This is a genomic window from Bartonella rattaustraliani AUST/NH4 (assembly GCF_000312565.1).
GTDB lineage: Bacteria > Pseudomonadota > Alphaproteobacteria > Rhizobiales > Rhizobiaceae > Bartonella > Bartonella rattaustraliani.
This window is the reverse complement of record NZ_CALW02000050.1, coordinates 1-57,671: the sequence shown is the minus strand read 5'-3', so window position 1 is coordinate 57,671 and position 57,671 is coordinate 1. Positions and strand designations below refer to the sequence as shown.

Below are 57,671 nucleotides of genomic sequence, written 5' to 3'. Positions count from 1 at the left end.
TTTGATAAAAAATTTATTCCCCGATGTACATTTGCATAACGGTAGCGATAAAAATTATCCATCGCTTCAAGTACAGATTGTGGTTTTTGAGCAGATGCACCACTGTCGAGATAAGCCAATCGCTTTCCGTAAACATCACACTGTAGAATAGGAAAGTCACGACGAATTTCTTCTACATCATATCCAAACACTTCTCCATCATTGTTCATTTTTTTTTGCCTTAAACATTTTTTTCTAACCATTTTTCCATAATATTTTTCAAAACGGTTTGAATATTTTCTTGCTTGATCTCATCAATGAGTTCAAAGATGAATCCTTTAATCAAAATTGCACGCGCTGTATTCAAAGAGATACCACGTGCCATGAGATAGAAAAGATGATCATGATTAATATTGGCAACTGTCGCACCATGACCACAGGCAACATCATCAGCAAAAATTTCTAGTTCAGGCTTTGCGTTAAATTCCGCATCATCTGAAAGAATGAGGCTATTACAAGCCATGCGCGCATCTGTTTTTTGCGCTTTTTGAGCCACACGTATGATTCCTTGAAAAACTCCGACTGCTTTATCGGTAACCACATTGCGTATAATTTCAGTTGAGGTCGATTTTTCTTCAAGGTGTTGAATATTCATCGTAAGATCGCTATGCGTTTGTTCTGATAACAAATTTACGACTCGTAATTGAAAATCAGACTCCTCTCCTTGTAACCTAACATCAATTTCCTGACGATTAAGTTGACTGCCTATATTAATCACATAAAGCGATAGCTTAGCATTTTGGCCAAGAACAGCACGGAAACGACCAAACTGTGTAGAATTGAATCCACGGTTGCGAATAAGAATCCATGTAACATCACTATGATCTGCAACCTCTAACGAGGATATCGAACTAACAAAGGTATTTTCTTCATTGCCAATTTGACGTTCTATAAATACAGCTTGACTGTTTTTATCAACTTTTATATCTGAGAAAATATGAGACTGTCCGCCCATTTGAATATTTTGTAATTCAATGGGAACATTGGTTTTTGTCTTTTCAGGAATATAAAAAAGCCAACCATCTGTAACAAAAGCTGTATTTAATTGTCCAATAAAATCTTCATCAGACATAATTTGGTCTATTTTTACAGAATCATCTTTTAATGCATCTGCAAGACGTTTGACTGTAAAATTATCTTCTTTTGATTGTGTCGATGTTTTTCCATTTGCAATGGAAAAAACAATGCTCTTTGACAGTAATGTATTAACGGATTGTTCATCATTACCTTCTGAAAAACCTGGAACAGATTTCAATAATGTGCGCAAATTAGTATAATGCCAATTTTCAATTTTTCGTGAAGGAAGCTGTGAGGTTTGAAATGACTCTATCGCTTTTTTGCGAACTGCCTGCACCGTCTTATCACCAGGTAAATCTCTCACATATTGATTAAAGTTACCGATAATATCTTTTTCAACGGCTAACAATTGTTGTTGTGCATTCCCATTACTCATATTCACTGCCCTCAAGCCGCCTCATTGATAAGATCAGCATATCCATTTTGCTCTAAATAAAGTGCTAATGATTTATCTCCGCTTTTAATAATACGTCCTTTATGAAGAACATGCACTGTGTCAGGGACAATGTAATTAAGCAAACGTTGGTAATGGGTAATAACCAAAAATGAACGTTTTGAACCGTGCAGTTTATTAACACCATCAGCAACGATTTTTAATGCATCAATATCTAAGCCAGAATCCGTTTCATCTAAAATGCAAAGTTGAGGTTCAAGAAGTGCCATTTGCAAAATTTCAGCGCGTTTTTTTTCTCCACCTGAAAAACCTACATTTAATGGACGTTTGAGCATATCCATATCAATTTCAAGTTTTGCAGAAGCCTCTTTAACATATTTTATAAATTCAGGGATTTTGAGCTCTTCCTCACCACGTACTTTACGTTGAGAATTCATGGCAACTTTTAAAAATTCCATTGTTGCCACTCCAGGTATTTCCATTGGATATTGAAATGCAAGAAAAACACCATACGCTGCGCGTTCTGCTGGATCCATTCCTAAAAGTGATTGTCCGTTATACAGAATATCACCTTCTATCACTTCATAATCATCGCGACCAGCAAGCAAATAAGACAAAGTTGACTTCCCTGCCCCATTTTGTCCCATAATAGCAGCAACTTCGCCATCTTGAACCGTCAAATTTAAACCACGAATCACTTCTGTTTCGGTCCCCGCAATACGGGCACGCAAATTTTTTATCTCTAACATTCTTTAATCCTGTTCTGGTTATTTTAAATCAAGTTACGCTATTAATCTAACCAATTATCCCACACTGCCTTCAAGGCTGATACCAATGAGCTTTTGTGCTTCGACGGCAAATTCCATTGGAAGTTTTTGAATAACTTCTTTTACAAAACCATTCACAATTAATGCGATAGCCTCTTCTTCAGGAATGCCGCGCTGCATAACATAAAAAAGCTGATCATCAGAAATTTTTGATGTTGTCGCTTCATGTTCAAATTGCGCTGTTGCATTTTTTGCTTCGATATAAGGAACGGTATGAGCACCGCAGTCATTGCCAATTAACAAACTATCACATTGCGTAAAATTACGTGCATTCTGTGCTTTTCGATGTGCTGTCACTTGTCCCCGATAAGTATTGTTTGAAAAACCAGCAGAGATGCCTTTGGAAACAATCCGACTTGATGTATTTTTTCCCAAGTGAATCATTTTTGTTCCAGAGTCAATTTGTTGGTAACCATTTGCAACAGCAATGGAATAAAACTCTCCACGCGAATTGTCGCCACGGAGTAAGCAAGATGGATATTTCCAAGTAATTGCGGAACCAGTCTCAACCTGTGTCCACGAGATTTTGGAATTGTTACCCCGACAATCTCCTCGCTTTGTGACAAAATTATAAATCCCCCCTTTCCCATACTTATCGCCAGGATACCAGTTTTGCACTGTTGAATATTTAATTTCCGCGCCTTTGAGCGCAACAAGCTCAACAACTGCAGCATGAAGCTGGTTGTCATCACGTTGGGGAGCCGTACATCCCTCAAGGTAAGAAACATAGGAATCTTCATCCGCAATAATTAATGTGCGCTCAAATTGACCTGTGTTGCGTTCATTAATTCTAAAATAGGTAGAAAGCTCCATAGGACATCTTACCCCTTTGGGAATATAAACAAATGAACCATCTGTAAAAACAGCTGCATTTAAGGCAGCATAATAATTATCCCCTACAGGCACAACCGTCCCTAAATATTCCTTAATAAGAGCAGAATGTTCAACAATTGCCTCTGAAATCGAGCAAAAAATGACACCAGCACGTGCTAACTCTTTTTTGAATGTTGTCACAACCGAAACAGAATCAAAAACGGCATCAACAGCGACCTGCCCTAGTGTAGAAAAACTATCATCAAAAGTTGAAGGATCAGACTGTTTTCTTACCCCTGCCAAAATTTCCTGTTCTTTGAGAGGAATACCAAGCTTTTCATACGTGGCTAACAATTCAGGATCTACTTCATCCAAAGATTTTGGCCCTGTATGATTTTTAGGAGCAGCGTAATAATAAAAGTCCTGAAAATCAATGGGGGGATATTGAATACGTGCCCAATGAGGTTCTTGCATTGTTAACCAACGACGGAAAGCTTGTAAACGCCATGTTAACATCCATTCAGGTTCACGCTTTTTCGCAGAAATAAATTTAATAATATCTTCATTTAAACCTTTTGGAGCTTTATCTGTCTCAATATTGGTTTCAAAACCATATTTATATTGATCTACGTCTATCTCACGGACCTGACGTATTGTTTCCTGTATTGCCGGCATCAGTTTTCTCCATTTTCTTTGGTATCAGAGACCGGTGACTAAAAGTCTCGTTTTTCATAAAATAAAGCAAGTAACTTATTTGTTAGATTACATGTAAAACATGACAATTTCAATCAACTCTATTTTATTTTTAAAAAAGTTCTAAATTCTTTAGTGATAAATTTTATTTTTTATCTATGATTTGTGAAAAAACTAATAAAAAGGCATCAATATCTTCAGACGTTGTACATCGCCCTGTTGAAATACGAATTGCGCCGTTGGAAATATCATATCCCATTGCTTCCAAAACCTTGCTTTGTTTTACTTTCCCCGAAGAACAAGCAGAACCTGCTGATACAGAAAATCCTGCCAAATCAAAAGCAATTTGCATCGTTTCAGCCTTCATATTGCGCACAGTAAAATAAGTTGTATTTGGCAAACGTTGAACCCTTTTACCCAAAATTTCAACGTCATCACTGATTTTTTGTAGACCATTTTCCAGTTTATTGCGCAAATCAATTAACTGTTCTCTTTCTTCTGGCGTAAAACAATTCGCTATCGCTGCCCCAAAAACAGCAATAAGCGGTAAAGATTCTGTTCCTCCACGCAAACCTTTTTCTTGCCCTCCCCCAACAATAAGAGGCTCAGGCATCAGAAGATTGCCACATGAAACAAAAGCACCAATTCCTTTAAGTCCACCAATTTTATGTGCAGACAATATAAAAAAATCTCCCCCCATTTGGTGAATATCAACAAAGTTTTTGTCTACATATTGTGTCAAATCAACGATAAGGATACCCCCATTATTCCGAACAACAGCAGCTATTTCTTTTATTGGTTGCATCACACCAGTTTCACCATTGGCAGCTTGAATAGCAACAAGAGGAAGACCTTTTGTTTTATCGTGAAGGCTTAAGAGAGAGGCTAATTGATCTTGTTGAATGAGACCATCTTGATCAACAGTCACTGTGCTGATGCATTCTTTAGAAAAACGCCCCCCCTCTGCAACAGAAGGGTGTTCTGTCGCTCCAATATAAAGATGAGAAAAATAAACCTTCGAACTACCCATATTATAAAAGGGTGTGAGCAAAGTCATCGCTGCTTCACTCGCGCCAGATGTGAAGACAACATGATCTGGATTTGTATGGAGGTTTTCAGCAATTTGTCGGCGTGCTTTTTGCAATAAAGCTTTTGCCGCGCGTCCCTCCTCATGAACGGATGATGGATTCCCAAATATCTCTAGAGACTCCAGCAATGCCACTCGCGCTGTTTCTTTGAGCGGTGTTGTCGCATTATGATCAAAATATCGGCGTTTTACAACCATTCGACATCACAATCGTTCATCTCATGAATTGATTAAAAAAGAGTGCAATCTTCTTGCAAGATGCACTAAAAAAAGAATATTTAGTGATTAACTAAGGAATTCTATGATAAAAGTTGTTTCAGGTCAATGAGAGCCTTGTAGCATTTAAGGAGCATTTAATGCCAGAAATTATTTTTAACGGTCCCGCAGGTCGTCTTGAAGGACGTTATCAGCCTTCACAACAAAGGAATGCACCAATTGCAATTATCTTGCATCCTCATCCCCAATTTGGTGGAACAATGAACAATAAAATTGTTTATGATCTTTTCTATATGTTCCAGCAACGTGGCTTTACAACATTACGTTTTAATTTTCGTGGTATTGGTCGAAGTCAGGGCGAATTTGATTATGGAATTGGAGAACTTTCAGATGCGGCTTCAGCTCTCGATTGGGTGCAAACACAGCACCCTGATTCTAAAAATTGCTGGGTGGCTGGATATTCATTTGGTGCCTGGATTGGTATGCAGCTTTTAATGCGCAGACCAGAAATTGAAGGTTTTATATCCGTTGCGCCTCAACCAAATGTCTATGACTTTTCATTTCTTGCTCCTTGTCCTTCATCAGGGCTTATTATTCACGGTGCTCTCGATAAAGTTGCTCCCCCAAAAGATGTTCAATCACTCGTAGATAAATTAAAAAACCAAAAAGGCATTACGATTACACAAGAAATACTGGAAGGTGCTAACCACTTTTTTAGCGGATGTAATGAAGAGCTTATTGAACGATGTACACAATATTTGGATAGCCATATTACACATGAGTTTCTTGCTCCTCCACCTGAAATACTTTCCCTTACATAAAAAATGCGCAAGGAATTTATAGAAATGAATAAAAATCACTTTGCAAACAAGAGAAAGATCTATTTTTATATTGCTTTGCTTCTTTCCCCTATTCTATGGTTCTTAAAAATGAAAAGACAATGCCTTTTCTCTCACTGAAAAATAGCTCTCCTTAAACAAAAACAACATTTATATTTTCTTGCCCCCTATCGACGTTTTTCGTTCTCTTGTGAGATACACATTACTTGTGGTAGGGATAATGCATTAACGCCTCACTTTTATAAATAAATATAATATTGATCAGGAAATAAAATCCGTGCTTGCTTTTAAATCTGACTTTTTACACATTATGCGTGAACGTGGTTTCATCCACCAAATTTCGGATGAGAAAGGCTTAGATGATCTTTTTTCAAAAGAAACCGTGAGTGCCTATATTGGTTTTGATCCGACTGCCTCAAGTCTACATGCTGGAAGTCTTCTTCAAATTATGATGCTTTACTGGCTACAAAAAACGGGGCACCGCCCTATCGCTTTAATGGGTGGAGGAACAGGATTGATTGGTGATCCTTCCTTTAAAGATGAAGCACGACGTCTTTTAACCCAAGATGATATTGCTGCAAATATCGCTGGTATTAAAAAGGTTTTTGCGAACTATCTAACATTTGGTGATAAAAAAACAGATGCATGCATTGTCAATAATGCTGAATGGTTATGCAATTTGAACTATTTAGAGTTTTTACGTGATGTGGGGAAACATTTTTCTGTCAACCGTATGTTGTCATTTGATTCTGTTAAACTGCGACTTGAGCGTGAACATTCTTTATCATTTTTAGAGTTTAACTATATGATCCTGCAAGCTTATGACTTTGTTGAACTTTATAATCGCTATGGACTACGCATGCAAATGGGGGGCTCAGATCAATGGGGCAATATTATTAATGGTATCGAATTAGGACATCGCTTTGGAACAGCGCAATTATACGCATTAACTTCACCATTGTTGACGACTTCTTCCGGTGCAAAAATGGGTAAATCTTTAAATGGTGCTGTTTGGCTTAATGCTGATATGCTTTCACCTTATCAATTTTGGCAATATTGGCGTAATACAGAAGACGCTGATGTTACACGGTTTTTGAAACTTTATACCATACTACCAATGGATGAAATTATTAAACTTTCTGCATTGCAAGACAATGAAATTAACGAAGCAAAGAAAATTCTCGCAACAGAAGTAACCGCAATGCTTCATGGACGCAGCCTTGCTGAAGCAGCTGCAGAAACTGCTCGTAAAACTTTTGAAGAGAAAACGCTTGGAGACAATCTTCCAACTGTTGAGATTAATGCCACAGACTTAAAAAATGGTATAGGATTACTTGCTCTTTTAGTCAAAGCTGGACTCGCCAAATCTAACAGTGAGGCACGTCGACACGTTCAAGGTGGAGGTGTGCGTGTCAATGACCGAATTATCGAAGATGAAACGCGCCTTATCATCGAAGAAGATGTGAATGAAACGGGGATTATTAAACTGTCCTTCGGTAGGAAAAAACATGTTTTATTGAAACCGCTATAATTTATTTATGATTTTATCGCTTTTTCATTTATTTGATGTATACGCTTGTAGCTTTTTCTTTGATTTGGTTTCCTCAATGCGAGCCTTATGATATGATGCACCTTACAATGGGAGATAAAACATTCCAAGGATTATTCTATTCTCGTCTCGAAAATTGGAGTGTTATTTCTTCTGTGTAGCATTCGCCATTGACTAAAAAGTTCTTATATTCAATGTTTACTAGAAAAGGAAGATAAAGCAATGACACGATCGATGAAAGGTACTCCCGCTCCTGATTTCGATTTACCACGCGATGGTGGAGGCACATTACGTCTTTCTGATCTTCAAGGAAAACTGATTGTTTTATATTTTTACCCTAAAGATGATACCAGTGGATGCACAAGTGAAGCAATTGATTTTACACGATTAAAAGAAAAATTTAGTGAAATCGGGGTGGTTATTATTGGAATGTCTCCAGATAATGTAAAAAAACATGATAAATTTAAAACAAAACACGATCTTGATATCACTCTTGTTTCTGATGAAGAAAAAACAACGCTTCAGGTTTACGGTGTTTGGGTTGAAAAAAGCATGTATGGACGCAAATATATGGGTGTTGAACGAAGCACTTTTTTGATTGATGCAGCTGGAATAATAGCAGAAGAATGGCGTAAAGTGAGTGTATCTGGACATGCTGAAGATGTTTTAGCTGCTGCTACGCGTCTTTCGTCATAATGGTAGTTTATGAATCTCATGACACATGAAAGATATTGATTTATAACGATAAATCATTGTTGTACACCTTGAATCATAACTCTAAATATTGTAAGTTTTCTCATTTCAAACCTCTTCATGTTGAATCAATTTTATTCATTTGGCTTGTGCGCCATAAGTGGGGTTGGCATATAGACCATTATAGAAGAAAGGAGGGAGAATGCGTCTCATTAACACTACTTAATACAAAAGCTGTTGACAACAACATGAGCTCATAAATACATTAGAATCTCGTAAATATAGAGTTATGATGCCAACCTGTATCCTTTAAATGTAAAAACGTTGGGCTCAATGGATTTATCGTTATATAATTCACCCACACCGACGTGAGACGGGCTTAGGAGCTCTAAGAGAGATCTCTTTAAAATAAACCTGGGAACACGCCTCATAAAAAAACAAAAGCCTTAAATGAATTTATTTTGCAACAGATCAATCTGAAGGGTAAAAAATAAAATTCATAACCCAAATAAGTCTACACAATTTTTAAAATGTTTCTCCGATCAATTAATATCTTCAATTTCTTGATCCTTTCCGTAAACACGTTGCGCAAGAGCTGCTTCCATAAAGGCATCTAAACTGCCATTCAATACGGCTTGCGGATCCGTATTTTCAATGCCTGTGCGCAAATCTTTGACAAGCTGATAGGGTTGAAGAACATAAGATCGAATTTGGTGCCCCCACCCGATTTCAGTTTTAGAAGATTCAAGAGCATTCGTCTCTTCTTCTCTCTTTTTGAGCTCTTCTTCATAAAGTCGTGCCCGCAACATGGACCAAGCTGTTGCTCGATTTTTATGCTGAGAACGTTCCGTTTGACATTGAACCACAATACCCGTTTTTATATGCGTGATACGAACTGCAGAATCTGTTGTATTAACATGTTGCCCACCAGCACCTGAGGCCCGGTATGTATCAATACGAACATCTACTTCTGAAACATCCACTTCAATATTATCATCAATCACGGGATAAACCCAAATACTTGCAAAAGAAGTATGGCGTTTTGCATTTGAATCAAATGGTGAAATGCGAACCAAGCGATGAACACCTGATTCTGTTTTCAACAGACCATAAGCGTTATGCCCTTTTACGAGAAGTGTTGCTGACTTTATCCCTGCTTCTTCTCCATCATGGATTTCTAATACTTCAACCTTCATTTTATGCTGTTCAGCCCAGCGCGTATACATGCGTAAAAGCATAGAAGCCCAATCTTGGCTTTCTGTTCCCCCTGCGCCAGCATGAACCTCTAGATAAGTATCATTTGGATCGGCCTCTCCTGAAAGAAGTACATCAATCTGTCTTTTATCTATTTCATTCTTAAGATTGCGTATTGCATTTTCTGCATCCGTGATTACCTCGGTATCATTTTCTTCTTCACCCATTGCGATCAGCTCAATGCACTCTTCAAGTGTCTTTGCAAATGATCGAATACCATTGATTGAATCATCAAGACGCTGACGTTCACGCATCATATCTTGTGCCTGTTGCGCATCATTCCAAAGCGTTGGATCTTCTGCTTTTTGATTGAGATATTCAAGACGTTTTAGTGATTGATCCCAGTCAAAGATGCCCCCTTAGCAATTTAATTGCTTGTTGGATTTCATCGACCAATGCTTCTATCTCTGCTCGCATAATTTAACACCGTAATTTAAATAAAGACTTCCTCATGAAGATTCATTCGCATTTTATACGAACTCAGTACTTGCTGTAAGGAAACAGCCTCTCTTTCTCAATTTGTTTGCCGCAGCTAAACTGCAAAAATAAATAAAATTATTTTACTGAATCTGTGATATTAAAAGTTTCTTTTTCTAATTAATACAATCCACCCGTACCACTTTCAAGAGCCTTGTTAACCTGTGGAGAAGTGCTGAGTGTCGGAACGCCTTCTTGAAAAGAGTTCGTACCACCAATAACCTGGTATATATCAGCAGGTCCAGTTCCTGGTTTAAATGCTTCTATAATCACATCACGATCTCCTGCTTCAGCAAGCATACCGGTTCTGCGATTAATAGGCATTAAAATCATACCTTCTGGCATTTTAAATGGCACATCGGGCTTTCCTTTCAAAGCCTCTTCCATAAAATCACCAAAAATGGGTGCCGCCAATGAGCTTCCTGTTCCATTATATCCTAACGGTGCTGGTTGATCGTAACCAATGAAAATTCCAACAACAAGATCAGGAGTAAACCCCATAAACCACACATCTTTAGAATCATTGGTTGTTCCTGTTTTTGCAGCAATATGTCGATGAAGAAAACGCAAGCGTGCAGCTGTCCCCCGCTGAACAACACCCTCCATCATTGATGTAATCTGATAAGCTGTCATAGGATCAAGCACTTGATCTCGCTCATCAATTAATGTGGGTTCACTTTGATTATTCCACGATGAAGCATTACAATTTTCACAAATACGATCATCATGCCGGTAAATTGTTTTCCCATATCGGTCTTGAATTCTATCTATGAGAGAAGGATGAATAGAGCGACCACCATTGGCAATGACTGAATAGGCTGTAACCATTCGTAAAACTGTTGTTTCCGCAGCTCCTAAAGCCATAGGGAGATAAGGTTGCAATTTATCGACAACACCAAAACGCTCTGCATATTCAGCAACAAGGGGCATGCCCATATCATGGGCAAGGCGTATGGTCATAAGATTGCGAGAATATTCAATACCATAACGGAGTGTTGAAGGTCCTGCAAAAGTGCCACCATAATTCTTAGGTCGCCAAATCTCTCCATTATATTGGCGCACTTCGATAGGGCCATCAAGAATAACCGATGCTGGTGTATAACCATTGTCGAGTGCCGCTGCATATACAAAAGGCTTAAAGGCAGAACCAGGTTGACGATAAGCTTGCGTTGCACGATTAAATTGAGAAGCTGTAAAAGAAAAACCTCCCACCATAGCGAGCACACGCCCTGTATGAGGTTCCATAGCAACAATCGCACCTTCAACTTTTGGAATTTGTTGTAAACGATAAACATTGTTGGCATTGGGTAGTTTTTCAACAAAAACAACATCTCCAACTTGCAGAATATGAGACAAATTTTGAACAATCCTTCTATGGCCATTTTCTTTTACAACATGTAAGGCCCATTTTGAAGAATCCTCAGACAACACAGCAACTTCCCGTTTTTTGGATAATACACCTGAATCTTCATGCTGTGGTTGTAGACCAATTTCGATATGATTGGCACTGGTAGAAAGAACAACAGCTAAGCGCCACTCTGGAACATCGCTCAACCCTGTAATCTTTGCAAGTTCTACACCCCAGTCTTCTTTCTTCTCAATATGGTTATAAGCTCCACGCCACCCTTGTGAATGATCAAATTTAATTAATCCATTTTGTAAAGCACGCCGAGCAACACGTTGTAAATGTGGATCAAGCGTTGTGCGAACTGAAAGTCCACCTTCGTAAAGTGTTTTAGCTCCATAGCGTTGTATGAGACGACGACGCACTTCTTCGGTAAAATAATCAGCAGCAAAATCATAGCTATCACTACCACGCACTGTGACTCCCAAAGGTTTTGCTTTAGCCTTCTCACCTTGTTCACGTGTTACATATCCATTTGCAACCATTCGATCGATAACCCAATTACGCCGATTAATGGCACGTTGTTCATTTTTAAATGGATCATAATTTGCAGGACCTTTTGGAAGTGCTGCCAAATAAGCACATTCTTCTAAAGTAAGGTCATTAACGGATTTCTTAAAATAAGCGAGAGAGGCCGCCGCAATACCATAAGTGCTACGACCAAGATAAATTTCATTGAGATAAAGCTCAAGAATATGATCCTTTGAGTAGGTCTTTTCAATACGCATCGCGAGAATAGCTTCTTTTAATTTCCGCTCTAATGTTGCATCTGAATTTAAAAGAAAGTTTTTCGCAACTTGCTGTGTAATGGTTGATGCTCCCTCTAGACGTTTTCCGGAACCAATATTGCGGATGTTATTAATCAAAGCTCTCGCAAGCCCTCCTGGATCTAAACCGAAATGGTGATAAAAATTTTTATCTTCAGCTGAAATAAAAGCATTTTTAAGAATTTCAGGTATTGATTGAATAGGTAAATAGAGACGATGCTTTGTTGCAAACTCTGCCATAAGACTACCATCATCCGCATGGATACGAGTCATCACAGGTGGCTCATAGAGCGAGAGCACTTCATAATCAGGAAGCGCGCTCGCTTGACTACTTGTTATTACACCCCATACTATTGCTCCGCAGCCCCCAACGTTAACAATAAAACTAGAAAGATATCTAAAAATTATCATTGAAACAGCTATTACTTTCTTCAGAATTGCTCAAAATCAAAAAAAGATACATTATCTCGACACTCGGTGAACAACACCCCTCAATTGAGATAAAGAAAAAGTTATTTTTTATTTTTATACTCTATAAATAAAGGCTTATTTTACACTTTATCATAAAGTCTTACTTTGGTACTCTATTTTCTTATAAATTTAAAGAGGCTGCGTCGTTTTCTGCCTATGCTCAGCGAATTGACGAATAGAATGCGCAATAGAAGTAGCCATTTTTTTCCTCCATTGAGGGTTGTTTAATAATTTTTCATCCTCTTCATTTGATAAATAACCAATCTCTATCAAAACAGAGGGAATATCTGAAGCTCTTAAAACTTGAAAATTCGCATATCGATGAGGATTATTGATCAGATGAATTTTACTCTTTGATAAGTTTGAGATAACATTATTAGCAAAATTAACTGAAAATATATGCGTTTCACGTCGAGCAAGATCAACTAAAATATCTGTAACTTCAAGTGACTCTTCTGCAGGAAACCCATCAAACAAATCGACTTTATTTTCACTTTCTGCTAAGGACTTTGCTATTGCGTCAGAGGACTTGTCTGATATGGTATAAACTGTAGCACCACGAAGAGAATGAATATTAATGCTATCTGCATGAATGGATATAAAAAGGTCAGCGCCAAATTCTTGTGCTTTTTTAACTCTTTCACTTAACCTTAAAAAAACATCAGAATCGCGTGTTAAAGCAATGGAAATATGAGAATCTTCTTTTAATTCATTTTGCAATACACGTGCAAAAGCAAGCGTAACATCCTTTTCTAGGATTCCAGTAACGCCTCGTGCTCCACCATCAATTCCCCCATGACCGGGGTCAAGAACAATACGAAAGTTACGTGCTACAACAGGTTGTCTCTTTGTGCTGAAGTTCGCTTTTTGTTGTTTTTCAAATATCTCATCAAATTTTTTTTGTGTTGTTTTACTTATATCAATTAATAATTGCCATGAACCATTATCTAATTTTTGTATTCTACTTTTTTCAACAGAAAAAGTCATTTTGCTTGTTAGAATAATGCGTGAAGTTCGTATATCAGAAAAACTATAACGGATATCAGATAACATCTCCGAGAGTGTATTTTGTTTCTTTAAGGGCGTGTTTTGCGATGAAAAATCAGCTATAGGTAAATTAATAAGCAAACGTGCGGGACGATCTAAAATCTGCAAACGAACATTTGGTTTTGCATTAAAAACGGCAATAATACGTGTATGTGTGCTATCACCAATAGTCCGCAAATGAATAAGTTTTAAAGCAGCAGCTTGGATATTTGTTTGAAATAGTAAAAAAAACAATAAACAATGTGTTATACGCAGAATAACATTCCAACAGGCCACTTTCGGCTTTTTGGCAAAAAAACCTTTTATCATAAGCAAAACACTCTTTTACATTAGAAACGATGGATTTCACCAGCCGTATAAAAGCAATGTAGCAGGTTTACGCTTTCTTTTTCAACAAATGTTGAACTTTTCAACTTTAAATACCCCAAAAAACAAAATTAAGATCGTCATTTAAAAAACATCATTAAAAACATGAATTATGGTACGTTTTTATATTGTTACTTGCCAAAATGATGATATCAACATAAAAGAATATTTACGCTTCCTAGCTGTAGTAGCCATCTAAATATCTGTGATCGAGATTAAGTTGTTTTTAGAGGGGTTGTTGCATATTATACATTTAGGCTTTTTATGGATGAAAACCCTTTATGTCACAAAAGCTAGGAGAGCGTTGTTTAAGATTCGCTGGTTCGAATATCCGAACTGTTTAAAGATTATTTCGCCGGAGACTTATAAAAGTTATGAGTCATACAAAACAAATGAAGATGATGATTAGAAATGCTGTAAATACAACCATGTCTTTACATGCAGTATTTCATTCTGTTTTTCTGGCCCCCCCCTTTTATGGCAGACAGCCCTTTATGTTTGCGAATGGTTATACCATTCGTTTGAATGAAATTGCGCATGTCGCCTTCAGGATTTTAACTTATGTCAAACAAAATGCTTATAGATGCCTCCCACTCGGAGGAAACACGTGTCGTTGTTGTTCACGGCAACAAAATTGAAGAATTTGATTTTGAATCAGAACATAAAAAACAGCTTAAGAGGAATATTTATCTGGCACGTGTGACACGTGTAGAACCATCCCTTCAAGCAGCTTTTGTCGAATATGGTGGAAATCGCCATGGTTTTTTGACATTTTCTGAAATTCACCCTGATTATTATCAAATTCCTGTTGCTGATCGTCTGGCTCTTCTTAAAGAAGAGGAAGCCGCTGTCGGAGAAAATGATATAATTCCCCTCCCCGAAGAAACAAAAAAAAATAAAAAACGACTCTAGAAAAACAAAAAAAGATGAACAGAACAGTGCTATAGCAGCAGATGTTGAAGGTGAGATCATATCCGAAGCAATGGTCATCGATGATGTAGAAGAAATCTTTGAAGAAAATATTTCTGAGCATGATATCGAAATGGTTGGGGCAGAAGATGTACGTGAAGAACTCCCCACCTACCAGCAAAAACAAGAACGTCAATATAAAATTCAAGAAGTGATTAAGCGTCGTCAAATTTTGTTGGTGCAAGTCATTAAGGAAGAGCGTGGCAACAAAGGAGCTGCACTCACAACATATTTATCCCTAGCAGGTCGCTATTCTGTTTTAATGCCTAACACAGCGCGCGGCGGTGGTATTTCACGAAAAATCACCAATGTCCAAGATCGTAAACGTCTTAAAGAAATTGTAAAAGGGTTAGCTGTTCCCAAGGGTATGGGAGTTATCCTTCGAACTGCTGGAGCGAATAGAACAAAAGCGGAAATTAAACGCGATTATGATTATCTTACGCGGCTATGGGATACTATTCGTACTTTGACACTCAAATCTACTGCTCCATGCCTTGTCCATGAAGAAAGCAATCTTATAAAACGTTCTATACGGGATCTTTACAGTAAAAATATCAATGAAATCCTTGTTTCTGGTGATCAAGGATATCGTGAAGCAAAAGATTTCATGCGTATGCTCATGCCAAGTCATGCGAAAGTTGTGCAACCTTATCGCGATCCTATTCCTATTTTTGCACGCAACAATATCGAAATTCAGCTTGATAAAATGTTGCACCCACAAGTTTCTTTAAAATCTGGTGGTTATCTTGTTATTAATCAAACGGAAGCGCTTGTTGCTATTGATGTAAATTCTGGACGCTCTACAAAAGAATTTTCTGTTGAAAAAACAGCATTACAAACAAACTTGGAAGCTGCAGAAGAAGTGGCACGTCAATTACGCTTACGTGATCTTGCTGGTTTAATTGTTATTGATTTCATTGACATGCTTGAAGAGCGTAATGTGAAACTGGTTGAAAAAAAGTTAAAAGATTGCTTAAAAAACGATCGTGCTCGTATTCAAGTGGGGCATATTTCACATTTTGGACTTTTAGAAATGAGTCGTCAGCGTATTCGTGTATCGGTTTTAGAAAGCACGACACAACCTTGCCCGCATTGTGCGGGAACGGGAAGCATCCGTTCTGAATCATCAATTGCTTTACATGTCATGCGCTCAATTGAAGAATATCTTCTTCAGAATCCACAAAATAACATTATTGTGCGTACCCCAGTAACAACAGCGCTTTATGTGCTAAACCACAAGCGCAATATTCTTGTTAATCTCGAAGCACGTTTTAAACTTAATATTAGCATTGAAGCAGATGATAGTATTGGAACGCAACATTTCCTTATTTCTAAGGGAACAATAGCAGAAGCCGTTTCTCAACCTGAATCGAACTTTGAAAATAACAATGAAAATGCACTCTTAAACGAGGGAAAAACTGCTGAAGATAAAACACTCGGTGAAGTAAGCGAGAAACGTCGGCGTAAAAAACATCAAGGTGAAGTTAATGACACTTCTCCTTCCACCGCAAATACAAAAAATGATTTCTTCAATGATGAATCCCGTCGTCGTGGGCGTCGTCGTGGGCGTCGTGGTGGACGTCGTAATCAAGATAATGGTTCTTATCAATTGCGTATTCCTTATGCAGAACCCGTAGGGGATTTTGCTAAGCAAGCCTTAGAAGAAGTAAAAACAGCACATCGTGAACATCGTACTTCAGCTACTAAATCTATTCAACTTGAAGAAGCAAAGAATGATATACAAAACTTAAATACACAGCAAGAGAAAGTTGTAAAAGTTGATGCGGTTGTTAAACCTAAAAAGCGTAGAACTCGTTCTTCAAAGACAGTAAAAAGTCAACAGTTCATTGAAGACAATAAGAATGTAGAAGTTACAGAATCTCTTGAAGAAAAATCTACAACCAGCTTGAAAACTAAAACAAAAAAAGCAGATAAATCCGCTCATAAAACAGTAGAAAAGACGCCTAAAAACAGTAAAAAGTCTGCCCCTAAAACACGCAAAAAATCATCCTCTAAAGAAACAATACAAATAGAAAGAACATCAGAAACTATAATAGAAAAAACTATCGACCCAAGTCTCTCGAAAATTGAAGAAACAGCTAACCAACCTGTCGTTATATCATCAACTCCTGATGATACTCCAAAAACGCAACGTATTGGTTGGTGGAAACGTAAAACTCTCTCCTCTAATTAAGCATAAAAAAACGCCACAAAATACCTGTGGCGTTTTTAAGAGACCAGCACAGAAAAAATATTCTTTGAATCTTTATTTTTGTGCTGTATTTTTTTACTCCTTTTTAGCCTTTTCTTGTTCAGCACGCATACGTTCTTCAATCTCTTTTTGATTGGATTGAATAGCTTGTTGCAATTTTATCTGTTCTTGCTGAAAATCTTTTTCTTCCATACCAGAACCTGTGTATGCGGCTGTAAATCCATTAAGAGAAAATTCAATAGGATTCGCTGAACCACGGAAATTAATTGTCGTTACAACCATTTTTGTACCACTTTTCATGGCTGCAACAAGCTCATCATCTAGGACATCATTAGCAATACAACTCGCTCCATTACAAATAATATAAGGAACTTTCTTAGAGAAATTATCTCCTATTTGAATATGAATACCCTCTGGCAAAAAACGTCCTGTAGGAACTTGAATTCCTATACGACTTTCATTTTGTTTTCCTTTTATTTCAACAAGATTAAAAGCTGTTAAAGGCTGCCCCGTATTTGATACAATAGTGTTCATTGTATTACAAATATCAACATCATTCTGCTTACTACAAACCTTGTGCCAACCTTGAGATAAAGTTTGTGCCTTCGCAGAAGGGGAGATTGCAAGAAAAAATGCAACAGCTCCAGCAAGTACTGAAGCAACAGAATAGACATTTTTGTGCGACATGGCTAAATTAATCCTTTCAACGCGCTTTTACAATATCCCCAACATTAGGAATATTAAATATAATTTAAATCAAGTGTATTAAATTAAACCAATGAAATAACACCCTCTTTTATTATTCTTACTTCAATATAGAGAGAGAAGTCAAATTTAGAGAAAAAGATGATAAATATTTTATTAAATTTTCCAACCTTTTTCCCTTTTATGGCATTGATTTCTTCTAAAATTTATCACTAAAATACATGAGTGCAATAGAATAATGTAAGGTTATATAAATGAGTTAACATTGTAATGTCATTAAAGCAAAATCTTATAGTACTCTATAACTCTCATTACTCTAAATTTTTCTTTATATTGAGAATAATTCTTTCGTTTGAGGCATAATGTTGTGCAACATGTATGAATATCGCAAATAATTCAGACAAATTTTAATCTCTTCCTTGTGTTTCTCCTGAAAAAAGTTGAAATACCAATATGCCTTATGGTATTTTTCTAGAATATATAGGTTAAATCCATTTACAATCCGCTGTTTAAAAACAACTGCAAGAAAATTTTGTTCTGATAAATAATTTTCTTGTCTTATTTATAAAACAATGATGGCATTCTCATCATAATAAAGCTTTTACACTTTATAGCCTTCTGGCAGAAAAAGTGAATAAAACGATGAACGGCACTGAAATTGTTTTTTCTTCATCCAAAGCGCATTTTCATATGGAAAGCCTGTATGAGAGTTTTATTGAAACTTTTACACCTTCTGAGACTTTTAATCTGCTGGAGATTGTGTAAAATCATATCACACATCTTAAAACCATATTTTTGATCAAACAAGCAAAGCACACTATATGTTTGAAGTATCTTATAGCAAATTAAAGAATGATTTAAAACAAGAGAATGCTCTTGAAATGATCGTGCAACATGTTGATACAGCCCGTATTTGAAACCTTGTTTGAGGAGGTAATGAATTTGTATAGAACAATAGCTTTCTCAAGCAGTGAAAAAAACTTAGTTGTGTTTGGAAAAACAGATATTAAAGAGAACTTAAAGAGTTTTATGAAGATACGGTTTTGTGATTCTGGCATTACTGAAAACCACAAATAAAACAAAATCTCATTATCGAACTTTACGAAGATTTTTTTACCAAGAAATTTTCACGTACTGTAGAAAATTAAGGATTAGTTATATCTCTATTGAGATTGTGAACTCTCTTATTCGTTTCGTTAATGAGATTTTATAAAAAAACTCGAATATACCTTACATATAAAGTAAAAATATATTTTATTATATAATCTCTACTCTAGACGAATATCAATATTTATTATACAATAAACTGTAGTGATTGTATTTCTTGGTTATTTTTGCAAAGTGTATCAGAGTAGAATATTATAATATTCTTCATCCCTATGAATCTAGTGCAATAAGAATGCGTACCACTTCTAATCGTTGAACCAGTCTTTAACATGATAATTTATGCGATTGATAATATTTTTGCTTTTATTTGGAAGCATTGCATTATGTACTTTCTCGAAAGCTCTACAAATTATAGGCACATTTTCCAAAAACGAATTCCCGCGTATGAGAGAATTCTTTATATTGTCATATAATTCTTTTTTATAATTATAAGGGCCAGACCTTAGGAGCTTTCTAATATCCTTTATTAACTTTGGATCTATCGAATTCATTGCATATTTTGCCCAAATAAAATCTCTCTTTTTCCAACCAAAATCCTTACGCAAAACAACAGCTATATCACTATCCAGCATACTCCCCAACGTTCTACAAACAACAGCAAAAACGAGATAATTTTTCACTATCTCGTTTTTGCCCCAAACATCTTCATTCACGTTCCATGCATTAAATAATTGCGTTTTTTCTAAATATTTTTTTGTCTTAGCCAGTTTTTCTTCATACTCTCCCTCCTCATATTCTTTTGCTATGTGCATTCTGGATATCAATTTCAGTTGTGCTTCAGCTAACTTATTTAGTTTCAAAGTGAGTCTGATATATTCCTCTTTTAAATCACTTTGTTTTCTTAAAAGCGTATTTTGTTCATGCAAAAGCTTGTGGTGTTCTAGATCAGAAGGAGCTTCTATCAAAAGCTTCAATTCATCTAATCTTTCTTTAATAACCTCAATTGCACTATTAACAACAATTCTTCTTTCTTTAAAACGTTGGTATTTTTCCTCAAAAGTCTCATTATAAAGAAATTCTGCATGAACGGTTTTAACTTCACATATTACAATGAGTAACAAAAAACTTATAATAAATAACCGTTGTAATGAAAAAATCATATTATCTCACTTTAAAAAATTCATATCAATACGTATAAATAGTACAATAAATTTCACCAAACGCATTGTTAATGCATTTTCTATATTGTATCAATATGTGTTTATTATAAATAAGTATAAATGAGATATTTTTAAAATATCTCATTTATAAGGTTTAAATTCATTTTTATGAAAACGAAAAATGCCTCTTGTATCAGATAGAGATGTCCATTTTTAAAATCTATAGAAAAAACTCTTAAGTAGAATGTTTTCTCACCATCTCTACAAGCTGAGTCATAATATTTGCTGCTCCAATAAGTCTTTTATCCACTGTGGAACAATCATAAATAAGGGCTATAGTTTGATCTGGTCGAATCTTTGCCATAGATTTTTGTCTTCCAACCCACTGAACAAGAGCAGCACCGTTTTCGAAATAATTATTGCGAAATTGTATTACAATTCCTTTTGGTCCAGCATCCAATTTTTCTACATGTGCTTTTCGACACAATGTTTTTATGTAAAAAACTTTAAGAAGATGTTGAACTTCAAGTGGTAAAGGTCCAAAACGATCAATTAACTCTGCGGCAAATTCATTGATTTGTTCTAAATCATCAAGTTCTGTTAAACGGCGATAAAGCCCCATACGTAATGGTAAATCAGGGACAAAACTCTCCGGTATCATCACTGATGTACCAAGGGAAATTTGAGGCGACCATTGTTTATCATCATTCTGTTCACCATCTTTTAATTCCACAACAGCTTCTTCAAGCATTTTTTGATAGAGTTCAAATCCAACTTCTTTGATATGTCCTGACTGTTCTTCACCTAAAAAGTTTCCTGAACCACGAATATCCATATCATGACTTGCCAATTGAAAACCAGCTCCCAAACTATCAAGAGATTGTAAGACTTTAAGACGTCTATCAGCAGCAGGTGTTAAAACTTTACCAGCAGGAAATGTAAAAAGTGCATAAGCACGTTGCTTTGAGCGCCCTACCCTGCCACGCAATTGGTAAAGAGCTGCAAGACCAAACATTTCAGCACGATGTACAATTAATGTATTGGCTGTTGGAATATCGAGTCCTGATTCAATGATGGTTGTTGACAGCAGAATATCATATTGCCCATCATAAAATGCATTCATAATATCATCCAGTTGTCCAGCCGGCATTTGTCCGTGGGCAACAACGAATTTGAGTTCTGGCACATGCGTTTTGAGATATTCTTCCACAAAAATAAGATCAGAAATACGAGGACAAACATAAAAGCTTTGTCCACCACGATAATATTCCCGAAGTAATGTTTCGCGTACAACAAGTGCATCAAACGGAGAAATAAAAGTACGGACAGCCATTCGATCAATGGGTGGTGTTGTTATCAATGAAAGTTCACGCACTCCTGATAATGCTAACCCTAAAGTTCGTGGAATGGGAGTTGCCGAAAGTGTGAGAACATGAATATCACTTTTAAGCTCTTTTAAACGCTCTTTATGTTTCACTCCAAAATGCTGCTCCTCATCAATGATAAGAAGCCCTAGTCGTAAAAAATTCACTGCATCACTTAATAATGCATGCGTTCCAATGACAATATCGATTGTACCCTCTGAAAGACCCTTTTTAACTTGTGCAAGCTCTTTCGCTTTCACAAGTCTTGAAGCGTGAGCAATCTTAACCGGTAATCCTTGAAAGCGTGAAATAAACGTCTTGTAATGTTGACGTGAAAGCAAAGTTGTCGGGACCACAACAGCAACTTGATAGCCACTTAATGCCGCAACAAAAGCACTTCGGATAGCCACTTCTGTCTTTCCAAATCCAACATCGCCACATATTAAGCGGTCCATGGGCTTTCCCGATGCTAAGTCATCTAAAACAGCATCAATTGCATTCATTTGATCTTCTGTCTCTTCATAAGGAAAGCACGCGACAAATTCATCAAATGGTCCAATTGGTGGAACCAAAGCAGGCGCAGAACGTGTAGCACGTTCTGCAGCTATACGGATCAATTGCCCAGCCATTTCTAATAAATGTTTTTTAAGGCGTGTTTTACGTGCTTGCCAAGCAACACCACCTAACTTGTCTAATGTTACATCTGTTCCTTCAGATCCATAACGTGAAAGAAGCTCGATATTTTCAATAGGTAAAAAGAGCCTATCACCTCCAGCATATTTAATTTCAAGACAATCGCGCAAAATTCCTGTGGTTGTAATGGTTTTGAGACCAACAAATTGCCCAATACCATGGTCAATATGCACAACGATATCGCCAGAATTTAAAGCTGCAATTTCAGAAATAAAATTTTTATTATTTTTACGCCGTTTTGGTGACCTTATTAATCTATCACCAAGGATATCTTGCTCTGTTATGATAGAGAAATCTTCCATTTCAAAGCCGTGTTCAAGCATCATAACAGCCGCTAATATGCGATCGCGTGGTGTTGCTTTGACAGTTTGTAATGACTTTATAACCTCTATTTTTTTCAATCCATGTTCGTCAAGAACCTGCACTAAACGATTAAGAGATCCTTCACTCCAACAAGCTAAAAGCACCTTCTTTCCTGCGGCACGTAATGAAGAAATATGATGAACAACACTTGCGAAAACATTTTTTTCTTGCGCATTACGCTCTTTTACAAAGTCATATCCTTGCTTTACATTCGCATGAACAATAGCCTTTCCAACAGATTCTGGTACATGAAAAGGTGTGAAATCAATACGCTGCCCAGATTTTTGTGCACACTCTAAAACACGCTCTGGCGTTAAATAAAGCAGACTTGGCTCTATCGGATGATAAGACGTAGAGTTCTCTTTATCATTTTCATGCTCTTTGCGCGCCTCATAATAATCTTTAATAAGACGATAACGCTCAGTGAAGATATCTTCTATAAGATGTTCAAAAACAATGGATAAATCACCACAGTGATCAAAAAAACTGTCAAGATTTTCATAAAAAAACGGTAACCAATGTTCCATACCAGCAAAACGTCGCCCTTGAGAAAGCGCTTCATAAAGCATGTTGTTTTTCTGCAATATACCAAAGGTACGGGTATAATTGCTTTTAAAGCGACTAATGAGATCAGAGGTAAGAACAACTTCACTCATTGGGTGTAATAAAATTTCAGTTCTTTTACGTATTGTTCTTTGTGTCTCTGAATCAAATATGCGAATACTTTCCAAGGTGTTGCCAAAAAAATCAAGCCGCAAAGGTTCAGCATCAACAGGAGAAAAAATATCAAGAATTCCTCCCCTTACAGCAAATTCCCCCACATCCTTAACAACCGTAACCCGCTCAAAACCATTACGTTCTAAAGATTGAATGAGATGGCCCATATTCATCGATTGGCCAACACGTGCACGAATAACCTGAGATTCAATCATTGCACGTGGGGGTAATTTTTGCATCACTGCATTTGCTGTTGTTAATATTATTGCTGCGCGTGGATTTTGACGCAAATCTGCCATATGGACCAAGGCTGATAATCGACGTGCTGTGACCACAATTCCAGGTGATACGCGATCATAAGGTAAACAATCCCATGCAGGAAATTGGAGTACCGGTAAATTTGGATCAATAAAATTTAAAATTTGCTGTAAATGAGCGAGTCTTGTTCCATCTCGAACCACATAGACAATGGGTTTATTTTCTGCACTTTCTAAACATAATTTAGAAAGTGCAAAAGCCTCAAACCCCTCAGCAATACCATCAAAGATAATCGGAGAGGAAATCTTTTTTGGGAGAACAATTTTTTTAAAAAGAGACATCAGGATTCATTTCAATTTATGCAAATATGATAATTTACGATGTCACGAAAAAGTGGACCATCAATTTCAGATGGTGGTAAAATCTCTCCAGTAACCCAAGTGAGCAAATCGCGGTCATCAAAAGACATAACATATTCAAGTTCAGAGATCATTTTATCACTCATCCCAACAATATGGGCATCAACATATTGCCCCAAAATGATATCCATTTCACGAATACCACGATGCCATGCACGAAAAACTAACCGGCGACGACGCACATCCAATTGATTTTCATCAACGACACAAGCTGTCATAAAAATCTCCTTAATGGACCCAAAATAATCTTCGTTATAACTTTCAACTCTTCAAATAAACTCTGTATTCATCTTTAAGGAAGTTCTACAATCTTTTGTTCTTTAAGCGTAATTCGACGATGCATTTGTTTAGCTAAAGCGTAATTATGTGTCGCAATAAGAGCAGAAAGCCCTGATTGACGAACAAGTACAGATAAAGCTTGAAAGACATAAGCTGAGGTAACAGGATCAAGATTTCCTGTAGGTTCATCAGCCAAAAGAACGGAAGGACCATTTGCTACAGCACGTGCAATCGCAACGCGTTGTTGCTCACCTCCCGATAATTCTGATGGTCGATGATTTGCACGATGAGAAACACGCAGATATTTTAGCAATTTAAACGCGCGATCTTCTGCTGTCGCTTTTTTTAATCCTGCTATCATTTGCGGTATCATAACATTTTCTAAAGCTGTGAACTCTGGAAGCAAATGATGAAATTGATAAACAAAACCAATATCATCTCGCCTAATCGCCGTTCGCTCATTATCAGAGCGCTTCGCACAAGAAACACCTCGTAACATCACATCACCAGCTGTTGGTTTTTCTAATAATCCAGCGATTTGAAGAAGTGTTGATTTTCCAGCGCCTGAGGGCGCTACAAGTGCGACAAGTTCCCCACGATTAAGAATAAAATTTGCTTTGTCTAAAACAATAAGCGGTTTATCATTGTCAAAAAAATGTCTCTCAATTTCTACAAGCTCTAAAATAGCTGTCATTATTCATACCTCAAAGCTTGTACAGGATCTAGCTTAGCAGCACGCCATGCCGGAATGAGAGCAGCAAGAAAGGATAAAAATAAAGCCATCGCAGCAACCATGGCGGTTTGTCCCCACTCAATTTTTGCAGGCAATTTTGTTAAAAAATAAAGTTGAGCATTAAAAACATCAACATTAAATAACCAAGATACAAAATCCTGAATATGATTAATATTTGCAGCAGCTATAATACCAAGAACTAAGCCCAACATTGTTCCAATAAGTCCAATCATCATTCCAGTAACAATAAATATACGCATAATCGCACCTTGTTGTGCGCCCATTGTGCGCAAAATCGCAATATCATGACTTTTATCTTTTACAAGCATAATGAGCCCTGAAATAATATTTAAAGCTGCCACAAGGATAATAAGAGAAAGAATGAAAAACATAACATTTCGTTCAACCTGTAAAGCTGAAAAAAATGCCTGATTGCGCATACGCCAATCAATTAAATAAACTGGTTGATCAATGACCTTTTCTACGAACGGTTTTATGCGATCAACAGCATCAGGATTATCCAGAAACAGCTCTAAAGACTGAACTTTATCCCCTAAATTAAAGAACATTTGAGCTTCGCGCAGAGGCATAAAAACGAATATTGAATCATATTCAGACATACCAACTTCAAAAATTGCCGCAACTTTATAAGCTTTCACACGTGGCGTCACCCCAAAGGGAGTCGCATCGCCATCTGGAGTAATAATACGAAGATCACTCCCAATAGTGAGTCCTAATTTTGCGGCCAAACCACTACCAATAGCAACAGCATCCTCCTTATCAAATTGAGCGAGAGATCCTAATTTAACATTTTCAAATACCGTTTTAAGCTTCTCTAAATCTTGTTTGCGCATACCGCGAACAAGAGCTCCTGAACCTCCTTGCGTTTCCCCTTGTACAAGAGCTTGACCTTCAATAACAGGCAAAGCAAATTTTATACCATTTATCGATTCTAAAGAAGGAATAAGAGTATTATAATCAGGAAAACTCGAATCCAATGTTTGAACAATGAGATGTCCATTCATCCCAAGAATACGATTGAGAAGCTCCGTACGAAAACCATTCATCACTGCCATAACAACAACAAGAGCAAACACCCCTAACATAATTCCAATAAGAGAAATAATTGAAATAACAGAAGCAACAACATGTTTTTTATTGGGAATCATATAACGAAAAGCAATCATCCATTCATAAGATAAAAACTTTTTACTTCTCAACCTTTTCATAATATTGCCTACTAAACTGCAGAAAATTGGTTGAGCAGATTTTCAACCGTTAAAGAATTTTTGACACCTGTTTTTCGGTCTTTCATTTCAACTTCATTTTGTGCAATGCTTTTAGGTCCAACGATTATTTGTGTCGGCAAACCAATTAAATCCATTGTTGCAAATTTTGATCCAGGGCGCTCCCTGGTATCATCTAATAATGGATCGAAACCAGCTTTTTTAAATCCCTGATAGAGCATTTCACATGCATGCGTACATTTTTCATCATCCGGTTTCATATTGATGATGCCAAAATCAAACGGTGCCATAGACTTTGGCCAAATAATGCCATTTTCATCATGAGAAGCTTCAATAGCTGCCGCCACAAGACGCGAAGGTCCAATACCATAAGACCCCATAGAAACCACATGCTCTTTTCCATCTTGCCCCATCACTTTTGCGCCCATTGGTGCTGAATATTTAGTCCCAAAGTGAAAAATATGCCCCACTTCAATACCACGCGCTGAAAGACGACTACCCTCAGAAACCTTACTCCATTCTTCTTCATTATGCATTTCTTCCGTTGCGGCATAAAAAGAAGTCCACTGTTTCATGATATCCGTTAACACAGCTTTATCATTAAAGTCGATTGAACTTTTGGGAACAGTAAGCTCAAGAAATTTTTTATCACAAAATATAGTGCTCTCTCCCGTTTCAGCCAAAATAATAAATTCATGACTGAGTTCACCACCTATGGGACCTGTATCAGCACGCATAGGAATTGCTCTTAAACCAAGACGAGAAAATGTACGCAAATAAGCAATAAACATACGATTATAAGATGTTTTAGATCCTTCATAATCAAGATCAAAAGAATAAGCATCTTTCATTAAAAACTCTCGTGCACGCATCACACCAAAACGTGGACGAATTTCATCACGAAACTTCCACTGAATATGATACAAATTCAGTGGCAGATCTTTATAAGAATGAACATATGAGCGAAAAATATCTGTTACCATTTCTTCATTCGTCGGACCATAAAGTAAATCACGCTTTTGACGGTCTTTAATGCGGAGCATCTCCAAACCATAATCATCATAACGACCACTTTCACGCCAAAGTTCCGCAGATTGGATTGTTGGCATCAATATTTCTATCGCACCAGCGCGTTCTTGTTCCTCACGAATAATATTACAAACTTTATCGAGTACTTTTTTACCTAAAGGAAGCCAAGAATAAATCCCTGATGTTTGTTGGCGAATCATACCTGCACGCAACATAAATCGATGAGAAACAATTTCTGCTTCCTTAGGGTTCTCTTTTAAAAGTGGAAGAAAATATTGAGAAAGACGCATTGAAATAATTAACTCCTAATCAAATTCCATTGTAACGGAACAATTTAAATATACTATACGCCCATCTATAGCGACATTCGGAATGCTTGCAAAGATAATGATTATGTTGTTAAAAAGTTTATCGATCATATTCCTTTTTTGTTTATTTTCAGCGGTAAATAATTTGATAATTCCTTTCTTTCTTTGATCAAAAAAATAACATCACACCAAAATGCTTTATTTTGACCGATGTAGAAAAACCGTACAGAGGGGCTTTTTTTGCCAAACTTCATTAATAGCCGCTCTCACAGCACGTCGCGTTGCTTCCCGGACAAGTTCATCATTTTTTCGTTTAATTCGTGGAATATTATAAAGTGTATTTTCTACCACATCTAAAAGAATATCTTTCAAACGCTCTCCTTTCTCATTACTTTCAGGGAGTCCTAATGTGGTTAAACCGATATCATTAAGTAATTCATGCTTGCTGTTCATATGAAGAGAAACAGCAACATGCCCAGCATAACTTAATTTGCGACGCTCGCGAATTCCTAACGTATCCTCATCCCCAATAAGGCAACCATCTTTATAAAGTCGCCCAATAGGAGCTTGATCAATGATTTCTACTGGATCTGGTGCAAGCCGCAGCATATCGCCATTTCTAACTTCAGCAACAGTCTTAATACCTGCTTGACGCGCTAAATCAGCCTGAGCCGTGAGATGCATTGCCTCACCATGCACAGGAACAAGGACTTGTGGTTTTGTCCAATCATACATCTGTAAAAGTTCCAAACGACGCGGATGTCCTGAAACATGAACAAGGGCGTCTTCATCTGTAATAACTGTCAGTCCCCTATCAATGAAACGATTTTGTATCTCAAGAATAGCTTTTTCATTTCCTGGAATACTTCGGGAGGAATAAATAACTGTATCACCAGAAGAAAGTGCAATATTTCTCATTTCTTTGCGTGACAATTGTGCTAAAGCAGCAGACGCTTCTCCTTGACTCCCCGTTACAACTAAAACAAGATCTTTTCGTGGAATACCACCATAATCATCCTCTGTCACAAATGGAGCTAAACCATTCATATAACCAAGCTCTTCTGCAACCATAATACTTCGCTTAAGAGAACGCCCAATGATAAGAACTTTGCGCCCAGCAGATTCGGCTGCAAGAGCAATTGAACGTATCCGACCAACATTAGAAGCAAAAGTTGCTAACACAACGCGTCCCTCAGCTTTTAAAAAAATTTCAGTAAGACTCGTTTGAACTTGCTGTTCTGACGGTGTTACACCATCTCGACATGCATTTGTGGAATCACAAAGCAATGCTAAAACACCTTTATTGCCTAAAGCACGGAACCGTTTTTCATTCGTTACAGCTCCAAGAGAAGGTGTCTTATCAATTTTCCAATCACCCGTGTGTATCACAGTACCTAAAGATGTTGTAATGGCCAAAGAGACAGATTCTGGAATTGAGTGGTTAACAGCAATAGCCTCAATAGCAAAATCTCCCACCTCAAAACAATCACCAGCGTGAAAAATATTGAGTGGAATCTTATAAGATCCAAAATCTGATAGTTTTTTACTTTCCAATAGCCCTGCTGTAAAAGGCGTACAATAAATTGGAACGTTAAGCTTTGGCCATAAATCAAGAACCGCACCATAATGATCTTCGTGAGCATGCGTTAAAATAAGACCACGCACATTATGTTTTTCACTTTCTAGAAAACGAATATCAGGTAAAATAAGATCAACACCGGGCAATTCGCTACCAGCAAAACTAACCCCCATATCAACAAGTAGCCATTCACGAAGATTTTCTGGACCAACCCCATAAGCAGCCAGATTCATTCCTATTTCACCAACTCCTCCTAAAGGTAAAAAGACAAATTCGTTTTCACTGGCTGTAACCATATAAACATCTCCTGAATTATTCAGATAATCTGATGGTGAAAGAAAATTCTATCAATTAATAACGCCTTGCATGAACAGAAGCGGCCAAACCAAAATGAACATCTCCCGCTGTAATAACGGCTTTCTGACCATTGTTTTGTTTTATGAGGCAGTTAAAATCGCTATCAAGACCATCAAAAACACCTTCAATGACTTTTTCATCATTGACTATTTTGACATGTTTCCCAAGGTGGGAACAATAAGAAAGCCATTTTTCACGAATGATCTCACCCCCTCCTGGTTGTTTCCAAAGAAGATAATTTTTAGCAAAACGCTCTGTCAAAATCGTAAATAATTGACTGGATTCAATCTGTAAACCAATATTCTTTAAGCTTGAAGTGGGATAAGGCGCATCTTCATAATGGTATTTTACATTCACTCCAATACCAATAATCAAGGCATATTGTTGTGATGGCAATTTAAAAATCTCAAGCAAAACTCCAGAGCTTTTAGCACCCTTTAATAAAATATCATTGGGCCATTTTAAGCTCACAATGCTGTTCATTTTTTCTTCATCTTTGATAAATTGGTTGATTGCTTCTCTTACACTTACTCCGGCAACAAAACCAAGCTGAGCAGCAGTTTGATGAACAATATCATCAATTAATAAAAGACTAGAGTAAAGATTGCCCTTTGGACTAGACCACACCCTCCCTCTTCTTCCTCTTCCCTGTGCCTGTTCTCGCGCAACAATCCAGAGATATCCTTGATGACCCGCTTGCGCTTTTCGTTGTGCAACAAGATTTGTTGAATCAACATTTTCGTATGCTTCAGCAGCGTATCCTTGTTTTTGAGCAAAGTCTGATAAAATATAAACCATATTCATTAAAATAATGCAGTGGCGGCTTTTTCTGCTAATTCCGCGAACCAAATTCCAAAAAACGTATAAAATAAAATGAATAATACTGAAACCCCAAGACAGAATTTAAGTTCATTTGGCAAAACAATAAACTGTGCTTTTACATCATCAAACCACATAATTTTAATAACACGCAAATAGTAAAAAGCCCCCACAACAGATGCGATCATCCCAATGACAGCAAGCGGTGTAAGTCCAGCATGAACAGCCGCAGAAAATGTATACCATTTCCCAAAAAAACCAGCCATGGGCGGTATACTTGCCAAAGAAAAAAGTTGTATAGTCATCACAACAGCCATAAACGGACTAGTCTTTATTAATCCCGAAAGATCATAAATATTTTCGACATTTCCACTGCTAGAACGCATTCCAAGAATAAAGGCAAATGAACCAAGCGTCATGCCAAGATAAATAGTCATATAAAGAATAACACTTTTTACCCCAAGCATATCTCCAGCAGCTAAACCAACAAGTGCATATCCCATATGACTGATCGATGAATAAGCCATTAAACGCTTCATATTCGTTTGGCCAATTGCAGCGAAAGCACCAAGTATCATTGACGTTATCGCCATGAACACCAAAATTTGTTGCCATGCAGGCATAGCCTCACCCGAACTGCTGAGCGGAATAAAAGCCGTAACAATCACCCGAACAATGAGTGTCATTGCCGCAATCTTAGGAGCACCAGCAAAAAATGCAGTAATCGGTGTTGGTGCTCCCTCATAAACATCAGGAGTCCACATATGAAAGGGAACTGCAGAAATTTTGAAAGCCAAACCCGCTAAAACAAAAACAATTCCCAAAATAGCTCCTAATTGCAAATTTCCACCTTTTAAAGCAAGAGCAATTTCGCGAAAACCAATTTGACCGGTAAAACCATAAAGCAAAGAAATACCATAAAGGAGTAGTCCTGAAGACAATGCCCCTAAAACAAAATACTTTATACCGGCTTCAGAAGATTTTACATTATCACGATTGATCGCAGCCAAAACATATAAAGCGAGAGACTGTAACTCTAATCCCATATAAAGCGATAACATATTGCCCGCTGAAATCATCAGCATCATGCCAAGGGTTGCAAAAAGAACAAGCACCGGAAATTCAAAGATATCTAACTTTTGAGAACTGGTAAAACTAACCGACATAATAAGAGCAAAAAGTGCACCAATAAGTGTTAGAATTTTCATATAGCGACCAAAAGAATCTATAATGAGCGCATTATTTTGAAATAAGCCACTTTTCGGAAAAACAACGATGATAACAATGGTTGCAATCAGAAGTGCAATAGCTAAACCTGTTACTGTTAAAGAAGAGCGTGCATTGGAATAAACACCAATCAAAAGCAACACCACCCCTCCCAGCGCTATTAAAATCTCTGGAAAAATTAACACTAATTGCGCTACTATTTCAGTTTGCATGAGCATTCTTCTCTTCGTCTAGTGTAGTTTACTGATAAGGGCTTTTACAGAAAATGCCGTTACCTTAAAAATAGGGGTTGGATAGATACCAAAAAATATTGTTAAAATAACCATAGGATAAAGGATGAATTTCTCTCTTGAAGAAAGATCAATAAGGACTTTTAAATTCTCTTTATCCAAGGAACCAAAAACCACACGCCGATAAAGATAAAGTGCATAGGCAGCAGATAAAATAATGCCAGTTGTAGCAAAAACAACCACCAGTTTATTCACTTGAAAAACACCTATTAAAGTTAAAAATTCACCTAAAAAACCTGAAGTCCCGGGTAAACCAACATTTGCCATAGTGAAAATTAAGAAAGCAACGGCATATTTGGGCATATTATTCACCAAACCGCCAAAAGCTGCAATTTCACGTGTATGTAAACGATCGTAAATAACCCCAACACAAAGAAATAAAGCTGCTGAAACAATTCCATGCGACAACATCTGGTAAATAGCCCCCTGAATTCCTTGTTCATTTGCAGCAAAAATACCCATCGTCACATATCCCATATGCGCTATAGAAGAATAAGCAATAAGTTTTTTTATGTCATTTTGAACAAGAGCCACCAAGGATGTATAAATAATAGCGATAAGCGATAATGTGAAAACAAAAGGAGCAAAATCAGCTGACGCGATAGGAAACATTGGTAAAGAAAAACGAAGAAAACCATAACCGCCCAACTTCAACAAAACACCAGCTAAAATAACGGAACCAGCCGTTGGTGCTTCCACGTGAGCATCAGGTAACCACGTATGAACTGGCCACATTGGCATTTTAACCGCAAAAGAAGCAAAAAAAGCAAGCCATAACCATATTTGCATATGTGCAGGAAACTGATGGTTTAATAAAGTCGGTATATCGAGCGTTCCAGCCTCCCAGTACATAGCCATAAGAGCAACCAACATGAGCACAGAGCCAAGCAAAGTGTATAAGAAAAACTTTATACTTGCATAAACGCGACGTGCGCCCCCCCAAACACCAATAATGATAAACATGGGAATGAGGCTGCCTTCAAAAAATACATAGAACAATATCGCATCAAGAGCACAAAAGACCCCAATAATTGCAACCTCAAGAAGAAGAAAAGCAATCATATAAGCCTTTAATCTATCTTTAACGCTTTCCCAACTTGCTAAAATACAAAAAGGTAAAAGAAAAGCCGAAAGAACAACAAAGAGGATAGAAATACCATCAACCCCCATGTGATAGCTAATCCCCCCACCCAACCAATTGAATCTCTCAACCATTTGAAAGTGCGCGTTTGTATTATCAAAACCTGCCCAAATAATTAAGGAAATAATAAAAACAAACACAGTCGTAAAAAATGCTACATTGCGTATATTACGCAGTGCTGCTTCGTTATCATCTTTAATAAATAAAATGAGTAACACACCAACAAGTGGTAAAAATGTAACCGTAGAAAGAATAGGCCAATCGGTCATCAACTTACGCCCCCGATCATCATCCATGTAATCAGCAATGCAACGCCAATAAGCATTGCAAACGCATAGTGATAAAGATAGCCAGTTTGCATGCGAACAACCCTATTTGTAATATCAATAACACGCGCTGCAATACCATTGGGACCTAAGCCATCAATAATCTTACCATCTCCCACTTTCCAAAGGAAGCACCCAAGTTTAAAAGCAGGGCGAACGAATAAAAAGTAATAGAATTGATCAAAATACCACTTTTGATAAAGGAACTGATATACTCCAGGCATCATTTTCGCCAACTTTTTGGGAAGAGAAGGAACAACAATATAGAACAAATAGGCCAATATAAAACCAAGAACCATAGCTGCAAAGGGTGACCATTTTACCCAATTCAGCACATCATGAGATTCATGAAGAATGTGATTATGGCTATTTGTAAATAATGCTCCCTTCCAAAAAGCATCATATAGATCACCAAAAAAGTAAGGGTGAAAAACAGCTCCAGCAAATATCGCTCCAATTGCTAAAATAAACAGTGGAACCAACATCACTGGAGGCGATTCATGAACATGATGCATAACATCAACTGTTGCACGTGGTTTACCGTAAAATGTCATAAATATAAGACGCCATGAATAAAAACTTGTTAATAAAGCAGCAAAAACAAGAAGATAGAAAGCATATCCTGAAGCAATATTATGTGACACAAAAGCAGACTCTATAATCGCATCTTTAGAGAAAAAGCCAGCCGTTCCAAAAACTGTTCCTGGAATACCAACACCTGTTAAGGCAACAGTTCCTATCATCATCATCCAATAGGTAACCTTGATATGCTTGCGTAATCCTCCCATTTTTCGCATATCTTGCTCATCAGAGACTGCATGAATGACAGATCCTGCCCCAAGAAACAATAAAGCCTTAAAAAAAGCATGCGTAAAAAGATGAAAAACAGCTGCTCCATAAGCGCCAACACCAAGAGCGACAAACATATAACCAAGCTGTGAACATGTAGAATAAGCGATAACACGCTTAATATCATTTTGCACCAACCCCACAGTTGCTGCAAAAAACGCGGTTGTTGTTCCAACAATAATAATCACTGTTAAAGCAGTTGGAGAGAGTTCAAAAATTGGTGACATCCGTGCAACCATAAAAACACCAGCTGTTACCATTGTTGCAGCATGAATGAGCGCCGATACGGGTGTTGGCCCCTCCATTGCATCGGGAAGCCAGGTATGTAATAGGAATTGTGCGGACTTCCCCATAGCACCAATAAACAATAAAAGACATACAACAGTGATTGCCGCTTGTCCATTAAGCTGCCAACCTAAAAATGTCATATTCTGTATGAAACTTTTGCTTGTAGCTTTTGCAAAAATAGAAGCAAAGTCAACCGATTGGAATAGAATAAAAATACTAAAGATTCCTAAGAGAAAACCGAAATCTCCCACACGGTTAACAACAAAAGCTTTCATTGCAGCCTTATTTGCAGACTCTCGCTGAAACCAGAAACCAATAAGTAAATAAGAAGCAAGCCCGACCCCTTCCCATCCAAAAAACATCTGAATCAAATTGTTGGATGTTACCAACATAAGCATCATAAATGTGAATAAAGAAAGATAAGAAAAAAAACGAGGTCTTGAAGGATCATGATGCATATAACCAATGGAATAAATATGCACTACTGCTGAAACACTATTGACGACAATAAGCATAACAGCTGTTAATGTATCAATATGTAAAGCCCAATCGAATGTTAAACTACCGATAGTGAGCCAATGTAATACCGATATATCAATGACCGGTGCATGATCAAGTGCAATATTGAAAAAGGCTATCCACGATAATACAGCAACAATGATCATAAAGCTACATGTCACCAATTCACTCGCACGATCTCCTATAGCTTTCCCCCCCATAGAAGTAATGAGAAACCCTAAAAGTGGAAGAAAGACGATCACATAAAACATCACTGATCAGCCTTTCATTACATTCACGTCTTCAACCGCGATAGAACCACGATTACGGAAAAAGACTACAAGAATTGCTAAACCAATTGCAGCTTCAGCTGCTGCTACCGTTAAAATAAATAAAGCAAATATCTGACCAACGAGATCATGAAGAAACGCCGAAAATGCAACAAAATTGAGATTCACGGAAAGTAATATAAGCTCTATAGACATAAGGATAATAATTACATTCTTTCTGTTGAGAAAAATCCCTGCAATACCGATTGTAAACATAAGAACAGAAACAATGAGATAATGAGTAATATCAACGTGCATACTTCCCCCTTAAATGCCCTTGCCTGATTCAACTTGTTTAACTTCAATTGCGCTTTCTACTGTCCTAGAAACTTGCGCCGCTATGGATTGTCGTTTTACACTAGATTTATGACGAAGTGTCAAAACAATAGCTCCAATCATTGCGATCAATAAAATTATTCCCGCAATTTGAAAATAGAAAACATAATCCGTATACAAAATATCACCCAATGCTTGTGTATTCGTTCGCTGCGCTAAATCTGGCATTGGCTGCATGATATTTGTTCTAAGAGCTGGAGAAAAATGACTACTCACAAAAATAACGATCAATTCTACAGCAACAATACTCCCAACAAGAGCCCCAAGAGGAGCATACCGAAGTGCACCACTCTTTAACTCAGCAAAATCAACATCAAGCATCATAACCACAAATAAAAATAAAACAGCAACAGCGCCAACATAAACAACAAGCAGGATAAGCCCTAAAAATTCTGCCCCTACAAGTAAAAATAAGGCTGCAGCATTAAAAAATGCCAATATTAAAAACAAAACTGAGTGCACAGGATTACACGCTGTAATAACAACAATCGCACTCGCTAGCATAATAAAAGCAAATAAATAGAAAAATGCCGCCGCTAGATCGGTTAGCATAGGCCTCTCCTCAATTAACCCAAAAATTGGTATAAAACTTCATACCAGATTACAATTTATCGGAATAATAATCCGACATCCCATTCAATAATACCCTCAACGATAAGGTGCATCCATCAATATATTTCGAGAAATTTCTCGCTCCCAGCGATCACCATTCATTAAAAGCTTTTCCTTATCATAATATAGCTCTTCACGCGTTTCTGTTGCAAACTCAAAATTAGGACCTTCAACAATAGCTTCGACTGGACAAGCTTCTTGACAAAAACCACAGTAAATACACTTAACCATATCTATATCATAACGAACAGTTCTCCGTGTACCATCATTGCGCCGCGGCCCTGCCTCAATTGTAATAGCTTGCGCAGGACAAATAGCTTCACACAATTTACAAGCAATACACCGTTCCTCACCATTCGGGTAGCGACGTAGCGCATGTTCACCACGGAAACGTTGCGAAACAAAACCCTTCTCGTAAGGATAATTGATCGTGGGTTTTGGTGAAAAAAACTGACGCATTGCGAGAAAAAAAGCACTCACAAATTCCAATAGAAGGAGTGATTTTGCCGCCTGAATAAAACCTGACATCGTAAAACTTCCTCTTAAACAAAACCCGTAAACTTTAAAAAAGCAGCAGTTATGACAACCATTGCTAGTGAGAGAGGAAGAAAAACCTTCCAACCAAGCCGCATGAGCTGATCATAGCGATAACGTGGAACAAACGCTTTGACCATAGCAAACCAAAAAAATACAAAGCAAACCTTTAAAATAAACCAAATGATACCAGGAACCCAATTAAGCCACCAAACATCCAAGAGAGGCAACCAGCCACCTAAAAATAAAATAGTTGTTAATGCACACATTAACACGATAGCAACATATTCACCAAGGAAGAAGAGCATATAAGGTGTAGAAGAATACTCAACCATATGACCAGCAACAAGTTCAGATTCTGCTTCTACTAAATCAAAGGGGGGGCGATTTGTCTCAGCAAGTGCGGAAATAAAAAAGATAATAAACATTGGAAAAAGAACGAGCCAATTCCAATCAAGAAAACTGTTGAACGGAATCCCTAAAGTCGTTCCAAGCCCATGACTTTGCTTTTGAACAATTGTTGTCAGATCCAATGAACCACTGACTAAAATAACAGTTACAAGGACAAAGCCAATGGAAACCTCATAAGAAACCATCTGGGCAGCTGAACGAAGAGCGCCTAAGAAAGGGTATTTTGAATTTGACGCCCATCCTCCCATGATAACGCCATATACCTCAAGAGACGAAATAGCTAAAATATAAAGCAGACCAACATTAATTTTAGCAACTTCCCAACCTTCATTGACAGGAATAACGGCCCAAGTTGATAAAGCAAGCGTAGCAGAAACAAAAGGTGCCAAAAGAAAAACACCCTTATTAGCGCCAGCAGGAATAATCGGCTCCTTAACAACAAATTTAATTAAATCTGCAAAAGACTGTAACAATCCCCAAGGACCAACAACATTTGGACCACGACGCAATTGTACAGCTGCCCAAATTTTTCTATCTGCATAAAGAAGATAGGCAACTAAGACCAGAAGAACAACCAAAAGGAGGAGTGTTTTTCCAATTATAATGAGTAATGGCAACAACCAAGTCATAAAGAAATCATGCATAATTCTTCCTTTTCCTCTGCCCTTACTCTACAGCCTGCGTGACACGGCTTTTTGCAAGAGATGAACATTCAGCCATCACTGCAGAAGCACGCGCTATCGGATTGGTTAAATAAAAATCCTTCACTATAGAGGGAAATGTTTGCCGCTCCAAATTAACCGTTTGTGAACCAAGTGCCTTAAGATCAGCTATATCTGAAGGCACCACATCATCAATAGCACAAAGATGTGGATAATCATTAAACAAGCTCTGTCTCAATTGAAAAAGAGAATCAAAAGGGAGTTTTTTTCCCAAAACGTCGGATAAAGCACGCAAAATAGCCCAATCTTCTTTTGCTTCACCCGGAGCAAAACCAGCCCTATTTGTCATTTGAACACGCCCCTCTGTATTGACATAAAGTCCTGATTTTTCAGTATAAGCTGATGCTGGTAAAATAACATCAGCAGCATGTGCACCATTATCCCCATGGCTACCAATATAAATTGTAAAAGCCTTTTTATTGGCTAATTCTATTTCATCAGCACCAAGCAGGAATAAGATTTCACAGGTTTTGAGAATATTTGCAACCCCAAGCTCAGAAATAAAGCCAACATCTAGCCCTCCAACAATCGATGCCGCATTGTGAAGAACACCAAATCCGTTCCATTCTTCACTAAGAGCTCCAATACTATCCGCTAATTTTGCCAGATTTTTTAAAACAGATAACCCTTCTTTTCCTGAAAGAGCCCCTTCTCCAATAAGAATAAGAGGTCTTTTAGCTTCTTTTAACACCTCTAAAAATGCATCCTCCCCCCGAATAAGTGCACTCAATGCGTCAGTGCCTTCTCCGAGATAAGAATAAGGATAACGTAAATCGACCTCTTCTCCAATTAATGCAATTGGAAAAGCTCCCATCCTTTGGCGTTTTAAAATACGCGCATTTAAAACAGCAGCTTCATGGCGCGGATTAGACCCAACAATAAGCAATGCATCAGCCTGTTCAATACCTGCAATTGTCGGGTTAAAAATATAACTTGCACGCCCTAAATCAGGAGATAAAGCCATTCCTCTTTGACGACAGTCAAAAATCTTTGAACCCAACGAAATTAGTAGTTTTTTCAATGCATACATTTCTTCAATGGATGCAAGATCTCCTGCGATTGCTCCAATTTTTTCTGGCGAGGCTTTAGAAACCACCATTTTAATTTTTGCAAAAGCCTCTATCCAACTTACAGGTTGAAGCTTTCCATCTTTGCGCACATATGCTCTATCAAGTCTTTGTGTCCGTAAACCATCCCATATAAAACGCGTCTTATCAGAAATCCATTCTTCATTTACGTCTTCATTCGTACGTGGCATAATTCGCATCACTTCACGACCGCGGCTATCAATGCGAATAGCACACCCCAGCGCATCCATAACATCAATTGATTCCGTTTTAACCAACTCCCATGGACGTGCATGAAATGCATAAGGCTTTGACGTTAAAGCCCCCACTGGACAAAGATCAATAACATTTCCCTGCAATTCAGATGTCATTGCTTTTTCAAGATATGTCGTAATCTCAGCATCTTCACCACGACCTATCAACCCAAGCTCGGAAATACCTGCTACTTCTGTCGTAAAACGGACACAACGCGTACAATGAATACACCGTGTCATAACAGTTTTCACAAGTGGCCCGATGTACTTATCTTCGACAGCGCGTTTGTTTTCTGTATAACGAGAACAATCACGCCCATAAAGCATCGCCTGGTCTTGAAGATCGCATTCCCCTCCCTGATCACACACAGGACAATCCAAAGGATGATTGATGAGAAGAAACTCCATAACGCCTTCACGGGCTTTTTTAACCATCGGCGTATTGGTAAAAATTTCAGGCATCTCTCCATTAGGTCCTGCTCGTAAATCACGAACACCCATAGCACAAGAGGCCTGAGGTTTAGGAGGACCTCCCTTGACCTCAACCAAGCACATACGACAATTTCCAGCAATTGATAAGGATTCATGAAAACAAAAACGTGGCACTTCAACACCCGCCGCTTCAGCTGCCTGAAGCAACGTGTAGTAATCAGGAACTTCAATCTCTTTACCATCAACTTTGATATTTATCATCACCCATCCAGCCTGTGGATAATCCACTTAAAACTTGCATTCTGTTACTCTTAAAACAAAATCCTCTATCCAACTGCTTCCAAAACAATATTTTTTCTTTGAACGGCATTTCGCGTATAATCATCAATTCTACGCTCAATTTCTGGACGAAAATTACGTATCAACCCCTGTACAGGCCACGCTGCAGCATCACCAAGTGCACAGATAGTGTGCCCTTCAACCTGTTGAGAAACTTCAAACAAAAGATCAATTTCACGTTTTTGCGCTCTTCCTTCAACCATACGTTCTAGAAGACGCATCATCCACCCCGTCCCTTCACGACATGGCGTACATTGACCACAACTCTCATGCTTAAAAAAAGCCGATATCCGCCAAATTGCCTTAATGATATCAGTCGATTTATCCATAACAATCACACCGCCCGTACCAAAAGAAGACCCAATATCTCGCATCCCATCAAAATCCATGATCGCATCAATCATATCCTCTCCACGAACTACCGGACAAGAAGCCCCACCTGGAATAACCGCCAACAAATTATTCCACCCACCACGAATACCACCTGTATGTTTTTCAATTAATTCACGGAAGGAAACACCGAGCGCCTCTTCAAATGTACAAGGTGCATTCACATGCCCAGAAACCATAAATAATTTTGTTCCAACATTATTCGCACGCCCAATTGATGAAAACCATGAAGCACCACGACGCAAAATTGTTGGAACAACAGCGATAGATTCGACATTATTTACTGTAGTTGGACAGCCATAGACCCCCATATTAGCAGGAAATGGTGGTTTAAGCCGAGGCTGCCCTTTTTTACCTTCAAGACTTTCAAGAAGAGCTGTTTCCTCACCACAAATATAAGCACCCGCACCATGGTGAATAATAATATCACACGCATGCCCATATTTTGTTTTTTTACCAAGTAAACCTGCTTCATAACATTCATCAACTGCAGCCTGAAGTGCTTCACGTTCTCGAATATATTCACCACGAATATAGATAAAAGCGATATTTGCCCCCATGGTAAAAGTAGCAATGACACACCCTTCAATCAAAGTATGAGGATCATGTCGTAAAATATCACGGTCTTTACATGTTCCTGGCTCTGACTCATCAGCATTTACAACCAAATAATGAGGACGACCATCACTTTGTTTAGGCATAAAGGACCACTTCATTCCGGTAGGAAAACCAGCTCCACCACGACCACGTAAACCCGATGCCTTCACCTCATCAATAATCCAGTCTCGACCTTTTTCGATAAGGGTTTTAATACCCTCCCAATGTCCACGCGACATTGCAGCTTTTAATGATTTATCTTTCAAACCATAAATATTGGTGAAAATGCGATCTTTATCAGCCAGCATACCCCACCTTTTTTTCTATTATCCATAGCATTCTTAGCTTTTCCTCAAATGCAATTTTAAAAATTTTAACTCTTCATTAAAGAACATCCCAATGGATTAAATAATAAAATATTTATTATCCATCATTATCCTTTTTCTTCGAAGATTTGCACGTCTTTATGGCTTTTTCATCAATAAGAGAAGTTAAACCACTAATCGGCTCCGATGATTTACGGCTATTTTGCGGACCAACGGCTATCTCAGAGCCTTTACCGGACTCAAACGCATTAATAATTTCTTCTAGACGCTCAGCGGTAAGATCTTCATAAGTATCTTTAAAAATCATAACCATAGGCGCATTGACACAAGCGCCAAGGCACTCCACTTCTTCCCATGATAATGTTCCATCTGAGTTTGTAACAAAAGGCTCATGATGAATTTTTTTCTGGCAAACTTTAATTAAATCATCAGATCCACGCAGCATACAAGGGGTTGTACCACACACTTGGATATGTGCCTTTGTTCCAACAGGCTTGAGTTGAAACTGCGTATAAAAAGTCGCAACCTCTAGAACACGAATATATGCCATAGAAAGAATCTGGGCAACATGCTCAATTGCAGCACGCGTCACCCAACCATCCTGTTCTTGAGCACGCATCAATAATGGAATTACAGCGGACTGCTCACGCCCCACAGGATATTTTTCTATGGTATTTTGTACCCATATCTGATTTTCTTTGGTAAAAGAAAATTCTGCTGGCTGATAAATATCATCTGCAAGACGGCGTACGGACATTAGCGATCAACCTCCCCAAAAACAATATCAATAGAACCCAAAATAGCTGTTGCATCTGCTAGCATATGACCTCTGGTTAAAAAATCCATAGCTTGAAGATGTGCAAAGCCAGGAGCACGCAACTTAACACGATAAGGCTTGTTCGTTCCATCGGAAACAAGATAAACACCAAACTCGCCTTTGGGCGCCTCTACCGCAGCATACACCTCACCAGGAGGCGTATGAAAACCTTCCGTATAAAGTTTAAAATGATGAATGAGCGCTTCCATTGAGCTTTTCATTTCGCCACGTTTTGGAGGTACAATTTTGCGATCCAAACTTGAAACCGGACCATTTTTCTCACTGCCAAGCAAACGATCCACACATTGGCGCATAATTTTTGCTGACTGACGCATTTCTTCCATACGAATAAGGTAACGATCATAACAATCACTGTTTTTACCCACAGGAACATCAAACTCCATTTCATCGTAGCATTCATAAGGTTGGCTTTTACGTAAATCCCACGGCACACCCGCGCCACGAATCATGACACCAGAAAAACCACGCGCCCAAGCTTCATCAATACTGACTACACCGATATCCGCATTACGTTGCTTAAAAATTCTGTTTGGCGTCACAAGGGCATCCAATTTGCCAAGCGCAACAAGAAACGGATCAATAAAATCACCAATATCCTCAACTAAAGACTCTGGTAAGTCTTGATGCACACCACCTGGACGAAAATAATTTGCATGAAGACGTGCACCGCACGCACGCTCATAAAAAATCATCAGTCTTTCACGTTGCTCAAACCCCCAAAGCGGTGGCGTTAAAGCACCAACATCCATTGCCTGTGTTGTAACATTCAGTAAATGATTCAGAATGCGCCCAATTTCAGAAAATAAAACACGTATTAACTGTCCTCGCTTGGGAACTTCAACACCTAATAGCTTTTCAATAGCAAGCACAAAGGCATGCTCTTGATTCATAGGAGCAACATAGTCTAAACGATCTAAATAGGGACCAGCTTGAAGATACGTTTTTGTTTCCATTAACTTTTCGGTACCGCGATGTAATAACCCAATATGTGGATCTACACGCTCAACAACTTCACCGTCCAGCTCCAAAACCATGCGCAAAACTCCATGCGCTGCTGGATGCTGTGGTCCAAAATTGATATTAAAGTTCCGAACATTGACCTCAGCCACTCTAAACCCCTTACTTTAAAAAACTTTATATCAAATGTTAACAAAAACTCTTATCATACTAAAAAACTTAATTATTTTAAAATTCTCATGTTAAGCTTTATCAGTTCCAGTATCGCTCTTTGATACCTGCTGTTTATCAGACGGTAAAACATATTGACCACCCTCCCAAGGAGAAATAAAGTCGAAACTGCGCATTTCTTGACGCAAAACCACAGGTTCGTAAACTACTCTCTTTACTTCATTATCATAACGACACTCAACAAATCCTGTAATAGGAAAATCTTTACGTAAAGGATACCCTTCAAATCCATAGTCCGTTAAAATCCGCCTTAAATCCGGATGACCAGAAAACAAAATCCCATACATATCGTATGCCTCACGCTCATACCACTCTGCTCCGGGATAAATCGAGCAAGCAGAAGCAACGGGAGTATTTTCATCAGTACGTACCTTCACACGCAAACGCAAATTCTCGCGAGGAGATAATAATTGATAGGAAACATCAAAACGTTTGTCACGAGAAGGATAATCAACACCACTAATATCTGTAATATTAATAAACTGACAGCGAGAATCATCACGAACAAACATTAAAACATCTGTAATTGCATCAAGACGCGCTATAATAGTTAGCTCACCAAATGCAAGAACAGTCTCTTCAAGCTTATCTCCTAGCTTGTTTTTTAAATAGGTAGCAAGCTCAACCAATGACTCATCCACCATGACAACAATGCTCCTATCGCTCTATAGAACCAGTTCGACGGATTTTTTTCTGCAACAGCAATATCCCGTATAGCAACGCTTCCGCCGTAGGAGGGCAGCCTGGAACATAAATATCTACAGGCACAATACGATCACAGCCACGCACAACTGAATAAGAATAATGATAATATCCACCACCATTTGCACATGATCCCATGGAAATCACATAACGTGGTTCCGGCATTTGATCATACACTTTTCTCAAAGCAGGTGCCATTTTATTTGTGAGCGTACCCGCTACGACCATCACATCTGATTGACGGGGTGAAGCACGTGGAGCATATCCAAAACGCTCATTATCATAATGAGGCATTGAACACTGCATCATCTCGATAGCACAACACGCCAAACCAAAACTCATCCACATTAGAGAACCAGTACGCGCCCAAGTAATCAAAGACTCAGCTGATGTTACTAAAAAGCCCTTATCCGATAGCTCAGCATTAATATCACGAAAAAAACTATCGTTAGAACCAATCAACTCACCTGTATTGGGATCAATAACCCCTTTCGGTTTGGAAGAAGTCATCGTTGAATTGTTCAATATCAATCCCATTCAAGAGCTCCCTTTTTCCATTCATATATAAACCCGATTGTTAAAAGTGCTAAAAATACAAGCATTGACCAAAAGCCGAACATACCTATTGCACTAAATGAAACTGCCCAAGGAAAAAGAAAAACAACTTCAAGATCAAAGATGATAAACAAAATCGACACCAAATAGAAACGAATATCAAATTTCATACGTGCATCATCAAAAGAATTAAAGCCACATTCATAGGCTGATAGCTTTTCAGGGTCAGGGGAACGATACGCCACAATGTAAGGCATAATCAAAAGAACCCCTGCAATAACTGCCGAAACAACAAGAAAAATTAAAACTGGCAAATAAGAGCTCAATAAATGAGACATAATCTTTTTCCACCTTAATGGAACGACGTAAATTAACGCCATCACTCCATAATTCTTAGATAAACAGATAAACTATAATAATTACTTTGCCCACTCCGCTCGTACTGCTTCAAGGGCATGTAGAGCAATGCTTTCTATTGGCATAGGTAACGTAGAGTAAGAAAAGACGCAAGCCCTATTCTCATAAACCGCGTAAATAAGAAGAAAAAACTACATTCCAAGACACATATCAAAACCAACATTTTAATATATATGCCTAACACATAAAATGTTTATACTTGAAAATAAAAAAATGTGAAAATTTGAAATGGCGCGAGTGACGGGGCTCGAACCCGCGACCTCCGGCGTGACAGGCCGGCGCTCTAACCAACTGAGCTACACCCGCGCATCTCTTTCAAACCAATTTACTAATTGGTATAAGCGGTCGTGTAAGGGGTTCATGCGTTTATGTCAAGAAGGCTTATGCATTTTTTCAAAAAAATCATAAAACACTATCTTTATTCTTGCGTTTGGAAAAAAAATTCCTTAAAGAGTGCCTATTCAATTGCTGATCATCATATCGGGCGATTAGCTCAGCTGGTAGAGCGCCTCGTTTACACCGAGGATGTCGGGAGTTCGAGTCTCTCATCGCCCACCATTTCACTTTTTATGCCTTATAACTTATTCATTTTATTCGCCTTTTTTAAAGAGTGCGGGACACCTAGATAATAGATGTAGGAATGGAATTTCTAAACACAGCACTCTATAAGAAAAATTTTGACTGCATATTTTAAAAGAAAATTGATTCTCAAGCCCTTGGTCATGCACCTTTTAAAGTGTGGAAAATGCCCTCTAACCTATCCATGATACAAGCTAAACCGATAAAAATAAGAGAAAAATGACCGTTGTCCACTTTACAAAAGGGGAGATGTCATCTTTGCAACTTAACACGTACTGATCATCTCTGTGGCATCCGTATTGTCTATTGAGCACGACCCACCTTCACGTTTTAAAGGGACAAGATGGCACTCTCATTTTATCAGCCCCAATAATATTTACGAGCTCATAACATCGCGACACCCCTTTCATGAAAGCAGGCTGTCATGAGAGGCATTTTTCTTCCTTTTCTCTATAATTCTTATCCCTACGCCAATTCCGCTGATAGTGTAAAGCCAAGGGAAAAAAATTGCCTCAACAGAAAGAGATTTGAAACAAGAGAATCTTACAATATTCAAGCTAGATAAAAATAAATTATCTTTATAAATCAATATGTTGCTTTTCATGAAGTCGCCATTTTATCTGCCTTCATTTTCTGTTTATTTTTTCAATCACATAAAAATGTGCTGATTTTGTAATGTTTTCAATATTTTTTGTTCTGCTAAGATGAATAACTGTAATATCTCTCCCTAGCCTACAGCTGATATACAGATAGTATGATTTTAAAGTCCTTTTTGGAAAATACTCCGGGGACAACAATTACTCTGTAGAAGAAATGATGAGAGAAAGTGATTCGTAGAAAAATCAACCAATATGCTCCCAAAAATCAGAAGAGATAGAAGAATAGACAAAAAGAAGAAAACGCACTTCCTAGATTGCATGCCGAAAACTCTACCCACAAACCCTCATTCACCTAGATCAAAGCTTTTAAAATATAAACAAGCTCATAAAATTAGGCACGATAAAAACTTTAATGGTGATCCCGACAGGATTCGAACCTGTGACCCACGGCTTAGAAGGCCGTTGCTCTATCCAGCTGAGCTACGGGACCAAACTCTATTTACTCTCTCATTCAAGATAACACCCCTACTCACTCAATGTGTCCAAGGCTGCTGCCTATCACTACGGAAATTATCAGAATAAGAAATAGCACGCCGAATCGGCTTATGAGGCTCTTCTACACGATAAGGAATACCACCTTTGCGCGCAAACACAATTGCCTCCTCCTTACTATTAAACTGAAGCATTACCTGGCTCTTCATATCAGATGTCGCCGTATACCTCATAAGAGGCTCAAGCATTTTTGCCTGTTTCAGTTCATATTGCAAAATCCAAAAACCAATTCTCCCCTTACCTGCCTGCATAGCAGTCTTCGCAGGACTATAAATACGCGCGATCATAGTTATTTTCCTTCAGATTACACAATACTTGAATGACAATTCCTCACCACACGCAACCGCTTTAGGCCATTCTTTCATACTTCACCAAACAGATGGTCGGAGCGATAGGATTCGAACCTACGACCCCCTGATCCCAAATCAGGTGCGCTACCAGACTGCGCTACGCTCCGCCATTTACATTTATTCGGTGCACACTTCCTAAAATTTTCGCAACAGAAGTGCAAGAGAAAAACACATTTTTTTTAATTTTGTTGTGTTTCTTTATAAATTTAAAAACTTTTCCGCTCAATATCTCATTGATTGAGAGAAATAAAAAACAGTCTTTCAGGAATCCACTCAACAATCAATAAATAATTCACAGCTCCCAAAAGACCTTCTTACCCTATTTCATGAAGAGCTTAAGAACATCTACAACATCCAAAGAGAACAATTTTAGCAAAAAAATGATCTTAATATTACAAAACATCCTCAAGAGAACAAAGATCCAACATCCTCCACATGGTGCTCATAGAGAATCCAATACGCCTCATAAAGAATCTGATTCTATCAACAACACCTTTACTCTCTCAATGATTCTTGTTGTAAAATCCTACTCTCTCCTACAAAAAAAACAAATATTCTTCTCAAATCGTAACAACTTTATGAGAAAAATGAAAAGAACCTGTTTTTCTCAACTTATTTTCAAGGAAATCATACAATTTTACAAGCTGTGGAAAAATACAAATAAAACTTTAAAAGCTTTGGAACAAGCTCTTAGCAGCTTACATAAGTTAAAGAGAGAATATCCAAGATAAAGAAAGAAATATCTTCTTTTTTCTCTCAACATATGTAAAAAAGCAGAAAACCGAAATCATAATGTTTTTATTGACACACTAAAACGACGATAAAACACAAATACTTTTTGTAGAAATCTTTCCCCTAAAAAAAATGTTTACTGAATTTGCGTTTTAAGAACTTCAGCAATGACAGCACGTGTTATCTTACTTTTTCTTTGTAATGCCAAACGATCAACAGAATCAATAATATGTTTCAACGCAAACAAAGAACGCTCACAACGGCTTACGAGATAGTAAACAGTATCTGGGTGAACGATAATCTGCCTATCAGAAAAAAGTTTAAAAGCGACAGCTGTTAATAATGCATCATCTGGCTGATTGATAGCAACCAACATAACTGAATTAAGACGACTTTTTAAATCATTTAACGTTAAATGCCACGCTGAAGGTAATGTACGTGCAGTCATCAACAAAGTCGCTTGTCGTGCATAAAGATTTGCTTGCTTAACACTATTGATCAAATGAAAAAGTCCTGTTTCGCTGATTACACCCGCATCAACATCTTCAATTAAGAATGATTTTCCTGAAGAAGTTAAAGGAATAGCCTGATCAATTTCACTCCGATCAAGCTTTACAGCTTCAGCTTTCTGTGCCCATACATTGGAAAAATATGTTTTCCCAGCACCTTCTTTCCCAATCAAAACCGCAATAGGCAAAACCCAATTTGGCCAATGATCGATAAGCTGAAAAGCCATACGATTGCTTTCCGTTACCACTAAATCATCAAATTGGAAAACCGAATTATAAGAAAAGTTTAAAGGTAACTGCGTTTCACTCCTCTTCATTCTAGCGGCTCCGAATTTCCAGTTCGTGAATACATCTGAGAATTAAGATAAGTATGCAGAGCAAAACGAACCAAAACACCAACGGCTGCCGCGGCAGGAACAGCAACAAGCATACCAGTGAAACCAAAAAGTGAAGAAAAAGCAAAAAGTGCAAACATCAACCACACAGGATGCAACCCTACCGATGACCCCACAAGTTTTGGTTGAAGAATATACCCTTCAATAAATTGACCAATTAAAAAGATAATCATGATAACAACGATCCATTCCCAATTATTCGGATAAAACTGGACCCAAGCAATACCACCAGAAAGTAAAAAACCACTCATCGTGCCAATATAAGGAATAAAGCTGATAAGGCCAATAAACATACCAATCAAAAGACTAAAATTAAGTCCTGTGATCGTCAAACCAATAGCGTAATACCCTCCCAAGATAAGACAAGCTGTTCCCTGCCCACGAACAAAACCAGCAACAGCTCTATCCATTTCATGAAAAATACCACGAACAGTTTCAAGATGATCCCGCGGTATCAACGAATCAACTGCCCCAACCATACGTGGCCAGTCTAACAACAGATAAAATGCCACCACTGGTGCTACAACAAATAAGCTAACAATGTTAACAATAGATTTTCCCGATTTCAAAAGCGAATTTAAGAGAGATGTAATAAAATCAGAGCTTTTTCCCAATACCCCTTTAATATTACTCTGTAATTCATTTGGATCACTCCCAAAATAGCGCTGCACCCAACCAAAATCATGTTCAACAAAAAAGGTTTGAATACGATCCATATAAATAGGCAAACCATCACGCATAAATTGCTGTATTTGCGAGCTAATAATAGGAATTAAAATAATTAAAGCCGCAACAAAAACAACAACAATAAACAAACTAATAAGAATAGTCCCTAAAACACGATGAATACCAACTTTTTCAAACAATTGAACAAGAGGATTAAGGAAGTAAGCTAACACCATCCCTGCCACAAAGGGAAGCAAAATGGATCCAAAAACAACCATAAAGAGAATGAAAAAAAACAATGTACCAAGCCAAAAGAAAATTTGCTTTTTCATATTGTTCGGTAATGGCACTTGAGCGTAAGCTGGCACATAAGCCTTATAACGATCACCGACCACATTCTCTCTTGCTTTCTTTTTCATAATCTGCCAAGCAAAATGATTACGATTATTTGGTATCCTACCCATAAGTATCCTAAAAAACTCTTCACAAAAATTATAAGATTCTTCACACTTGAATCAAGGAACACTGCTCATTTTCTTCAACACTAAATATCAATATCTCTTGCAGTAACAACTCTATCATGGCATTGCATAATCTTAAAACATGATTTTCCACAAGGAAGGCTCCCATGAGCAATCAACATCTCGCAAATAATAAATGCAAATCTGGTCTTACCTATGAAGAATCCGGTGTCAATATCGATGCAGGTAATGCCATGGTAGAAAAAATTAAACCCTACATACGCTCAACAAAACGAACAGGTGCAGATGTAGAAATTGGCGGCTTTGGCGGTCTATTTGATTTAAAAGCAACAGGCTTTAGAGATCCTATTCTCGTAGCGGCCAATGATGGTGTAGGAACAAAGCTAAAAATTGCCATTGAAACCGGTATCCATAATACTGTTGGGATTGATCTTGTCGCCATGTGCGTCAATGATTTGCTGGTTCAAGGTGCTGAACCTCTCTTTTTTCTCGATTATTTCGCAACTGGAAAACTGAACCCTGAACAAGGTGCCGCAATCATTTCTGGTATTGCCAAAGGATGTAAACAAGCAGGCGCAGCCCTCATTGGAGGAGAAACTGCAGAAATGCCTGATATGTATGCAGAAAAAGATTATGATTTAGCAGGATTTGCTGTAGGTGCTGTCGAACGAGATGCTTTACTTCCTTCAAAAGACCTTGCAGAAGGTGATATCGTTTTAGGACTGAGCGCCTCTGGAGTTCATTCCAACGGCTTTTCTCTCGTGAGACGAATCGTCCAACAAAGTCATCTAAAATGGAACGCTGCAGCCCCTTTTAACCCTCAAATCGATCTTGCTACAGCACTGCTCGCTCCAACACGCATTTATGTAAAATCGCTCCTCCCCATCATGCAAAAATGTAAAGGAATCAAAGCTCTTGCTCATATTACGGGTGGAGGTTTTACAGAAAACATTCCACGCGTTCTCCCCTCTTCTCTCTGCGCTGAAATTAATCTTTCTGCTCTTCATGTTCCAGCAGTCTTTTCATGGATTGCTCAACAAGGTAAAATAGAACAAACAGAGATGTTACGAACATTTAATTGCGGAATTGGTATGATCATTATTGTAGCACAAAACGCAGCTAAAACCCTTACGCAAACACTTGAAATGCAAGGAGAAACCGTTACTCCCCTCGGCATTTTAACAAAACACCAAAATAAAAAAATCCTCTATAAAGGTGTACTTCACTTATGAAAAAGAAAGTCGTCGTTTTTATTTCTGGCAATGGATCTAATATGGTTGCCCTTTCTGAGGCGAGCAAACAAAAAGATTACCCTGCTGAAATCATCGCGGTTGTTTGCGATACCCCTCATGCTATGGGCATTGAAAAGGCTCGTAATCATAACCTGCCAGTTCATATTGTTGATCGAAAAATCTACCCAACAAAAGAAGCATATGAAGAATCCATATTCACCGTTTTGGAAAAATACCAACCGGATCTTATTTGCCTTGCTGGTTATATGCGCCTTATTTCATCACATTTTATAAAATTTTATGAAGAACGAATTTTGAATATTCATCCTTCTCTCCTCCCCTCCTTTAAAGGCTTAAAGACACATGAAAGAGTTTTGCAAGCAGGTGTTAAAATTACCGGTTGCACTATTCACCTTGTTACAGAAGAGATGGATTCAGGAAAAATTCTTGCCCAAGCAGCTGTTCCAGTGTGCCCCAATGATACCGTTGAAAGCTTAGCACAGAGAGTTCTGAAAGCTGAACATAAACTTTATCCTGAAGCATTAAGAGCATTTATTGAGGGAAATGGCAAAATAACAGATGCTCAACAACAACTTCTCTCCCTTTGAAAATCTCAATGGGCACTTTATTTACTATTGCCTCTAACATTTTTGCCTTCAAAGCCTATGGAGCACTCCTAATCCCATTTCGCGGCGGTGTAGGTAAATTGTATATCGATAAACCATAGAAAACCACCATCTTTTCGCTTATGATGGTACAAACCGGTACCATCATTCTCTTTACCAGCTCATGGTATATTGACCAACTCATGAGATTGCGACAGCCCTTTCATGAAAGATATTTTTCCTTTTTATCTTCGTCTCGTTTTACCCTCATGCTCAACACCGCTGATAGTGTAAAACCAAGTAAATAAAATCAATTCAACATAAAGAGATTTGAAATGGAAGAATCTCACAATATTCGGGGCTCTAATTCAAGATCCACAACGAAAAATTATACTTTTAAACCAATATGTTGTATATATTTTCAACTTTATGCGTTTTGATATCATAAAACCTGCATTTTCAGAAATTTTTTGTACAAAATGTACAGAAACTTTTTTAGCTTTTATATGTTAAAATTCTCAATGTCCCTTAAAAGTTATGATTTTCTCAACCAATATAATACTGTTTGCCATCACTTAAGGTATGTAATATATCTGCCATAGACTGTGCATTATAAACTGGAGCAAAGAAATTAATCGTTGCTTCCTTTGCTATATACCGTGAGTACCATGCTTTTCCAAATCACGCAATCCATTGCCTATCGTCATGGTACCGCGGCTGCGGGCATTAATAACCGCCCCTGTATTGCCATAACGCAATATAAAATTTTTGAACGTCTTTGTTGAATTGATCAAACACTCAAAGTTATCTTCCAGAAATTTCTTACGAAATGCAATCATGAATTCTGATATTCGCCGAGTCTGCTTGTGGAAAAACTGTAAAATAAAGGGACCCATGATTATTACCCACTCATTGAACGGCTTTACGGGACGTTCCATCAGGCGATGTAAAAATACCTTTGAGAGAATAATCCCGTTATTCCAAGTAAAAGAATGAGGGGTCATTGATTATAGCCCCCAAAAAAACTTAAGGTTTGCATTCAGGTGCGTTTTTATACCTTTTACAAAAAGGACTGTTTAGGCGCCTTTCGACACTTTGCTGAGGGATGACAGCGCCTAGACGACAAATCGGTAGGTTTTCGGCGTTATGATTTACACACCAGCCCCTACTCCCTTTTTATCTTTATAGCGGAATCCTGATTGGACCATGCAAGCATGAATTGTTGCTATTGCATTGTTACTCTGCTTACTATTTTCTGGTTCAAGATCAATAATGCTTGGCATGCCGCATTCTAATAAGGCTTTTCCTACTTCAGTAGAATCTGCTCCCGTTTTCTCCCACACAGTCATGTACGCTGAAGAAGATTTATTCCGTCTGATATCCAGCAATACCTAACAAGGTTACAGTGCTTAATAATTTTAAAATTTGTTTCATTTTTCCCTCTTTGATTTAATTGAATAAACTGATGTGCAATTAGGTAAACCATAAGCATCGTGACATTTATTACCCGCCTGACCATAGCAAGCATGAACACTGAGGTAGCCCTTAAACATTTGCCATGCTTCTTTCAACGGACCACTTCTAGGGAGAACTTTTTCGACAGTAGAAGGATTTTAGCAAATTATACTGCCAACAAAGTCGTATTTATCGATTTTATGATTTTTACGTATATTGTGCCTATTCTTGCAATATATCCTAAATTTTTATCTTTAAAAGATGCACTTTTTCTCTTCACGATCTTTGACTTTATTCTTCAAGTGTTTCTTTAATAGTTATAGATAACTGTTTGAGTGTAAATGGTTTAGATAAAAAACCAAAAACCGCATCTTCTGGAAGATTTTTAGCAAAAGCATCCTTTGCATATCCAGAGACAAAAATAAACTTAATATCAGGATAGCTTTTACGCGTTTCCTTGAGCAAAGTTGGACCATCCATTTCTGGCATCACCACATCAGAAACAATAATATCAACAGCCCCCTTATTTTCTTTCAGAAGAGTGAGAGCCTCCACCCCACTTGCAGCTTCTAAAACCGTATATCCTCTCATTTGAAGTGCTCTTACCCCTCCCATTCTCACAGCATCTTCATCTTCCACTAATAAAACAGTTGCAGCCCCTGTTAAATCTGTATTTTTTTCTTGCTCTTCATCTTTTTCAATCTGTTGGAAAATTTTATCGTCGGTTTTTGGGATATAACGAGGAAGGAAAATATAAAATGTCGCTCCCTTTCCTTCCGTACTATCGCAGTAAATGTAACCACCTGTCTGTTTGATAATTCCATAAACCATTGATAAACCAAGCCCTGTTCCTTTTCCGACTTCTTTTGTGGTAAAAAAGGGTTCAAACATTTTTTCTTGTATAGCAACCGGTATCCCTGTCCCTGTATCTGAAATCGTTAATTGCACATACTCACCAATTGCAAAACCAACATGATCAAATTCAGCACTTTGTTGTTTTGTAATATTATTTGTCGCAACCGTAAAAATACCGCCATCTGGCATAGCATCACGCGCATTAACAACCAAATTCATCATCACACGCTGGAAAGATGCTTGATCAATTTTAACACTCCACAAATCTCTTCCATGAACAATTTTTAACGCAATATTATTGCCTAAAAGAGGTAAAATAAGAGTGCGAATGTCTGATAAAAATTCTGTAAAATCAACTTCTTCAGGTCGAAGCGTCTGCTTTCGAGAAAAGGCTAATAATTGCTGCACAAGGGCAGCTGCACGATTAGCATTATTTTTGATATTGATAAGGTCTGCATAGGCAGGATCAAAACTACGATGTGTATTTAAAAGCAGATCACACGACATCAAAATTGCTGTTAAAACATTATTAAAATCATGCGCAATTCCACCCGCCAGCTGCCCAACAGCTTGCATTTTCTGACTTTGCATCATTTTATCTTCAAGCGCTTTCTGTTCTGTTATTTCTATAACAGAGACAACGAAAAAGTCTTGTAACACATCATCATAATGTGGTTTTACAGGCATAATATGGAAGCGTAAATGGCGTTCTTCGTCATGTTCTAAAACAGTTTCTATCGAAACTGAAGAGCCTTTATTTATTGTAATCTTTTGAAATGCACGCGCTAACTGCGCATGATCATGATGAGAAATAGCATCATAAAGATTAACAATTTTACTCATACGCCCCATGACTGATGAAAAGGCATTATTCGTATGCATAAAGCCCCCTTTTTGATTCACCACTGCTATTGCAAATGGACTTGCGTCAAAATACTCCATGAATGTCTTGGAGAATTCTGAGGAATCATCATTCTCTTCTTTGTGTATCTGCTGTGGAATGACAACAATACGATAAATGGCGTCGTCCTCTAAGAGAGAAGAAGCACACATAAAACAATTCAATATTTTTTTAACACCAGACTCCGAATTTAAACATAACGAAAACATATAAGGTGAAGAGTAACCTGAGCCTTGGTGTTTGTTATTTTGCAAACAAACATCACTCCACGTACTATTTTCTCCAATATTATTAAATAATTGATCAAAACTATATTGACCAATAGTGAAATTTACCAGATCAATTGAGAACCATTCAGCAAAAACTGCATTTGCATAAAGAAGTATCCCTTGTGCATTAACGGATACAAAACCAACAGGAGCTTGATCTAAATGATTGATAGCTTCTTGAAGATTTGAAAAAAAAACTTCACGACATTCCTGCAAATGCGAAATATCAGCAATGCGCCAAAATAAAAACTTTTTTCTCCCCTGCTTAATTGGTTGCACAGAAATATTATACCAAACAGGCTTTCTTTGTGCGGAATGAGCAAAAATCGACTGTTCTACCCTTAATTCTTCCTGGACCGCAAGATGACGATAAGCTGCAACTTTTAAACGATACGAAAGTGCTCCCGCCCCTGGAAGCCCCGCAATAACCATATAACAAGATGCCTCAGGCTTATAGGTAAGAATGTTACGATAACTTTGGTTAGAATAATAAACAAAACCTGACAAATCAGAGATAACAATTGCATCGTCAATACTATTAAAAATGCTGAAATCAAAATCTTCATACACCTTCGCTACATTATATCTCAAGACCCCCATTCCACTCAAGGCAAGTGCACTCACCCCTATAACCGCTAAAACCAAAAGAGAGAGCAACCCAACTTTTTGTAAAGTGCTCTGCGGATAAAAGAAATCCAAAATACCAACAATAAAGAGAGAAACGATTACAAAAACAACACCAAAAATTACAACGCCTCGAGAGACAGAAAAAAAACGACGATCTTTTACTCTTTCAAACTCTTTATCCATTTCATTTGCCTTGATTATGGCTGTTTCTTATGCGAAAATCACCTCTGTAATCATTCTATCAAATTTATTATCTCAAATAGAGTACGTGCATAGATAATATCTTCCCAAGAAAAATCACTCCATGTTTAAAAGGTCTTTGCTTATTATAAATAAACCTTTTAAGGGTATATTTACAAACTTGCTCAATAAAAATAACATTTTTATTCTTAAAGTGAAAGAAGTTACATGTATATCTGGTTATCAAACCAATTAGGCACATCCGCAGCTAATATAATTATGAGTTTTGTATTTTTCATAATAACAATTACAGCTGTTGCCGCAATCGTTCTATTTTTACGTCGTTTAAATACAGGAAACTTTAAATTTAAAAGAAATACCAAAAAACGTTCCTCACGACTAACCCTCTGTGAAACAATTGTTATCGACCGCACACGTCGCCTTATTCTCATACGTTGTGATGATAAAGAGCATTTACTTCTTATCGGTGGGCTAACAGATGTTGTTGTAGAATCCAATATCCTCAATGCCTCTGGCACACAACATAGGCAACCAACATTAACAACAACAGAAACCAACTCAAATTCTGATCTTGCAGAAAAAAGCCCCTTTTCCGTAAATGAAAAGGAAAACACGCAAAGAAATGATTCTGCCCCTTTTATGAAGCAAAATGTTGAAGATTCAGCAATCAGTGCTAAAATTGAAGGACGACAAGAACCATCTTTATTCATCCCCGATTCCAAAAAACAAAATACACAACTCTAGCGCTGTTTATTTTGTTTTGTGCATCATCCCAATCCATTTCAATCATCACGATAAACTTTTTCTCGTCGTTCGTGGCGTTCTTGTGCTTCTAATGATAAAACTGCAATCGGTCGAGCCTCAAGACGCTTTATACTAATCGGTTCGCCTGTTTCCTCACAAAAACCGTAAGTTCCATTATCAATACGTTCCAAAGCGGCATCTATCTTTGAAATAAGTTTTCTCTGACGATCACGAGCACGTAATTCAATCGTACGGTCAGTTTCGCAAGATGCCCTGTCTGTCAAATCAGGCTGACCAACATTTTCCTCCTGCAAATTCTCCAAAGTTTCACGTGCTTCTCTTAAAATATCATTCTTCCAAGAAATCAATTTAGCACGAAAATAGGCCTTTTGTCGCTCATTCATAAAAGGCTCATTTTCACTAGGGTGATATAGATCATCAATCTCTTTGCTCATGCCATAAAAAACCTCCAATAGATAGTATGTGCCGACTGTATATTGTGCAACATCCATCAGCACAAGTGTAAAATGGTTTTTTATATCTACCACCCCATATATCTAAAGCTACGGTTTAAATCTCCAACTGTCTTTTTACATAGTACACACTTCTTTTGACAAAAAGCTGACCAAGATTTCTTGTTTTTTCAAGTTATATTGACAAGCTTTTAATGCAAAAGTGCAAAACCACATAAAACAACCTCTCTTACTGGTTGAAAAAATCCTAAAAAACGCCAATGATACCTTGTTTCTCAATATATAATAAAGTAAAAATCTTTAAAAAGACAAAGTATGATAATTACGATTCAAATACATCAAAGCGTCTTTTTCTTGATGACAGTGGATTGCAACAACTTCACCGATCAAAACACAATGAGTCGCATGCTCATGCCAACAAGTCAAACGACAATCAAAAGATACC

At 37.7% G+C, this 57,671-nt stretch carries 43 protein-coding genes, 4 tRNA genes and 2 pseudogenes (1 of these 49 running past the window's edge); 8 read left to right on the top strand and 41 right to left on the bottom strand.

The window, feature by feature from the left end:
- From BN67_RS07800 to BN67_RS07780, 5 genes are all read right to left on the bottom strand, one after another.
- Positions 1-209 carry the 5' portion of an aminotransferase class V-fold PLP-dependent enzyme gene (locus BN67_RS07800; protein WP_026088224.1) on the bottom strand. 1,036 nt of this gene lie to the left of the window's left edge, so the window shows 209 of its 1,245 coding nt (coding positions 1-209); the start codon lies at positions 207-209; its stop codon lies off the left edge, out of view.
- Positions 210-220: 11 nt separating this feature from the next.
- Entirely contained in the window at positions 221-1,492 is a 1,272-nt protein-coding gene (gene sufD / locus BN67_RS07795) for a Fe-S cluster assembly protein SufD (protein ID WP_019223566.1), read from the bottom strand.
- 11 nt (positions 1,493-1,503) lie between these two features.
- Positions 1,504-2,259 carry a Fe-S cluster assembly ATPase SufC gene (gene sufC / locus BN67_RS07790; protein ID WP_019223565.1) on the bottom strand — a complete coding sequence of 252 codons (756 nt, stop codon included), beginning with the start codon at positions 2,257-2,259 and terminating at the stop codon, positions 1,504-1,506.
- Positions 2,260-2,313: 54 nt separating this feature from the next.
- Positions 2,314-3,825, bottom strand: coding sequence for a Fe-S cluster assembly protein SufB (sufB, locus tag BN67_RS07785; RefSeq protein WP_019223564.1), 1,512 nt, complete (start codon positions 3,823-3,825; stop codon positions 2,314-2,316).
- 163 nt (positions 3,826-3,988) lie between these two features.
- Positions 3,989-5,128: a cysteine desulfurase family protein gene (locus tag BN67_RS07780; RefSeq protein WP_019223563.1), complete on the bottom strand. Its 1,140-nt coding sequence runs from the start codon at positions 5,126-5,128 to the stop codon at positions 3,989-3,991.
- 158 nt (positions 5,129-5,286) lie between these two features.
- On the opposite strand from BN67_RS07780, the gene BN67_RS07775 reads away from it, so the two are divergent.
- The 3 genes from BN67_RS07775 to BN67_RS07765 all read left to right on the top strand — a co-directional run bounded on the left by BN67_RS07775 (position 5,287) and on the right by BN67_RS07765 (position 8,230).
- Positions 5,287-5,967, top strand: a complete 681-nt coding sequence (locus tag BN67_RS07775; protein ID WP_019223562.1) for an alpha/beta hydrolase — start codon at positions 5,287-5,289, stop codon at positions 5,965-5,967.
- A 295-nt stretch (positions 5,968-6,262) separates the two neighbouring features.
- Positions 6,263-7,516, top strand: coding sequence for a tyrosine--tRNA ligase (tyrS, locus tag BN67_RS07770; protein ID WP_019223561.1), 1,254 nt, complete (start codon positions 6,263-6,265; stop codon positions 7,514-7,516).
- A gap of 240 nt (positions 7,517-7,756) precedes the next feature.
- The gene (locus BN67_RS07765; RefSeq protein ID WP_019223560.1) at positions 7,757-8,230 is read left to right on the top strand and encodes a peroxiredoxin; all 474 of its coding nucleotides are present in this window, start codon (positions 7,757-7,759) and stop codon (positions 8,228-8,230) included.
- A 539-nt stretch (positions 8,231-8,769) separates the two neighbouring features.
- On the opposite strand, the gene prfB is transcribed toward BN67_RS07765, so the two are convergent.
- From prfB to BN67_RS07750, 3 genes are all read right to left on the bottom strand, one after another.
- A protein-coding gene (prfB, locus tag BN67_RS07760; protein ID WP_156791647.1) for a peptide chain release factor 2 occupies positions 8,770-9,898 on the bottom strand; the annotation gives its coding sequence in 2 pieces (ribosomal slippage) (positions 8,770-9,828 and positions 9,830-9,898; 1,128 coding nt in all).
- A gap of 180 nt (positions 9,899-10,078) precedes the next feature.
- Complete coding sequence (locus BN67_RS07755; RefSeq protein ID WP_019223558.1) at positions 10,079-12,541, bottom strand: penicillin-binding protein 1A; 2,463 nt, start codon at positions 12,539-12,541, stop codon at positions 10,079-10,081.
- A 189-nt stretch (positions 12,542-12,730) separates the two neighbouring features.
- Positions 12,731-13,957 carry an N-acetylmuramoyl-L-alanine amidase gene (locus tag BN67_RS07750; RefSeq protein WP_019223557.1) on the bottom strand — a complete coding sequence of 409 codons (1,227 nt, stop codon included), beginning with the start codon at positions 13,955-13,957 and terminating at the stop codon, positions 12,731-12,733.
- 618 nt (positions 13,958-14,575) lie between these two features.
- Here BN67_RS07750 and BN67_RS12850 point away from each other — a divergent pair.
- Positions 14,576-17,177: pseudogene (locus tag BN67_RS12850) on the top strand (Rne/Rng family ribonuclease).
- Positions 17,178-17,270: 93 nt separating this feature from the next.
- Here BN67_RS12850 and BN67_RS07740 read toward each other — a convergent pair.
- The 24 genes from BN67_RS07740 to BN67_RS07615 all read right to left on the bottom strand — a co-directional run bounded on the left by BN67_RS07740 (position 17,271) and on the right by BN67_RS07615 (position 45,306).
- A complete protein-coding gene (locus tag BN67_RS07740; protein ID WP_019223556.1) occupies positions 17,271-17,882 on the bottom strand; it encodes an invasion associated locus B family protein in 612 nt (203 codons plus the stop codon).
- Positions 17,883-19,312: 1,430 nt separating this feature from the next.
- Positions 19,313-20,167, bottom strand: a complete 855-nt coding sequence (locus BN67_RS07725) for a hypothetical protein (protein WP_019223553.1) — start codon at positions 20,165-20,167, stop codon at positions 19,313-19,315.
- Between the two features lie 235 nt (positions 20,168-20,402).
- Positions 20,403-23,903, bottom strand: a complete 3,501-nt coding sequence (gene mfd / locus BN67_RS07720) for a transcription-repair coupling factor (RefSeq protein WP_019223552.1) — start codon at positions 23,901-23,903, stop codon at positions 20,403-20,405.
- Between the two features lie 11 nt (positions 23,904-23,914).
- Entirely contained in the window at positions 23,915-24,199 is a 285-nt protein-coding gene (locus BN67_RS07715) for an FAD assembly factor SdhE (RefSeq protein WP_019223551.1), read from the bottom strand.
- Between the two features lie 74 nt (positions 24,200-24,273).
- Positions 24,274-24,954, bottom strand: coding sequence for an ABC transporter ATP-binding protein (locus BN67_RS07710; RefSeq protein WP_019223550.1), 681 nt, complete (start codon positions 24,952-24,954; stop codon positions 24,274-24,276).
- On the bottom strand, positions 24,954-26,222 hold the full coding sequence (locus BN67_RS07705; protein ID WP_026088223.1) for a lipoprotein-releasing ABC transporter permease subunit: 1,269 nt from the start codon (positions 26,220-26,222) through the stop codon (positions 24,954-24,956). The genes BN67_RS07710 and BN67_RS07705 overlap by 1 nt, the downstream gene beginning before the upstream one ends.
- Positions 26,223-26,233: 11 nt before the next feature.
- Positions 26,234-27,559, bottom strand: a complete 1,326-nt coding sequence (gene proS / locus BN67_RS07700; RefSeq protein WP_019223548.1) for a proline--tRNA ligase — start codon at positions 27,557-27,559, stop codon at positions 26,234-26,236.
- Between the two features lie 216 nt (positions 27,560-27,775).
- Entirely contained in the window at positions 27,776-29,452 is a 1,677-nt protein-coding gene (locus BN67_RS07695; protein ID WP_019223547.1) for a ribonuclease J, read from the bottom strand.
- Positions 29,453-29,507: 55 nt separating this feature from the next.
- Positions 29,508-30,317, bottom strand: coding sequence for a biotin--[acetyl-CoA-carboxylase] ligase (locus tag BN67_RS07690; protein WP_019223546.1), 810 nt, complete (start codon positions 30,315-30,317; stop codon positions 29,508-29,510).
- Positions 30,317-31,771, bottom strand: a complete 1,455-nt coding sequence (gene nuoN / locus BN67_RS07685; protein ID WP_026088222.1) for an NADH-quinone oxidoreductase subunit NuoN — start codon at positions 31,769-31,771, stop codon at positions 30,317-30,319. Before nuoN ends, BN67_RS07690 begins: the two co-directional genes overlap by 1 nt.
- Before the next feature lie 18 nt (positions 31,772-31,789).
- On the bottom strand, positions 31,790-33,259 hold the full coding sequence (locus BN67_RS07680) for an NADH-quinone oxidoreductase subunit M (RefSeq protein ID WP_019223544.1): 1,470 nt from the start codon (positions 33,257-33,259) through the stop codon (positions 31,790-31,792).
- Entirely contained in the window at positions 33,259-35,223 is a 1,965-nt protein-coding gene (gene nuoL, locus BN67_RS07675) for an NADH-quinone oxidoreductase subunit L (protein ID WP_019223543.1), read from the bottom strand. Before nuoL ends, BN67_RS07680 begins: the two co-directional genes overlap by 1 nt.
- 6 nt (positions 35,224-35,229) lie before the next feature.
- Positions 35,230-35,538 (bottom strand): NADH-quinone oxidoreductase subunit NuoK, encoded by a 309-nt coding sequence (gene nuoK, locus BN67_RS07670; RefSeq protein WP_019223542.1) that lies wholly within the window; start codon positions 35,536-35,538, stop codon positions 35,230-35,232.
- A 9-nt stretch (positions 35,539-35,547) separates the two neighbouring features.
- On the bottom strand, positions 35,548-36,168 hold the full coding sequence (locus BN67_RS07665; RefSeq protein WP_019223541.1) for an NADH-quinone oxidoreductase subunit J: 621 nt from the start codon (positions 36,166-36,168) through the stop codon (positions 35,548-35,550).
- A 96-nt stretch (positions 36,169-36,264) separates the two neighbouring features.
- Positions 36,265-36,756 carry an NADH-quinone oxidoreductase subunit NuoI gene (nuoI, locus tag BN67_RS07660; RefSeq protein ID WP_019223540.1) on the bottom strand — a complete coding sequence of 164 codons (492 nt, stop codon included), beginning with the start codon at positions 36,754-36,756 and terminating at the stop codon, positions 36,265-36,267.
- A gap of 14 nt (positions 36,757-36,770) precedes the next feature.
- The gene (gene nuoH / locus BN67_RS07655; RefSeq protein WP_019223539.1) at positions 36,771-37,817 is read right to left on the bottom strand and encodes an NADH-quinone oxidoreductase subunit NuoH; all 1,047 of its coding nucleotides are present in this window, start codon (positions 37,815-37,817) and stop codon (positions 36,771-36,773) included.
- Between the two features lie 22 nt (positions 37,818-37,839).
- Positions 37,840-39,909, bottom strand: coding sequence for an NADH-quinone oxidoreductase subunit NuoG (gene nuoG, locus BN67_RS07650; protein ID WP_026088221.1), 2,070 nt, complete (start codon positions 39,907-39,909; stop codon positions 37,840-37,842).
- A 65-nt stretch (positions 39,910-39,974) separates the two neighbouring features.
- Positions 39,975-41,282, bottom strand: a complete 1,308-nt coding sequence (nuoF, locus tag BN67_RS07645; RefSeq protein WP_019223537.1) for an NADH-quinone oxidoreductase subunit NuoF — start codon at positions 41,280-41,282, stop codon at positions 39,975-39,977.
- A 115-nt stretch (positions 41,283-41,397) separates the two neighbouring features.
- Positions 41,398-42,057, bottom strand: coding sequence for an NADH-quinone oxidoreductase subunit NuoE (nuoE, locus tag BN67_RS07640; RefSeq protein WP_019223536.1), 660 nt, complete (start codon positions 42,055-42,057; stop codon positions 41,398-41,400).
- Complete coding sequence (locus BN67_RS07635; protein ID WP_019223535.1) at positions 42,057-43,247, bottom strand: NADH-quinone oxidoreductase subunit D; 1,191 nt, start codon at positions 43,245-43,247, stop codon at positions 42,057-42,059. Before BN67_RS07635 ends, nuoE begins: the two co-directional genes overlap by 1 nt.
- A gap of 90 nt (positions 43,248-43,337) precedes the next feature.
- A complete protein-coding gene (locus BN67_RS07630; protein WP_192813130.1) occupies positions 43,338-43,967 on the bottom strand; it encodes an NADH-quinone oxidoreductase subunit C in 630 nt (209 codons plus the stop codon).
- Positions 43,968-43,983: 16 nt separating this feature from the next.
- Positions 43,984-44,565, bottom strand: coding sequence for a NuoB/complex I 20 kDa subunit family protein (locus tag BN67_RS07625; RefSeq protein WP_019223533.1), 582 nt, complete (start codon positions 44,563-44,565; stop codon positions 43,984-43,986).
- Entirely contained in the window at positions 44,556-44,921 is a 366-nt protein-coding gene (locus tag BN67_RS07620) for an NADH-quinone oxidoreductase subunit A (protein WP_019223532.1), read from the bottom strand. Before BN67_RS07620 ends, BN67_RS07625 begins: the two co-directional genes overlap by 10 nt.
- A gap of 308 nt (positions 44,922-45,229) precedes the next feature.
- Positions 45,230-45,306: transfer RNA gene (locus BN67_RS07615), tRNA-Asp, on the bottom strand.
- A gap of 176 nt (positions 45,307-45,482) precedes the next feature.
- Between BN67_RS07615 and BN67_RS07610 the strand changes: the two genes are divergently transcribed.
- Positions 45,483-45,558: transfer RNA gene (locus BN67_RS07610), tRNA-Val, on the top strand.
- Positions 45,559-46,591: 1,033 nt separating this feature from the next.
- On the opposite strand, the gene BN67_RS07605 is transcribed toward BN67_RS07610, so the two are convergent.
- From BN67_RS07605 to BN67_RS07580, 5 genes are all read right to left on the bottom strand, one after another.
- Positions 46,592-46,668: transfer RNA gene (locus tag BN67_RS07605), tRNA-Arg, on the bottom strand.
- 43 nt (positions 46,669-46,711) lie between these two features.
- Positions 46,712-47,017 carry an ETC complex I subunit gene (locus tag BN67_RS07600; protein ID WP_019223531.1) on the bottom strand — a complete coding sequence of 102 codons (306 nt, stop codon included), beginning with the start codon at positions 47,015-47,017 and terminating at the stop codon, positions 46,712-46,714.
- A 93-nt stretch (positions 47,018-47,110) separates the two neighbouring features.
- Positions 47,111-47,187: transfer RNA gene (locus tag BN67_RS07595), tRNA-Pro, on the bottom strand.
- A gap of 761 nt (positions 47,188-47,948) precedes the next feature.
- Positions 47,949-48,638 carry a DnaA regulatory inactivator HdaA gene (gene hdaA, locus BN67_RS07585; RefSeq protein WP_019223529.1) on the bottom strand — a complete coding sequence of 230 codons (690 nt, stop codon included), beginning with the start codon at positions 48,636-48,638 and terminating at the stop codon, positions 47,949-47,951.
- Complete coding sequence (locus tag BN67_RS07580; protein WP_019223528.1) at positions 48,635-49,846, bottom strand: AI-2E family transporter; 1,212 nt, start codon at positions 49,844-49,846, stop codon at positions 48,635-48,637. The genes hdaA and BN67_RS07580 overlap by 4 nt, the downstream gene beginning before the upstream one ends.
- Positions 49,847-50,010: 164 nt before the next feature.
- On the opposite strand from BN67_RS07580, the gene purM reads away from it, so the two are divergent.
- Positions 50,011-51,096, top strand: a complete 1,086-nt coding sequence (gene purM, locus BN67_RS07575) for a phosphoribosylformylglycinamidine cyclo-ligase (protein WP_019223527.1) — start codon at positions 50,011-50,013, stop codon at positions 51,094-51,096.
- Entirely contained in the window at positions 51,093-51,704 is a 612-nt protein-coding gene (gene purN, locus BN67_RS07570) for a phosphoribosylglycinamide formyltransferase (protein ID WP_019223526.1), read from the top strand. The genes purM and purN overlap by 4 nt, the downstream gene beginning before the upstream one ends.
- Before the next feature lie 1,023 nt (positions 51,705-52,727).
- Here purN and BN67_RS12845 read toward each other — a convergent pair.
- Positions 52,728-53,135, bottom strand: a pseudogene (locus BN67_RS12845) (hypothetical protein).
- 312 nt (positions 53,136-53,447) lie between these two features.
- A complete protein-coding gene (locus tag BN67_RS07555) occupies positions 53,448-55,991 on the bottom strand; it encodes a hybrid sensor histidine kinase/response regulator (RefSeq protein WP_019223523.1) in 2,544 nt (847 codons plus the stop codon).
- A gap of 225 nt (positions 55,992-56,216) precedes the next feature.
- On the opposite strand from BN67_RS07555, the gene BN67_RS07550 reads away from it, so the two are divergent.
- Positions 56,217-56,753 (top strand): flagellar biosynthetic protein FliO, encoded by a 537-nt coding sequence (locus BN67_RS07550; RefSeq protein WP_019223522.1) that lies wholly within the window; start codon positions 56,217-56,219, stop codon positions 56,751-56,753.
- Positions 56,754-56,791: 38 nt separating this feature from the next.
- Here the strand turns inward: BN67_RS07550 and dksA are convergent, their stop codons facing one another.
- Positions 56,792-57,208 carry an RNA polymerase-binding protein DksA gene (gene dksA / locus BN67_RS07545; protein ID WP_026088219.1) on the bottom strand — a complete coding sequence of 139 codons (417 nt, stop codon included), beginning with the start codon at positions 57,206-57,208 and terminating at the stop codon, positions 56,792-56,794.
- A gap of 318 nt (positions 57,209-57,526) precedes the next feature.
- Positions 57,527-57,671 (bottom strand): flavin reductase family protein (locus BN67_RS11880; RefSeq protein WP_033313251.1); only part of this gene is annotated, 145 nt, incomplete at its 5' end.

Coding starts and splice junctions, on each gene's coding strand:
- sufB (WP_019223564.1), bottom strand. CDS start 3,825: ATGCCGGCAATACAGGAAACAATACGTCAGGTCCGTGAGATAGACGTA.
- nuoK (WP_019223542.1), bottom strand. CDS start 35,538: ATGCACGTTGATATTACTCATTATCTCATTGTTTCTGTTCTTATGTTT.
- BN67_RS07665 (WP_019223541.1), bottom strand. CDS start 36,168: ATGCTAACCGATCTAGCGGCGGCATTTTTCTATTTATTTGCTTTTATT.
- sufC (WP_019223565.1), bottom strand. CDS start 2,259: ATGTTAGAGATAAAAAATTTGCGTGCCCGTATTGCGGGGACCGAAACA.
- BN67_RS07780 (WP_019223563.1), bottom strand. CDS start 5,128: ATGGTTGTAAAACGCCGATATTTTGATCATAATGCGACAACACCGCTC.
- nuoF (WP_019223537.1), bottom strand. CDS start 41,282: ATGCTGGCTGATAAAGATCGCATTTTCACCAATATTTATGGTTTGAAA.
- nuoI (WP_019223540.1), bottom strand. CDS start 36,756: ATGTCAGGTTTTATTCAGGCGGCAAAATCACTCCTTCTATTGGAATTT.
- proS (WP_019223548.1), bottom strand. CDS start 27,559: ATGCGTCTTTCTCAATATTTTCTTCCACTTTTAAAAGAGAACCCTAAG.
- BN67_RS07750 (WP_019223557.1), bottom strand. CDS start 13,957: ATGATAAAAGGTTTTTTTGCCAAAAAGCCGAAAGTGGCCTGTTGGAAT.
- BN67_RS07725 (WP_019223553.1), bottom strand. CDS start 20,167: ATGATTTTTTCATTACAACGGTTATTTATTATAAGTTTTTTGTTACTC.
- nuoN (WP_026088222.1), bottom strand. CDS start 31,771: ATGCAAACTGAAATAGTAGCGCAATTAGTGTTAATTTTTCCAGAGATT.
- purN (WP_019223526.1), top strand. CDS start 51,093: ATGAAAAAGAAAGTCGTCGTTTTTATTTCTGGCAATGGATCTAATATG.
- BN67_RS07620 (WP_019223532.1), bottom strand. CDS start 44,921: ATGTCTCATTTATTGAGCTCTTATTTGCCAGTTTTAATTTTTCTTGTT.
- mfd (WP_019223552.1), bottom strand. CDS start 23,903: ATGTCTCTTTTTAAAAAAATTGTTCTCCCAAAAAAGATTTCCTCTCCG.
- nuoH (WP_019223539.1), bottom strand. CDS start 37,817: ATGCATGATTTCTTTATGACTTGGTTGTTGCCATTACTCATTATAATT.
- BN67_RS07765 (WP_019223560.1), top strand. CDS start 7,757: ATGACACGATCGATGAAAGGTACTCCCGCTCCTGATTTCGATTTACCA.
- BN67_RS07715 (WP_019223551.1), bottom strand. CDS start 24,199: ATGACAGCTTGTGTCGTTGATGAAAATCAATTGGATGTGCGTCGTCGC.
- BN67_RS07755 (WP_019223558.1), bottom strand. CDS start 12,541: ATGATAATTTTTAGATATCTTTCTAGTTTTATTGTTAACGTTGGGGGC.
- BN67_RS07705 (WP_026088223.1), bottom strand. CDS start 26,222: ATGAAAAGGTTGAGAAGTAAAAAGTTTTTATCTTATGAATGGATGATT.
- BN67_RS07600 (WP_019223531.1), bottom strand. CDS start 47,017: ATGATCGCGCGTATTTATAGTCCTGCGAAGACTGCTATGCAGGCAGGT.
- hdaA (WP_019223529.1), bottom strand. CDS start 48,638: ATGAAGAGGAGTGAAACGCAGTTACCTTTAAACTTTTCTTATAATTCG.
- BN67_RS07695 (WP_019223547.1), bottom strand. CDS start 29,452: ATGGTTACAGCCAGTGAAAACGAATTTGTCTTTTTACCTTTAGGAGGA.
- dksA (WP_026088219.1), bottom strand. CDS start 57,208: ATGAGCAAAGAGATTGATGATCTATATCACCCTAGTGAAAATGAGCCT.
- purM (WP_019223527.1), top strand. CDS start 50,011: ATGAGCAATCAACATCTCGCAAATAATAAATGCAAATCTGGTCTTACC.
- BN67_RS07680 (WP_019223544.1), bottom strand. CDS start 33,259: ATGACCGATTGGCCTATTCTTTCTACGGTTACATTTTTACCACTTGTT.
- BN67_RS07775 (WP_019223562.1), top strand. CDS start 5,287: ATGCCAGAAATTATTTTTAACGGTCCCGCAGGTCGTCTTGAAGGACGT.
- nuoG (WP_026088221.1), bottom strand. CDS start 39,909: ATGATAAATATCAAAGTTGATGGTAAAGAGATTGAAGTTCCTGATTAC.
- BN67_RS07740 (WP_019223556.1), bottom strand. CDS start 17,882: ATGTCGCACAAAAATGTCTATTCTGTTGCTTCAGTACTTGCTGGAGCT.
- BN67_RS07555 (WP_019223523.1), bottom strand. CDS start 55,991: ATGGATAAAGAGTTTGAAAGAGTAAAAGATCGTCGTTTTTTTTCTGTC.
- BN67_RS07580 (WP_019223528.1), bottom strand. CDS start 49,846: ATGGGTAGGATACCAAATAATCGTAATCATTTTGCTTGGCAGATTATG.
- nuoE (WP_019223536.1), bottom strand. CDS start 42,057: ATGTCCGTACGCCGTCTTGCAGATGATATTTATCAGCCAGCAGAATTT.
- nuoL (WP_019223543.1), bottom strand. CDS start 35,223: ATGTTTTATGTGATCGTCTTTCTTCCACTTTTAGGGTTTCTCATTACT.
- BN67_RS07710 (WP_019223550.1), bottom strand. CDS start 24,954: ATGACAGCTATTTTAGAGCTTGTAGAAATTGAGAGACATTTTTTTGAC.
- BN67_RS07625 (WP_019223533.1), bottom strand. CDS start 44,565: ATGGGATTGATATTGAACAATTCAACGATGACTTCTTCCAAACCGAAA.
- BN67_RS07690 (WP_019223546.1), bottom strand. CDS start 30,317: ATGAATATGGTTTATATTTTATCAGACTTTGCTCAAAAACAAGGATAC.
- BN67_RS07550 (WP_019223522.1), top strand. CDS start 56,217: ATGTATATCTGGTTATCAAACCAATTAGGCACATCCGCAGCTAATATA.
- sufD (WP_019223566.1), bottom strand. CDS start 1,492: ATGAGTAATGGGAATGCACAACAACAATTGTTAGCCGTTGAAAAAGAT.